55 protein-coding genes, 4 tRNA genes and 1 pseudogene (1 of these 60 running past the window's edge) are annotated in these 52,429 nt (G+C 71.9%); 24 read left to right on the top strand and 36 right to left on the bottom strand.

The window, feature by feature from the left end:
- Nucleotides 1–171 precede the first annotated feature (171 nt).
- Both AB0K00_RS08295 and AB0K00_RS08290 read right to left on the bottom strand, forming a co-directional pair.
- Nucleotides 172–615 carry a diguanylate cyclase gene (locus AB0K00_RS08295; RefSeq protein WP_363517642.1) on the bottom strand — a complete coding sequence of 148 codons (444 nt, stop codon included), beginning with the start codon at nt 613–615 and terminating at the stop codon, nt 172–174.
- Between the two features lie 176 nt (nt 616–791).
- The gene (locus AB0K00_RS08290) at nt 792–1,679 is read right to left on the bottom strand and encodes an arginase family protein (RefSeq protein WP_363517314.1); all 888 of its coding nucleotides are present in this window, start codon (nt 1,677–1,679) and stop codon (nt 792–794) included.
- 304 nt (nt 1,680–1,983) lie between these two features.
- Between AB0K00_RS08290 and AB0K00_RS08285 the strand changes: the two genes are divergently transcribed.
- Nucleotides 1,984–2,427 carry a hypothetical protein gene (locus AB0K00_RS08285; protein ID WP_363517311.1) on the top strand — a complete coding sequence of 148 codons (444 nt, stop codon included), beginning with the start codon at nt 1,984–1,986 and terminating at the stop codon, nt 2,425–2,427.
- A gap of 88 nt (nt 2,428–2,515) precedes the next feature.
- Here AB0K00_RS08285 and AB0K00_RS08280 read toward each other — a convergent pair whose 3' ends face one another.
- From AB0K00_RS08280 to AB0K00_RS08270, 3 genes are all read right to left on the bottom strand, one after another.
- Entirely contained in the window at nt 2,516–3,103 is a 588-nt protein-coding gene (locus AB0K00_RS08280; protein ID WP_363517308.1) for a hypothetical protein, read from the bottom strand.
- Between the two features lie 203 nt (nt 3,104–3,306).
- Entirely contained in the window at nt 3,307–4,074 is a 768-nt protein-coding gene (locus AB0K00_RS08275; protein ID WP_363517305.1) for an SDR family oxidoreductase, read from the bottom strand.
- 5 nt (nt 4,075–4,079) lie between these two features.
- Nucleotides 4,080–4,568: a carbonic anhydrase gene (locus tag AB0K00_RS08270; RefSeq protein ID WP_363517302.1), complete on the bottom strand. Its 489-nt coding sequence runs from the start codon at nt 4,566–4,568 to the stop codon at nt 4,080–4,082.
- A gap of 94 nt (nt 4,569–4,662) precedes the next feature.
- On the opposite strand from AB0K00_RS08270, the gene AB0K00_RS08265 reads away from it, so the two are divergent.
- Both AB0K00_RS08265 and AB0K00_RS08260 read left to right on the top strand, forming a co-directional pair.
- A complete protein-coding gene (locus AB0K00_RS08265; protein WP_363517299.1) occupies nt 4,663–5,814 on the top strand; it encodes a geranylgeranyl reductase family protein in 1,152 nt (383 codons plus the stop codon).
- A gap of 19 nt (nt 5,815–5,833) precedes the next feature.
- On the top strand, nt 5,834–6,280 hold the full coding sequence (locus tag AB0K00_RS08260; RefSeq protein WP_363517296.1) for a YdeI/OmpD-associated family protein: 447 nt from the start codon (nt 5,834–5,836) through the stop codon (nt 6,278–6,280).
- On the opposite strand, the gene AB0K00_RS08255 is transcribed toward AB0K00_RS08260, so the two are convergent.
- A complete protein-coding gene (locus tag AB0K00_RS08255) occupies nt 6,267–7,061 on the bottom strand; it encodes an isocitrate lyase/phosphoenolpyruvate mutase family protein (protein WP_363517293.1) in 795 nt (264 codons plus the stop codon). The two genes, AB0K00_RS08260 and AB0K00_RS08255, sit on opposite strands and share 14 nt — an antisense overlap.
- 55 nt (nt 7,062–7,116) lie before the next feature.
- Between AB0K00_RS08255 and AB0K00_RS08250 the strand changes: the two genes are divergently transcribed.
- A complete protein-coding gene (locus AB0K00_RS08250) occupies nt 7,117–8,076 on the top strand; it encodes a helix-turn-helix domain-containing protein (RefSeq protein WP_363517290.1) in 960 nt (319 codons plus the stop codon).
- 78 nt (nt 8,077–8,154) lie between these two features.
- Here the strand turns inward: AB0K00_RS08250 and AB0K00_RS08245 are convergent, their stop codons facing one another.
- Nucleotides 8,155–8,565 (bottom strand): hypothetical protein, encoded by a 411-nt coding sequence (locus AB0K00_RS08245; RefSeq protein WP_363517287.1) that lies wholly within the window; start codon nt 8,563–8,565, stop codon nt 8,155–8,157.
- Between the two features lie 256 nt (nt 8,566–8,821).
- On the opposite strand from AB0K00_RS08245, the gene AB0K00_RS08240 reads away from it, so the two are divergent.
- The gene (locus tag AB0K00_RS08240) at nt 8,822–9,157 is read left to right on the top strand and encodes a hypothetical protein (RefSeq protein WP_363517284.1); all 336 of its coding nucleotides are present in this window, start codon (nt 8,822–8,824) and stop codon (nt 9,155–9,157) included.
- Here the strand turns inward: AB0K00_RS08240 and AB0K00_RS08235 are convergent.
- The 3 genes from AB0K00_RS08235 to AB0K00_RS08225 are packed head-to-tail and all read right to left on the bottom strand — an operon-like array spanning nt 9,154 to nt 12,446.
- Nucleotides 9,154–9,570, bottom strand: coding sequence for a nitroreductase family deazaflavin-dependent oxidoreductase (locus tag AB0K00_RS08235; protein WP_363517282.1), 417 nt, complete (start codon nt 9,568–9,570; stop codon nt 9,154–9,156). The genes AB0K00_RS08240 and AB0K00_RS08235 overlap by 4 nt on opposite strands.
- Before the next feature lie 10 nt (nt 9,571–9,580).
- Nucleotides 9,581–10,711 (bottom strand): winged helix DNA-binding domain-containing protein, encoded by a 1,131-nt coding sequence (locus tag AB0K00_RS08230; protein WP_363517279.1) that lies wholly within the window; start codon nt 10,709–10,711, stop codon nt 9,581–9,583.
- Between the two features lie 16 nt (nt 10,712–10,727).
- Complete coding sequence (locus tag AB0K00_RS08225) at nt 10,728–12,446, bottom strand: RecQ family ATP-dependent DNA helicase (RefSeq protein ID WP_363517276.1); 1,719 nt, start codon at nt 12,444–12,446, stop codon at nt 10,728–10,730.
- Nucleotides 12,447–12,646: 200 nt separating this feature from the next.
- Between AB0K00_RS08225 and AB0K00_RS08220 the strand changes: the two genes are divergently transcribed.
- From AB0K00_RS08220 to AB0K00_RS08210, 3 genes are read left to right on the top strand one after another with little or no spacing between them, the layout of a single operon-like run.
- Nucleotides 12,647–13,534 (top strand): sigma-70 family RNA polymerase sigma factor, encoded by an 888-nt coding sequence (locus AB0K00_RS08220; RefSeq protein ID WP_363517273.1) that lies wholly within the window; start codon nt 12,647–12,649, stop codon nt 13,532–13,534.
- A gap of 21 nt (nt 13,535–13,555) precedes the next feature.
- Entirely contained in the window at nt 13,556–14,296 is a 741-nt protein-coding gene (locus AB0K00_RS08215) for a peroxide stress protein YaaA (protein ID WP_363517270.1), read from the top strand.
- A gap of 59 nt (nt 14,297–14,355) precedes the next feature.
- Nucleotides 14,356–14,817: a DUF1707 domain-containing protein gene (locus tag AB0K00_RS08210; protein WP_363517267.1), complete on the top strand. Its 462-nt coding sequence runs from the start codon at nt 14,356–14,358 to the stop codon at nt 14,815–14,817.
- 10 nt (nt 14,818–14,827) lie between these two features.
- Here AB0K00_RS08210 and AB0K00_RS08205 read toward each other — a convergent pair whose 3' ends face one another.
- The 4 genes from AB0K00_RS08205 to AB0K00_RS08190 all read right to left on the bottom strand — a co-directional run bounded on the left by AB0K00_RS08205 (nt 14,828) and on the right by AB0K00_RS08190 (nt 19,143).
- Entirely contained in the window at nt 14,828–15,496 is a 669-nt protein-coding gene (locus AB0K00_RS08205) for a response regulator transcription factor (protein ID WP_363517264.1), read from the bottom strand.
- Nucleotides 15,493–16,725 carry an ATP-binding protein gene (locus AB0K00_RS08200; protein ID WP_363517261.1) on the bottom strand — a complete coding sequence of 411 codons (1,233 nt, stop codon included), beginning with the start codon at nt 16,723–16,725 and terminating at the stop codon, nt 15,493–15,495. Before AB0K00_RS08200 ends, AB0K00_RS08205 begins: the two co-directional genes overlap by 4 nt.
- A 125-nt stretch (nt 16,726–16,850) precedes the next feature.
- Nucleotides 16,851–17,486 carry a hypothetical protein gene (locus tag AB0K00_RS08195; protein ID WP_363517258.1) on the bottom strand — a complete coding sequence of 212 codons (636 nt, stop codon included), beginning with the start codon at nt 17,484–17,486 and terminating at the stop codon, nt 16,851–16,853.
- 124 nt (nt 17,487–17,610) lie between these two features.
- A complete protein-coding gene (locus tag AB0K00_RS08190; RefSeq protein WP_363517255.1) occupies nt 17,611–19,143 on the bottom strand; it encodes a DUF1996 domain-containing protein in 1,533 nt (510 codons plus the stop codon).
- Between the two features lie 344 nt (nt 19,144–19,487).
- On the opposite strand from AB0K00_RS08190, the pseudogene AB0K00_RS08185 reads away from it, so the two are divergent.
- Nucleotides 19,488–20,381, top strand: a pseudogene (locus AB0K00_RS08185) (site-specific integrase); the annotation flags it as partial.
- A gap of 70 nt (nt 20,382–20,451) precedes the next feature.
- Nucleotides 20,452–20,652 carry a hypothetical protein gene (locus tag AB0K00_RS08180; RefSeq protein WP_363517252.1) on the top strand — a complete coding sequence of 67 codons (201 nt, stop codon included), beginning with the start codon at nt 20,452–20,454 and terminating at the stop codon, nt 20,650–20,652.
- A 568-nt stretch (nt 20,653–21,220) separates the two neighbouring features.
- Here the strand turns inward: AB0K00_RS08180 and AB0K00_RS08175 are convergent.
- The 4 genes from AB0K00_RS08175 to AB0K00_RS08160 form a co-directional block, all read right to left on the bottom strand.
- On the bottom strand, nt 21,221–21,889 hold the full coding sequence (locus tag AB0K00_RS08175; RefSeq protein WP_363517249.1) for a hypothetical protein: 669 nt from the start codon (nt 21,887–21,889) through the stop codon (nt 21,221–21,223).
- A 205-nt stretch (nt 21,890–22,094) separates the two neighbouring features.
- Complete coding sequence (locus AB0K00_RS08170; protein WP_363517246.1) at nt 22,095–22,766, bottom strand: hypothetical protein; 672 nt, start codon at nt 22,764–22,766, stop codon at nt 22,095–22,097.
- Between the two features lie 59 nt (nt 22,767–22,825).
- Nucleotides 22,826–23,392 (bottom strand): GNAT family protein, encoded by a 567-nt coding sequence (locus AB0K00_RS08165; protein WP_363517243.1) that lies wholly within the window; start codon nt 23,390–23,392, stop codon nt 22,826–22,828.
- Nucleotides 23,393–23,412: 20 nt separating this feature from the next.
- Nucleotides 23,413–23,550: a hypothetical protein gene (locus tag AB0K00_RS08160; RefSeq protein ID WP_363517240.1), complete on the bottom strand. Its 138-nt coding sequence runs from the start codon at nt 23,548–23,550 to the stop codon at nt 23,413–23,415.
- Between the two features lie 206 nt (nt 23,551–23,756).
- On the opposite strand from AB0K00_RS08160, the gene AB0K00_RS08155 reads away from it, so the two are divergent.
- Nucleotides 23,757–25,091, top strand: a complete 1,335-nt coding sequence (locus tag AB0K00_RS08155; protein WP_363517640.1) for a LacI family DNA-binding transcriptional regulator — start codon at nt 23,757–23,759, stop codon at nt 25,089–25,091.
- A gap of 102 nt (nt 25,092–25,193) precedes the next feature.
- On the opposite strand, the gene AB0K00_RS08150 is transcribed toward AB0K00_RS08155, so the two are convergent.
- The 4 genes from AB0K00_RS08150 to AB0K00_RS08135 form a co-directional block, all read right to left on the bottom strand.
- A tRNA-Val gene (locus AB0K00_RS08150) sits at nt 25,194–25,268 on the bottom strand.
- A gap of 34 nt (nt 25,269–25,302) precedes the next feature.
- Nucleotides 25,303–25,373 (bottom strand) — tRNA-Cys (locus tag AB0K00_RS08145).
- A 15-nt stretch (nt 25,374–25,388) separates the two neighbouring features.
- A tRNA-Gly gene (locus tag AB0K00_RS08140) sits at nt 25,389–25,461 on the bottom strand.
- 111 nt (nt 25,462–25,572) lie between these two features.
- Complete coding sequence (locus AB0K00_RS08135) at nt 25,573–26,613, bottom strand: CapA family protein (RefSeq protein WP_363517637.1); 1,041 nt, start codon at nt 26,611–26,613, stop codon at nt 25,573–25,575.
- 80 nt (nt 26,614–26,693) lie between these two features.
- Here AB0K00_RS08135 and AB0K00_RS08130 point away from each other — a divergent pair.
- Nucleotides 26,694–26,766 (top strand) — tRNA-Gly (locus AB0K00_RS08130).
- A gap of 23 nt (nt 26,767–26,789) precedes the next feature.
- Here AB0K00_RS08130 and AB0K00_RS08125 read toward each other — a convergent pair.
- From AB0K00_RS08125 to AB0K00_RS08115, 3 genes are all read right to left on the bottom strand, one after another.
- Complete coding sequence (locus tag AB0K00_RS08125) at nt 26,790–28,505, bottom strand: hypothetical protein (RefSeq protein ID WP_363517237.1); 1,716 nt, start codon at nt 28,503–28,505, stop codon at nt 26,790–26,792.
- A 671-nt stretch (nt 28,506–29,176) separates the two neighbouring features.
- The gene (locus AB0K00_RS08120) at nt 29,177–30,079 is read right to left on the bottom strand and encodes a hypothetical protein (protein WP_363517235.1); all 903 of its coding nucleotides are present in this window, start codon (nt 30,077–30,079) and stop codon (nt 29,177–29,179) included.
- A 610-nt stretch (nt 30,080–30,689) separates the two neighbouring features.
- Nucleotides 30,690–32,075, bottom strand: a complete 1,386-nt coding sequence (locus AB0K00_RS08115) for a DUF4386 family protein (RefSeq protein WP_363517232.1) — start codon at nt 32,073–32,075, stop codon at nt 30,690–30,692.
- Between the two features lie 496 nt (nt 32,076–32,571).
- Here AB0K00_RS08115 and AB0K00_RS08110 point away from each other — a divergent pair, with 496 nt between their 5' ends.
- From AB0K00_RS08110 to AB0K00_RS08100, 3 genes are read left to right on the top strand one after another with little or no spacing between them, the layout of a single operon-like run.
- The gene (locus AB0K00_RS08110) at nt 32,572–33,246 is read left to right on the top strand and encodes a hypothetical protein (protein WP_363517229.1); all 675 of its coding nucleotides are present in this window, start codon (nt 32,572–32,574) and stop codon (nt 33,244–33,246) included.
- Nucleotides 33,246–34,058, top strand: coding sequence for a protein phosphatase 2C domain-containing protein (locus tag AB0K00_RS08105; RefSeq protein WP_363517227.1), 813 nt, complete (start codon nt 33,246–33,248; stop codon nt 34,056–34,058). Before AB0K00_RS08110 ends, AB0K00_RS08105 begins: the two co-directional genes overlap by 1 nt.
- Before the next feature lie 57 nt (nt 34,059–34,115).
- Nucleotides 34,116–35,876 (top strand): Hsp70 family protein, encoded by a 1,761-nt coding sequence (locus AB0K00_RS08100; protein WP_363517224.1) that lies wholly within the window; start codon nt 34,116–34,118, stop codon nt 35,874–35,876.
- Nucleotides 35,877–35,884: 8 nt separating this feature from the next.
- Here the strand turns inward: AB0K00_RS08100 and AB0K00_RS08095 are convergent, their stop codons facing one another.
- A complete protein-coding gene (locus AB0K00_RS08095) occupies nt 35,885–36,298 on the bottom strand; it encodes a GntR family transcriptional regulator (RefSeq protein ID WP_363517221.1) in 414 nt (137 codons plus the stop codon).
- Between the two features lie 40 nt (nt 36,299–36,338).
- Nucleotides 36,339–36,950, bottom strand: coding sequence for a TetR/AcrR family transcriptional regulator (locus AB0K00_RS08090; RefSeq protein WP_363517218.1), 612 nt, complete (start codon nt 36,948–36,950; stop codon nt 36,339–36,341).
- A 114-nt stretch (nt 36,951–37,064) separates the two neighbouring features.
- Here AB0K00_RS08090 and AB0K00_RS08085 point away from each other — a divergent pair, with 114 nt between their 5' ends.
- Nucleotides 37,065–37,685: a (2Fe-2S)-binding protein gene (locus AB0K00_RS08085; RefSeq protein ID WP_363517215.1), complete on the top strand. Its 621-nt coding sequence runs from the start codon at nt 37,065–37,067 to the stop codon at nt 37,683–37,685.
- A 54-nt stretch (nt 37,686–37,739) separates the two neighbouring features.
- Here the strand turns inward: AB0K00_RS08085 and AB0K00_RS08080 are convergent, their stop codons facing one another.
- From AB0K00_RS08080 to AB0K00_RS08060, 5 genes are all read right to left on the bottom strand, one after another.
- Nucleotides 37,740–38,501: a zf-HC2 domain-containing protein gene (locus AB0K00_RS08080; protein ID WP_363517212.1), complete on the bottom strand. Its 762-nt coding sequence runs from the start codon at nt 38,499–38,501 to the stop codon at nt 37,740–37,742.
- Complete coding sequence (locus AB0K00_RS08075; RefSeq protein WP_363517209.1) at nt 38,498–39,007, bottom strand: sigma-70 family RNA polymerase sigma factor; 510 nt, start codon at nt 39,005–39,007, stop codon at nt 38,498–38,500. Before AB0K00_RS08075 ends, AB0K00_RS08080 begins: the two co-directional genes overlap by 4 nt.
- A gap of 194 nt (nt 39,008–39,201) precedes the next feature.
- Nucleotides 39,202–39,918 carry a YcnI family protein gene (locus AB0K00_RS08070; protein WP_363517206.1) on the bottom strand — a complete coding sequence of 239 codons (717 nt, stop codon included), beginning with the start codon at nt 39,916–39,918 and terminating at the stop codon, nt 39,202–39,204.
- An 86-nt stretch (nt 39,919–40,004) separates the two neighbouring features.
- Nucleotides 40,005–40,481, bottom strand: coding sequence for a vitamin K epoxide reductase family protein (locus AB0K00_RS08065; RefSeq protein WP_363517203.1), 477 nt, complete (start codon nt 40,479–40,481; stop codon nt 40,005–40,007).
- A 15-nt stretch (nt 40,482–40,496) separates the two neighbouring features.
- Entirely contained in the window at nt 40,497–41,369 is an 873-nt protein-coding gene (locus AB0K00_RS08060) for a DUF929 family protein (protein ID WP_363517200.1), read from the bottom strand.
- Nucleotides 41,370–41,670: 301 nt separating this feature from the next.
- Between AB0K00_RS08060 and AB0K00_RS08055 the strand changes: the two genes are divergently transcribed.
- Genes AB0K00_RS08055 through AB0K00_RS08040 form a run of 4 tightly spaced genes read left to right on the top strand, consistent with a single transcriptional unit; the run spans nt 41,671 to nt 44,508 of the window.
- On the top strand, nt 41,671–42,498 hold the full coding sequence (locus AB0K00_RS08055) for a cyclase family protein (RefSeq protein ID WP_363517197.1): 828 nt from the start codon (nt 41,671–41,673) through the stop codon (nt 42,496–42,498).
- Nucleotides 42,499–42,536: 38 nt separating this feature from the next.
- Nucleotides 42,537–43,100: a M15 family metallopeptidase gene (locus AB0K00_RS08050; protein WP_363517194.1), complete on the top strand. Its 564-nt coding sequence runs from the start codon at nt 42,537–42,539 to the stop codon at nt 43,098–43,100.
- 44 nt (nt 43,101–43,144) lie between these two features.
- Nucleotides 43,145–43,600: a hypothetical protein gene (locus AB0K00_RS08045; protein WP_363517191.1), complete on the top strand. Its 456-nt coding sequence runs from the start codon at nt 43,145–43,147 to the stop codon at nt 43,598–43,600.
- Nucleotides 43,601–43,626: 26 nt separating this feature from the next.
- Entirely contained in the window at nt 43,627–44,508 is an 882-nt protein-coding gene (locus tag AB0K00_RS08040) for a helix-hairpin-helix domain-containing protein (RefSeq protein WP_363517188.1), read from the top strand.
- On the opposite strand, the gene AB0K00_RS08035 is transcribed toward AB0K00_RS08040, so the two are convergent.
- Genes AB0K00_RS08035 through AB0K00_RS08020 form a run of 4 tightly spaced genes read right to left on the bottom strand, consistent with a single transcriptional unit; the run spans nt 44,505 to nt 48,480 of the window.
- Nucleotides 44,505–45,158, bottom strand: a complete 654-nt coding sequence (locus AB0K00_RS08035) for an LUD domain-containing protein (RefSeq protein ID WP_363517185.1) — start codon at nt 45,156–45,158, stop codon at nt 44,505–44,507. The genes AB0K00_RS08040 and AB0K00_RS08035 overlap by 4 nt on opposite strands.
- Nucleotides 45,155–46,702: a LutB/LldF family L-lactate oxidation iron-sulfur protein gene (locus AB0K00_RS08030; protein WP_363517182.1), complete on the bottom strand. Its 1,548-nt coding sequence runs from the start codon at nt 46,700–46,702 to the stop codon at nt 45,155–45,157. The genes AB0K00_RS08035 and AB0K00_RS08030 overlap by 4 nt, the downstream gene beginning before the upstream one ends.
- Nucleotides 46,699–47,445 carry a (Fe-S)-binding protein gene (locus AB0K00_RS08025; protein WP_363517179.1) on the bottom strand — a complete coding sequence of 249 codons (747 nt, stop codon included), beginning with the start codon at nt 47,443–47,445 and terminating at the stop codon, nt 46,699–46,701. The genes AB0K00_RS08030 and AB0K00_RS08025 overlap by 4 nt, the downstream gene beginning before the upstream one ends.
- A gap of 3 nt (nt 47,446–47,448) precedes the next feature.
- Complete coding sequence (locus tag AB0K00_RS08020) at nt 47,449–48,480, bottom strand: LacI family DNA-binding transcriptional regulator (RefSeq protein ID WP_363517176.1); 1,032 nt, start codon at nt 48,478–48,480, stop codon at nt 47,449–47,451.
- Nucleotides 48,481–48,664: 184 nt separating this feature from the next.
- Between AB0K00_RS08020 and AB0K00_RS08015 the strand changes: the two genes are divergently transcribed.
- The 4 genes in view from AB0K00_RS08015 to rhaS are tightly spaced (at most 57 nt apart) and all read left to right on the top strand, a layout consistent with a single transcriptional unit that may run on beyond the window.
- The gene (locus AB0K00_RS08015; protein WP_363517173.1) at nt 48,665–50,152 is read left to right on the top strand and encodes a sugar ABC transporter ATP-binding protein; all 1,488 of its coding nucleotides are present in this window, start codon (nt 48,665–48,667) and stop codon (nt 50,150–50,152) included.
- The gene (locus AB0K00_RS08010; RefSeq protein ID WP_363517170.1) at nt 50,149–51,180 is read left to right on the top strand and encodes an ABC transporter permease; all 1,032 of its coding nucleotides are present in this window, start codon (nt 50,149–50,151) and stop codon (nt 51,178–51,180) included. Before AB0K00_RS08015 ends, AB0K00_RS08010 begins: the two co-directional genes overlap by 4 nt.
- Complete coding sequence (locus AB0K00_RS08005; RefSeq protein ID WP_363517167.1) at nt 51,173–52,195, top strand: ABC transporter permease; 1,023 nt, start codon at nt 51,173–51,175, stop codon at nt 52,193–52,195. Before AB0K00_RS08010 ends, AB0K00_RS08005 begins: the two co-directional genes overlap by 8 nt.
- Before the next feature lie 57 nt (nt 52,196–52,252).
- On the top strand, nt 52,253–52,429 hold the 5' portion of the coding sequence (rhaS, locus tag AB0K00_RS08000; protein WP_363517164.1) for a rhamnose ABC transporter substrate-binding protein. Its footprint extends 879 nt past the window's final position; 177 of the gene's 1,056 nt are visible here — the first part of the coding sequence; it begins with the start codon at nt 52,253–52,255; its stop codon lies beyond the right edge, outside the window.

Raw genomic sequence — 52,429 nt, 5'->3', positions numbered from 1 at the left:
ACCGCCGTTGCCGTCCCTGTTGCTGTCCTGCTGCCGCCGCTGCTTGTCTCTCGACGCCAGCACACTGGGTCCGGTGCCGCCGCAGCACTGTCGTGCCGTCGGCTACGCGGCGACGAAGAGGGGGCAACCGTTGCGGCGGAGGCGTTTCGTTTCGTACATGGCGAGGTCGGCCTAGCGGAGCAGGTCCTTGGCGTCGACGCCGGGCGTGCTTATCGCGACGCCGACGCCGACGCCGACGCCGACGCTGCAGCCGACGCGGACGCGAACGCAGTGGCCGGTGACGGGCATGTCCCGGTCTATGGCGGCGACGATGCGATGGGCGACGGCAAGGGCGACGGCAAGGGCGACGGCAAGGGCGACGGCAGGGTCGGTGACGCGGGGGAGCAGGACGTCGAACTCGTCGCCGCCGAGCCGGCCGACGACGTCCGCCGGGTTCGTGGCGGAGCGGATCATGGCGCGGCGGCGGGACGACAGGCGGGCGCGCCAGTCGTGCAGCAGGGTTCCGACCTCGACGAGCAACTCGTCGCCGACGTGGTGGCCGAGGGTGTCGTTGACCTGCTTGAAGCCGTCCAGGTCGAGGAAGAGCAGGCCGGCGCTGCTGGCTCGAACGTGCAGGCGGTGCGGGGCCGGCGGCGCGGACAGTGGCCGGGGCCGGGGCCGGGGCCGGGGTCCGGGTCGGCGGTGCGGACATTGACCAGGACCGGGGCTGGGGCGGGGGTCGGGGTCGGCGGTGCGGACATCGACCGGGGCTGGGGTCGGGTCGGCGGCGGGGGTCGGGGTCGGGATCGAGGTCAGTGGCGCAGGGCGGTGACGATCGTGTCGGTGAGGGCGGCGGCGTGGCGGGCGTCCGGATCGAGGTCAGGGTCGTAGATGGTGACCTGGAGGCCGACGTAGGCGGGTTTCGTGACGAGCGGGCGGAGCAGCTGGACCAGCTGCGGGTGGTCCAAGCCACCCGGGTCGGGGGCGTCAGCGGCGGGCATGACTGTCGGGTCGAGCACGTCGGCGTCGAGGTGCACGAAATAGCCGTCGAGGGCGCTCAGGTGGTGCGCCACCCGTTCGCCGGTGAGGGCGGGGCCTGCGGCGACGATCTCCGGGATGGTGTGCACGGCGATGCCCAGGCCGCGGACCTCGGCGAGTTCGTCGTCGTAGTCGCGGACGCCGAGGATGACCAGGTCGTTGTCGCGGACGTAGGGCGCGAGGCCGTCGATGTCGGCGATGTCGGGCTGGCCGCGGCCGGTGACGATGGCGGTGCCCTCGCCGGCGGAGGCGCCGACCTGGGCGCTGTTGCCGGTGTGGCGGAAGTCGATCGAGCCGTCGAGGTAGGCGAGTCCGTATCGGCCGCGGCGGCGCAGGGCGAGGGCGGGGCCGAAGAGGATCGAGCAGTCGCCGCCGAGCAGGAGCAGGAACTGCTCGGCGTCCAGGACGGCGGCGACCCGGTCGGCGAGGCGGCGGGTGTAGGCGGCGAGCGCGGTGGCGTTCAGGACACCGTCGCCGGCGCGCCAGGCGCGCACGTCGTACCGGGGCGGCACGACGACACCGGCGTCATGCGCGTCGAGGCGGGGCAGGAGCCCCTGGTCGCGCAGCGCGCCGGCCAGCTTGTAGCAGCCGGGGACCAGGCCCTCGGCCGGGGGCCGCAGGCCCAGGTTGGACGGTGCGTCGAGCACCGCGACGGATCGCATCCGCCCAGGCTATGTCCGAGCGGGGCGCCCGGCCGACCCGGAGCGGGCTGCCCGGGCCGAGCCCGAGGGGGCAACCGCGGGACGTATCCGAGCGGGGCAACCGCGGGACGTATCCGAGCGGGGGCCGTCCAGGTCAAGCCCGCTGTGGGCGGTGCCGATCGCCGTGTGTGCGGTGGTGCGCTCGTCATGCGCAGCTCCCGCGCCGTGGGCGGCCACCGGCGGCCGCTACTGCACCTGTTCAGACGAGGCACCGCAGCCGGGTGAGGGGGTCCCGGCGGTGGGGTCGAGGGGTCACAATGCTCACGTGACGTTGCCAATCCCCTACAGCGGCGGCGGCGGTGAGCTGCCCGCCTACACCGGGCCCGACGTGCAGATCGGTGACGTGCGGGTCGACGGCCGCGCCATCTACACCCCGGTCGGAGTCTGGCCGATCCAGGGCAGCCGGTGGATGGTGATCTCGCAGCCGGTGCCGATGACGACGACGGCCGGTTGGGGCATCGGGCTCGGTGTGACCAGTGCGATCCTCGCCGTGATCCTGGCGCCGTTCACCTGCGGGCTGAGCCTGTTCCTGCTGTTCGGCCTGTTCTTCCTGACCGCGAAGACGCACACGATGTCGGGGCCGCTGATCGTGTCGATCCAGGCGGGACCGTTCCACTACATGGCGCGCGAGGTGGTGTACTCGCCGCTGCACGCCGCCGAGGCGCTGCAACGCGTCAACTTCGCGCAGGCCCTGGCGTCGCGCTACTGAGCGTCGCGCACTGAGGGACCCGCAACTGAGGGACGCGTCGCGCACTGAGGCACGCGCCATTGAAGGACGCGCTACTAGGGGACGGGTGTCAGGCGTCCGGGTTCGCGTCGTAGCCGGCCAGCAGCTGCGTCCTGGTGCCGACCAGGTGTGGCTCCAGGTCGCCGACCCTGGCGAGCTTGATCTCGGCCGGCGCCAGGTTGGACACCCGTAGCAGCAGGCCCGGTACCTCGTCGAGGACGGCCAGCCAGCCCTTCTGCGCCGGCAGCACCTGCTGGTCCGGCCAGCGCTGGAACGGCTTCGGGACCCCGTCGACGGTGATCCCGACCCGGTGCGGCGCCGGGGTCGACGCGGCCCGCAGGTTACGTTCGTAGGTCTTGCGGTCCTCGGGTGGCTGTGGCATCACGGCCGCGACCCGCATGTCGATGAGCAGCGGCAGCGGCGGGCCGGCGGTGGTGACGATTTCGATCCATCCGTCGCCGTCCGCCGGGTCGCCGAACGTCAGCCCGGCGTGCACGAGCCGGTCGTCGTCCCATGCCCAGCCGCCGATGCGGCACGGACCGGACCAGCCGGCCATCCCGTACAACGGCAGCGCGGCGGCACTCGCCCGGATCCGGTTCGCCCGCTGGTCGATCAGCGCAGTGAACTCGATGCGGTTCAGCCGCCCCCCGTATCGCATGGGATCGATCGTGCAGCATCACCGGCGTCCGTGGCGCCCCGCCGCCCCTCGCGCGAACCCCCGCTGTTTACCCCGCGGCACCGCGCCCGCCGCCGCGGCGTGACACGCAGAGCGGCCCAGCGCGCCAGGCAGAGCGGCCCAGCGCGCCAGGCAGAGCGGCCCGGCGCGACACGCAGAGCGGCCCGGCGCGGGAAAGGGGGGAGTCAGCGGGCTTCCGGGTCGGCGCCCCTGGCGGCGCGGCCGCCGTCGATCGGCAGCACCGCGCCGGAGACGAACGACGCCGCCGGTGACAGCAGGAACGCGACCGCCTCGGCGACCTCGTCGACACTGCCGGCCCGCCCCAACGGATGCAGCTGGGCCAGCTGGTCCACGATGTGAGCTGCCTCGTCCGGCGGGCGGGCAGCCAGGTACGCATCCGAACGTTCGGTCCCGATCGACCCGAGCGCCACGGCGTTGACCCGGATGCCGTGTGGGCCGTGGTCGACGGCCAGGGCGCGGGTCAGGCCCTCGATCGCGGCCTTCGCGGTCGCGTACGGCAGCGCGCCCCGCACCGCACGCTGCGCCTGGTGCGACGACACGTTGACGATCGCGCCGCCGTGTCCTGCCGCGCGGAAGCGGCGTACCGCGGTGCCGCTGCCGGCCACGGCGGGTGCCAGGTTCGCCACGATGTGTGCCAGGAGCTCGCGTGCCGGTACCGCGTCGATCCAGGCGTCGCGGAAGACGGCGGCGTTGTTGACCCAGCCGGCGAGGGGGCCGCGCGCCTCGGCGAGGTCGGCGGCGCGCTCGGTGACCGCCTCCTCACCCGCGTCCCCGGTGAGCCCCACGATCCGCCCGCCGTCGCCGGTGATCCAGGTCAGCGCCGACGGGTCGTGCTCCAGGACGACGACGGTGGTGTCGTCGTCGCGCAGCAGGCGCGTGACGACCGCGCGGCCGATGCCCCGGCCGCCGCCCGTCACGACGTAGGACCGCACCGGCCTCAGAGCACCTCTTCGATCTTGGCGGTGCCGACGTCGAAGATGAACCCGCGCACGTCCTCGCGGTGCGGCAGCCACGCGCACTCACGGACCGTCTCGATCGAGGTGCGCATCGTGTCGTACAGGTCGGTGAAGCCGGGCACGTCCCAGGTCGGCGCCCGGCCGGTCTCGGCGGTGAGGGTCGCGCGGAACTCGTCGTCGTCGAAGCCCTGCATGCCGCACTCGGTGTGGTGGATCAGGACGATCTCCCGGGTGCCGAGGCGGCGCTGGCTGATGGCGAGCGAGCGCAGCACCTCCTCCGTCGGCAGGCCGCCGGCGTTGCGGATCAGGTGCGCGTCACCGATCTCCAGGCCGAGCGCGCCGAACAGGTCCAGGCGCGAGTCCATGCACGAGATGACGGCCAGCCGCAGGCGTGGGCGCAGCGGACGCGGGCCCGGGAACGTGCTCGCGTACCGCTCATTGGCGTGGATGAGATGGTCGATCGCCGACATCTCGCCAGTGAAACAGATCGGTCACTCATTCGGATGACGTCTGCATCACACGAGGCCAATCTCACCTGTGAAAGCGGACCTCTACGCTGCTCGGGTGAGCGTGAACGTGAGCGGCCCGGACAGCGCGGACCGGCAGGACTGGGACGTGGTCGTCGTCGGCGGCGGGCCCGCCGGGCTGTCGGCGGCGCACGCTGCGGCGCTGGGCGGGGCCCGGACGCTGGTGCTGGAGAAGGCGGTGCACCCCCGGTACAAGACCTGCGGTGGCGGTCTGATCGGTTTCACCGTGCAGGCGGTCGCGGGCAAGATCGAGATCCCCGCCGACGACCACATCGTGCGGGCCGAGTTCACCCACGACGGCCGGCGGGCGTTCACGCGGACCGCGCGCCGCGGGCCGCTGCTGCAGATGGTGCGCCGGCCGCAGTTCGACGACGCGTTGCGGCTCGCCGCGGAGAAGGCCGGCGCCGTGGTGCGGCAGTCGACGGCGGCCCGGTCCCTCGAACAGGTCGACGGCACGGTTGTGGTCCGCCTCGCGGACGGCTCGACGGTCACCGGCGCCACCGTCATCGGCGCCGACGGCTCGTCCGGGATCACCGCCCGTCACGCCGGCGTCGAGTACGGCCAGGTCGACCTCGGCCTGGAGGTCGAACTACCCGTCCCCGCCGGCGTGGCCGCGCGCTGGAAGGGCCGGCTGCTCATCGACTGGGGCCCGCTGCCCGGCTCGTATGCGTGGGTGTTCCCGAAGGACGACGTCCTCACCGTCGGCGTGATCGCGTCCCGCGGCCAGGGCGAGCGGACGAAACGGTACCTGCGTGACTTCGTGACCCGCCTCGGCCTCGACGGCATCGAGCCCGTGCACGACTCCGGGCACCTGACCCGGTGCCGCACCCCGGCGTCACCGCTGCGCACCGGCCGGGTCCTGGTCGCCGGCGACGCGGCGGGCCTGCTGGAGCCGTGGACCCGCGAGGGGATCAGCTTCGCGGTGCGCTCCGGGGCCCTCGCCGGCGCGGCCGCGGCGACCGGCGACCTCGACGGCTACGTCACCGCGGTCGAGCGGACCCTCGCCCCGGCGATGACGGCGGGGCGGCGGCTCCTCGACACGTTCAGCCGCCGGCCGGGGCTTTTCCACGCGATGCTGCGGACCCCGCCGGGCTGGCGCATGTTCGAGCGGTTCTGCCTCGGCGAGACCTCGTTCGAACACACCGTGGAGCGGTTCCCGGTCAGGACGGCGCTGAAAATGCTCCGGTAGCGGGCTAGCGTCTCGAGGCATGAGGTTTCGCGCGACGCTGTTCCTCGGCGGGAAGACCGCCACCGGCCTGAAGGTCCCCGCCGAGGTCGTCGAGTCGTTCGGCCGCGGCAAGAAACCGCAGGTGCTCGTCACGATCAACGGTTACACGTATCGCAGCACCGTCGCGGTGTACGGCGGGGAGTACCTGCTGCCGGTGGCCGCCGAGGTCCGCGCCGCCGCCGGGGTTGCCGCCGGTGACGAGCTCGACGTCGACCTGGAGCTCGACACCGCGCCGCGGGTCGTCGAGGTGCCCGCCGACCTCGCCGCCGCCCTGGCCGCGGATCCGGCGGCGAAGGCGAGGTTCGACGGGTTGTCGTACAGCAACCAGCGGCAGCACGTGCTCGCCCTCGACGGTGCGAAGACGGCCGAGACCAGGCAGCGCCGCCTGGACAAGACCCTCGCGAGCCTGCGCGTCAGCCCGACATGAGCGCGTTGAGCTCGCCGTACCCGATGGCGCCGTCGAGGCTGGTGTAGGTGCCGGCGCTGAACGCCTCCTCGGCGGCGCGCCGGGCGACCGTGTACGCCGCCTCCGCCACCCACGAGCCGAGGCTGACCCGGGCCACGCCCAGCTTGGCGAGCTCGGCGACGGACGGCGCGGCCGGGCCGACGAGGATGTTCAGCGGCGCGGGGATCGCGGCGGCGAGCGCGCCGATCGTGGCCGCGTCCACGACCCCGGGCACGAAGATCCCGCTCGCCCCGGCCTCCAGGTAGGCGTGGGCCCGCGCGACGGTGCCGTCGAGGTCGTCGGCGCCGCGCAGGTACGTGTCGATGCGCGCGTTGATGTAGACGTCCGGGGCGGCGGCGCGGGCGGCCGCGATCCGCTCCACCTGGTCGGCGACGGGGCGCAGCCCCGGGTTGTCGCCGCGCACCGTGTCCTCCAGGTTGACGCCGACGGCGCCGGCCGCGGCGACCCCGCGCAGCGTCTCGGCGACGTCGGCCGGGGTCGCGCCGAAGCCCGACTCGACGTCCGCGGTCACCGGCACGTCCACCACGGCGACGACCCGCGCCAGGTGCGCCAGCATCGCGTCGCGGGTCAGCGCGTCGCCGTCGGGCACGCCGAGCGTCCAGGCGACCCCCGCGGAGGTGGTGGCGACCGCGCGGGCGCCGGCGGCGGCGACGATCCGCGCGGACGCGGCATCCCACGCGTTGACGAGGACGAGCGGGTCGGCGGGGTTGTGCAGGGAGCGGAACACAGCGGCGTTGGTCATGCCGCCATCCTCCCCGGCCGCCCAGGTGCCCCTCCAACGTTTTAGCCTGGACTGCATGGTCGCCATCGGACTGTCTGCCGGCGGGGTCGCCAGGGTGCGGTTCGCGATCTCGCCGCTGTGGGAGACGGTCGCCAGCATCCGTGTGCTGCGCGATCCCGGCGCCCACGCGATCCACCTGCCGTGGGTACGGCGGGTCCGGCCCCGCCTCGGCCGGCTGCCCGACAGCGAGCTGTGGCGGCTGGTGCCGCCCGGCCCGGCGTACGTGCCGGACTTCCTGACCCCGGCACCCGCCGGCCTGTTCACCGACCTGCCGGCGGAGCTGGACGCGCTGCGGGCGACCCCGGCCGCCGACGTCGCGGCACAACTCGGGGAAGAGGCCGCGGCGGCGGACGGGTTGCTGCGGCGGCTCGCGGCGCAGCTCGCCGACTACTTCGACGTGGCCCTCGCCGCCGACTGGCCGCGCATCCGGCGGCTGCTGGAGGCGGAGGTGTTCACCCGCGCCCGGGCCCTCGCCGCGGACGGGGTCGGCGGGCTGCTCAACGACCTGCACGAGCAGGTGCGGTGGGCCGACGACACGCTGTCGGTCGCGCAACGGTGGTGCACCGCCGACGACGTACCGGACGGCGGCGGCCTTGTGCTCGTCCCGTCGGTGTTCGTGTGGCCGTCGATCCTGACCGTTTCGACGGGGCGCCTCGCCCAGTTGGCGTACCCCCCACGGGGGACGGGCGCGCTGTGGGAACGGCCGGCCAGCACCCCTGACGGGCTGGCCGCGGTCCTCGGGCGGAGCCGGGCCCGGCTCCTCGTCGAGCTGTCCGCGCCGGCCTCGACGACGGCCCTCGCGGCCCGGACCGGCCTGACCGCCGGCGGCGTCTCCCAGCACCTGGCGGCGCTGCGCGCGGCCGGGCTGGTCACCGCGCACCGCGACGGCCGCACCGTCCTCAACGTCCGCACCGGCGTCGCCGACGCCCTGCTCGGGACGGCCGCGCCGACCGAGGGGCCCGAAACACCGCGCTGAATACCGCGCTGAACGCCGCATGCCGGCCTACGGGGCTGAGCCCCGCGGACCGGCATGCGGAAAGAATCGGGTCGAGGATCAGCCCGCGGCGATCGACGGCGGGGTGTCGGTCTCGATGTGGGTGGCCTCCGAGAACGCGGAGTCCAGCTGCGCCTGCAGGGCGTCGAGCTGCGAGAACTCGGCCTGGTGAGACGACTCGCTGCCCTCGGCGGCGAAGACGTGGTCCGACTCGGCGGCCGAGTGGTCGTAGGACGTGAAGTCCGACTCCTCGTAGTGCTCGCCCGTCGGGTTGGAGTACTCGACGTGGTGGCCCTGGTCGAACGAGGTCGACTCGGCGGACGCGTGGTCCTGCTCGTACACGCCGAACTGGTTGTTGTAGTCCGCCTCGCTGGCGTTGACCTCGTGGAGCTGGTCCAGCGACTCGTGGTCCGCGCCCGCCTCGACGTGGCCGTATTCCGCGCCGGTGTCGCCGCCGTCGTACTCGCTCATGGTGGGTCCTCTCGGTATTGCAGGGGTGTGGAAGTTTGCGATTCAGGTGGTGTCCGTGGCGCTGTCCATGACACTAGGAGCGCCGTCGTGGCGTCGAATCCCGGAAACGTGCCAGCCGTTCAACTGCCGTGGCCGGGAGCGTATACCGTGCTCAGGGGCCTGGACTATCCCCGAAACGACAGTTGTCCTCCTGCCGGACACCCGACAGTGTGCGCCCGCCATACTGCGCGCCGTGCGAAAACACTGCTGCGACGGCATGCGTGCTCAACTGGCCAAGTCCGAGTCGGAGGACGGCGAGGACGACCCGGACGTGGTCGTGGTCTACGACGCGAAGTTCGACGAGTACGGGCTGCCCGTCCGCGACGGCGGCACGTCGATGGTCGTGATCGGGTACTGCCCGTGGTGCGGCGGGCGCCTTCCGGCGTCCCGGCGCGACGCGTGGTTCGACGCGATGGAGGCCATCGGCGTCGACCCGTGGGAGGACGAGATCCCCGAGGAGTTCCACGACGACAGCTGGTGGGCCCACGACCTGGTCGAGGACGCCACCAGCAACGACTTCGTCGAACCGGACAAGGTGCTCAGCCCCGTCTAGAGCTGGCGGATCAGCTCGACCACGGGGATCTTCCGCTCGACGCCGTTCTGGTGATCGGTGAAGAACGGGTAGCGCTCACAGATCCTGGTCCACAGCACGGGCCGGTCCTCATCGGCGACAGGGCGGGCGGTGGCGGGGAACTCCTCGCCCTCCGCCTCGACGGTGACGGCCGGCCCGGCGACCAGGTTGCGGAACCAGTCAGGGTCGGACACCGCACCCGCGTTCGAGGCGATGACGTACATCCGTTCGTCGACCCGGATGTACATCATCGGCGTGGTGCGGGCCTGGCCGCTCTTGCGGCCGACGGTGGTGAGCAGCAGCAGCGGCCGGTCCTCGAGCCGGCGGCCGTTGGCGCGGAACTCCGCGATCAGCTTGCGGTTGTACTCGCGCTGGTCGATCGGCAGCTCAGTCATGCCTGCCAGCCTAAGCGGCGGCGCGCAGGAGCGCCTGCCATCCGCCGTCGACGAAGCGGACGTCGTGCTTCGCCGCTGGAGCCAGGAACTGCAACAGCCGGGCGCCCTCCTCGGCGACCTGGTCGAGGTCCGCGGAGGTAAGGCCGGTCAGCGGCGCCACGTACAGCACGGCGCTGCCGCGGGCGACGACCGGGCGCCACAGGGCGGCGGTGAACCCGTCGACGAGGACGACCGCGGGCATCGGCCCGTTGTCGTCGAACGGCTGGCCGGTGAACCCGGTGGTGAGGACCCGGCTGCGGTCGGCGTGGCTGAGCAGCAGGTTGTCGAAGTCGTACAGGTACCGCACCGGCGCCGGCGTGTCCGGGTCGGGCCGCGGCGCGTCGGGCAGGTCGAACAGCTCCCGGCCGTCCGCTGTGACAAAGGCGACCGCGTCGTGCCGCGCACACAGGCGGGCGAACACCTCGGCGAGGCGGGTCAGCCCGGACCAGACCTGCGCGTCGCGGACCGTCGCCGGGCCGAACGCGCCCAGGTAGCGCCGTACCAGATCATCCACGGACATCGGGGCGGCCGTGACGTGCGGCAGCCACGCCGACGCGGGCGTGTGCGCGGCCTTGCCGCTGCGTCCCCACAGCCCCCGCGGCGGCACCTGGACCAGGGTCTCGAAGACGCGGACGGTCTGGGCGAGGGCGGCCGGGTCACGGCCCGGAAAACCGGCACCCAGCGCGGCGCCGAGCTCCCCGAACGTCATGGGGGTCTCGGTGAGCAGGCGCCGCCCCTCGGCGACGATCTCGTCCAGGGGTGGATCAAGACCGAGGCGGCGGCGGAAGTTGGACGACCACATCCGCTCGCCGGCGACGGCGACGAGCGGGCGCACGGCCAGGGCGTCCCGGCCGGTCATCAGGTGGATCGTGGAGCGCGGGCCGGCGACCCGCACCAGCCGGCCGTCGGCGAGCAGGTCCGAGGCGTGTGCCGGGGCGAACCCCGCGAGGCGGGTCCAGAGCCCGGTGTACCAGGTGTGCGGGGTCTGTGCCTGGAGCCCGACGAGGTGCTCGACCGCCTCCGGGACCGTCATCGTGGAGCGGTCCAGCAGCAGCTGCCGGGCCAGGGTGGCCCGGTTCAGCGCCCGGCGGTCGAGCAGCACCTCGACAGCGTATGCGCTACACGGGCTCCAGCAGTTTCGACTTCTGCACGATCGGCACCGACAGCGTCTTGTAACCGACCTCCTCGAAGAGGACCACGACCCGGTCCTGTTCGTAGGCCATGACCGTGCCGGTGCCCCACGCGGTGTGCCGGACCTCGCTGGACACGGGGAACGGCCGGGCGTGGTCGGTGAGCGCGACCTCGTCCGCGGGCAGGGTCGCCGCCGGCCGGCGGAACAGCTGCCGGTACCAGGGCAGCTTCGGCACCACCGGGTCGACGACGACGGTGCCGTTGGCGCAGTTGTCGCAGTGCCCGCACGCCCGGTCGGCCTGTTCGCCGAAGTAGGCGAGCAGCGTGTTGCCGCGGCAGTTGGCGCTTTCGGCGTACTGGCGCATCATGTCGATCCGGGAGCGCCGCAGCGTCTGGTGCCGCTCGAACTGGGCGAGGGCGAGCCGCGACGCCTCGGCCGGGGTCGGCGCGTAGCGGGGGGTGCTGAGCTTGTTGCCGGACTGCACCTCGACGGCGCCGACCTGCTCCAGCAGGCTCAGCAGCGAGGTCACCTTCCGCGCCGGCAGGCCGCTGCGGGTCGCGAGGGCGGTGCGGCTCACCGGGCCCTCCCGCAGCGCCGCGGCGAGCTGCGTGAGCTCGTGGCCGTCGGGGGCGCCGGCGGCGAAGAACCGTTGCAGCGACACGTCCTCGGGGCGGAAGAACAGCACCGTGCGCGACGGTGCGCCGTCCCGGCCGGCCCGGCCGATCTCCTGCAGGTAGCTGTCGGGGGAGTCCGGCAGCGCCACGTGGTGCACCCAGCGGATGTTGGGTTTGTCGACGCCCATGCCGAAGGCGCTGGTCGCGACCATGACCGGGATCTTGTCGGCCATGAAGTCGGTGTACCGGCGGCTCCGCTCGCCCGACGCGAGCCCCGCGTGGAACGCGACCGCCTCGACGCCGAACTCGGTGAGCCGGGTCGCGTACTGCTCGGCGATGGCCCGGGTCGGCGCGTACACGATGCCGGGCCGCGGCTCCTGCCGCACCTGCGCGAGGAGCCGCTGCCAGCGCTGCTCGTCGCTGGTGCAGTGCACCGTGGCCAGCTCCAGGTTGGCCCGGTCGAGGCCGGCGACGTGCGTGAACGGGTCGCGCAGCCCGAGTGCCTCGGTGATGTCGGCGCGCACCGGCGGCGACGCGGTCGCGGTCAGCGCCACGATCACCGGCCGCCGGGTCCCGTCGCCGAGCTCCCTGATGAGGTGCCCGAGCTGCAGGTAGTCGGGGCGGAAGTCGTAGCCCCAGGCGGAGACGCAGTGCGCCTCGTCGACCGCCACCATGCTCGGGCGCAGCCCGCGGACCTCGGCCAGCCGCGCCGGGTTGCCGAGCTGCTCGGGCGTGATGAACAGGAACCTGGCGGTGCCGGCGCGCAGCGCCTCCAGGGCCGCCTTCTGCTGGTTGGGCGTCTCGGCGGAGCTGATCCTGACCGCCTGACCGTCGCGGCGGCGGTTCAGTCCGGCGATCTGGTCCTGCTGGAGTGCGAGGAGTGGTGAGATGACGACAGTGGGTCCGGGCAGCAGCATCGCCGGGACCTGGTAGATGGCGGACTTTCCACCCCCGGTGGGTAACACCACGAGGGCGTCACGCCGCTTGAGCAGGGCACGCATCGGCGGAAGCTGTCCTGCGCGCAACTGGTCCCAGCCGAAGTGCTGGCGTGCGGCGCGGCGTAGGCGGGGTGCGAGCGGTACAAGATTCATCGCGGGCGACTGTACCGGTGTTCGAATGCCACGGCGCGCTGAGCGAGTTCTCGCGACACGCCGAATCTGAGCACTCTCACCGTCTCGCAACCAAAAGGCACCCGAAAGTGACGGCGCCAGCACCCTTCGTAGCCGAAAGTTCTTCGTGTCAGCAGGTGGACCGCCTGCACGGGGTTCACCACAGACACGAGGGGGAACCGATGACAGCGACCCTTGAGGGTGCCACGCTCAAGGTCCAGTTGGAAGGCCGCGAGCTCGAGGACCTGATCCGCGAGCACCTGCCGCTCGTCGGGCATCTGGTCCGCCAGACGCTCGGCCGACTGCCCGCCCACGTCAGCCGCGAAGACCTGGTCTCCGCCGGCATGGCGGCCCTGGCCGGCGCCGCGAAGGCGTTCGACCCGAGCCGGGGCATCCCGTTCGGCAGCTTCGCCACGACCCGCATCCGCGGCGCGATCCTGGACGAGCTGCGCGGGCTGGACTGGGCGAGCCGGTCGGTGCGGGCCAGGGCCAGGCAGGCCGACGCGATGCAACAGGAACTGACCGCGGCGCTCGGACGCACCCCGACCAACCACGAGCTCGCCGAGGCGCTGGGCGTCAGCGTCGACGAGCTCCAGTCGATCGACGACGACGTGCAGCGGGCCGCGGTGCTGTCCCTGCAGGGGTTCGCGGCCGGCAGCGCCGAGGACATGGTCCCGGAACGGGCCGCCGGCCCGGAGGACCTGATCCTGCACCGCGAACGGATCGGCTACCTGCACAACGCCGTCGAGGCGCTCCCCGAACGGCTCGGCAAGGTCGTCAAGGGGTACTTCTTCCAGGAGCGCCCCATGATGGAGATCGCCCACGACCTCGGCGTCACCGAGTCACGGGTCTCCCAGCTGCGCGCCGAGGCGCTCATGCTGCTCCGCGACGGCCTCAACACGCACCTCGACCCGGACCTGGTCTCGATCAGCGACAAGCCGACGGGCTGCGTCGCCCGCCGTCGCGAGGCGTACCACGACAAGATCGCCAGCGCCGGCAACCTCACCAGCCGGCTGGCGCAGACCAACCACCACGGCATGCCGTTCCTGCAGTCAGGCCGGCACGCGTAACGACCCTTGTACCCTCGGGCGGTGCTGATCCTGCTGCCACCGTCCGAGGGGAAGGCCGCCGCCCCGCGCCGCGGCGCCGCGCTCGCGCTCGACCGGCTGTCGCTGCCCGCGCTGACGGAGGCCCGGACCGCGGTCCTCGACGACCTGGTGAAGCTGAGCACCGACCCCGACGCCGCGCTCGACGTGCTCGGCCTGACGCCGGGCCTTGCGGCCGAGGCGGCCCGCAACGCCGCGCTGTGGGCCGCGCCGACGCTGCCGGCGGCCGCGCTGTACACCGGCGTCCTCTACGACGCGCTCGACCTGGCCTCGCTGACGGGCCCGGCACTCGCCCGCGCCCGCAAGCAGCTGCTGATCTTCTCCGGCCTGTGGGGCGCGGTCCGGCCCGGCGACCGGGTCCCGCCCTACCGCTGCGCGATCGGGGTGCGGCTGCCGGGCGTCGGCCCGCTCACCGCCCACTGGCGCGCGGCGCTGCCCGCCGTCCTCGACGACCTCGCCGGTGACGCGCTCGTGCTGGACCTGCGGTCCTCGGCGTACACCGCGATGTGGACGCCCCGCAACGCCGTCAGCGTCCGCGTCCTGCACGGCGGCAAGGTCGTCAGCCACTTCAACAAGGCCACCAAGGGCCGCCTGGTCCGGGCGCTGCTGCTGGCCGGTGCCCGCCCGCGCACCCCGGCCGCGCTCGCCGCCGCCGTCCGCGACCTCGGCTACACCGTCGACGCCCGCACCCCGCACGAGCTCGACGTCACCGTCGACGCGCTGTGACGTGTGAGACCCCTCTTGGATCACCCTGCGTCGTTGCCCGGTGGCAGTACGGTCGAGGCATGTACCCGTCGCCGTCGTTCCGGGCGTCCGACGCCGACCGTGAGGCCGTCGTCGCGCACCTCAGCACCGCGGCCGCCGAAGGCCGGCTGAGCCTGTCGGAGTTCGACGCGCGCACCCGCCACGTCTACGCGTCGCGGACCTGGGGCGAGCTGCTGCACATCGTGCGTGACCTGCCGCCGTTGCCACCGCCGGCCGCCACCGCGCCGCCGAAACCCGCGCCGGAGCCGGCGTGGCCGACCATCTCCCTGATCCTCGGCATCATCTCCGTGCCGATGATGTTCTGCGCGCCGGTCAGCGTGATCACCGGCCTCGGGGCGGTCGTGTTCGGCGTCCTCGGCCTGCTGCCGGCCACCCGCGGCGCCGGCGACCGGCGCGGCGCCGCCCTGGCGGGTCTGCTCTGCGGCGCCTTCGGCACCGTGCTGTCGATCGCGCTGACGATCTTCATCGCCGGCATCGACTGACCGGCGCCGCCTACTCGGGTTCGGCCCACCGCACGACGGCCTCCGTGCGGCTGCGCACGTGCAGCTTCGCGAACACGTGGTTCAGGTGGTTCTTCACCGTCTTCTCCGTCAGCAGCAGCTGCCGGGCGATCTCCGCGTTCGTCAGGCCCTGGCACAGCAGCCGCATCACGTCCTCCTCCCGGTCGGTCAGCCCGAACCGGGACCGGGCCAGGCGCCGCCGCTCGGCGTGCCGGTGCTGCACGCGTTCCCGGTCGATCTGGTCCCGGACCACGGACGCGGCCACCGACGCGGCGACCGGCGACAGCCAGCCCCGGCCCCTGGCGACCTCGTGCACGGCCCGCAGCAGCTCGAAGGGGTCGAACTCGCCGTGCACGAGATAGCCCCGGGCGCCGTGGTGCAGCATCCCGCGGATCAGCTCCGGATGGTCGTCGCTGGTCAGCACGAGCACGGTGGAGTACTGCGCGAGCCGGCCGATGACCGACAGCCCGTCCGCGATCGGCATCCGGTGGTCCAGCAGCGTCACCGCGGGCCGCAGCCGCCGGGCCGCGTCCAGGGCCTCCCGGCCGTTGGCGGCCTCGGCGACGACCCGCAGCGCGTCGTCACCGTCCAGGATGCCGCGGACGGCGGCCCGCACGATCGGGTTGTCGTCGACGACCAGGACCCCGACCGGGCCGGTCACGACGCGCTCACGAACCGCGGACCGGGCCGGCCGGCCGGCTCGTCGCGGCCGTCGAGGGGCACGTGCACCGAGACGGTGCTGCCGGCGCCCGGAGCGGAGTCCAGGAACAGCCGGCCGCCGGCCATCCTGGCCCGCTCGGCCATGCCGACGATGCCGAAGTGGCTCGCCGACTGGAGCCTGGACAGGTCCTCCGGCACCGCGAACCCGACCCCGTCGTCGGAGACCTCCAGCAGCACACCGTGCCGGGTCGGCGCCAGCCGCACCACGACCTGCCGCGCGTACGCGTGCCGGGCGACGTTGGCGAGGGCCTCGCGCAGAATCCGGGTCAGTTCGTACCCCACCATCACCGGCGGGTCGAGACCCGTGAGCACCGTGCGCACGGGAATCCCCGCGGCCGCGCTCCACGCCGCGCAGACCTCGCCGACGCCGGTGGCGAAGTCCCGGTCCGGCACGTCGAACCGCATCTCCAGCAGCAGCTCCCGGGCCTGCCGGGCGGCCGCGGTCGCACCGGCGGCGACCGTCGTGGCCAGGTGCTCGGCGAGGGCGGGCTGCCGGCGCAGCGACGACGGCAGCGCGAGCGCGGCCAGGGACACGCCGCGCAGCGTCTTGGCCACCGAGTCGTGCAGCTCCCGGGCCAGCCGGGCCCGCTCCGACGCCGCCGCCGAACGCTGCGCCGCCACGAGCAGGCTCGTCGACAGCTCCAGGTGCCGGGCCAGGGCCGTCGTGGCCACCACCGCGCCGAGCCCCGCGAGGGCACCGGCCATCGGGAACGCCACGACGAACGCCGCGATCTCCGCCGGTGGGGCGCTGCGCCGCAGCACCTCGGCGGTCACCGTGAAGCTCACCGCGGCGTGGGCGACCCATACCGGCAGCGCCCGCATCCCGAGCACCACCCCGGCGAGGGCACCGGCGCCGGCGGCGTAGCAGAAGTAGGCGATGCCGCCGCGGCTCACCGCGAGGACCGCGAACACCAGGACGAAGTCGGCCGCGACGACGACGGCGGGCCGGGCGACCAGCCCCGGCCACCGGGCCAGGGCACCCAGCTGGCCGGCGGTGACGGCCGCGACCAGGACGAGCACCGCGACGACCCGCGACCGGTCCTCGACCAGCAGCAGCCCGGCGGCCGCCGCACTCAGCGTGGCCGCCGCGCGCGCGATGAGCACCGCGCGGGCCAACGCCGCCGCGGCGATCTCGCGACCTGACGAGGGATCGGACCGTGCCGATCTCATCACTGAACACCCGCCTGTGCCTGGAACGCGACCGCGGTACCGAACGCTACTTGCCGTCCCGCCACCACCGAACACCCGGCGGGCCGCTTAATGCGAATTTGAGCCCTGATTGAACGGCCGCTAACTCAGCTGATCGTGACGACGTCGATGTCGGGCGCCGGGGTGTCGTCGTTGAAGAACGTCAGCCGCAGGTCACCGGCCGGCAGTTCGGCGGTGAACTGGAACGACCGCGGCGTGGTCCACTCCGAACCGGTCACCTGGAACGTCCGCGCCGGCGCCCCGTTGACGGCGACCTTGACCGAGCGCGGCCCGTCCACCTCGTACCCGACCGTCACCGTCCGCGACCCCGCCACCGGCAGCACCGCGCGCACCTCGAGGGTGCAGGTGAAACACAGGTACCGGACCCGCGCGCCACCGTGGCACGTGACGCAGGCGGTGACGCCGGCGCCGCCGGTCAGCCGGTTGCCCGGGGCCTCGGCCTCGACGACGACCGGCGTGAACGGGGCCGGTGAGCCGGGCGCCTTCCCCGAACCCAGCGGCACCGGGGAACTCGGCGGTCCCTGCGTCGGCGGGGCGCTCGGCGTGGCGGATCCGGTTGCGCCGCTGTCCTTGTCCGGCGCGATCAGCGGGGGTACCAGTACCGTCGCGGCGGCCATCCCGGCGGCCACCACCGTGACGCCCAGCCACTGCCCCGGGCGCGGGACCCGCCGCCGCCCGCGGGGACGGCCACGGGTGATGCCCGGCAGGCTCCCGTCGGTCAACTGGCGCTCCTCGTCCGTCCGGCGGCCCGGCTGCCCCCGGACGGACCCTACGTCACGGGCCGGGCGCGCCGACAGCGCCGCCGCCCACTGCGATGGACGGCGGCGCTGCATGCCCTGTGGAGGGTCAGGGCAGGAGATACTGCTCGTTCAGGACGTACGGGGCGGGCTGCTGGTCGTCGCGCCCGTCGTGCCCGCGCGGGTCGCACTGCCGCGCCGCCACGATGCACCCGTCGATCATCGCCGCGAGGGTCCGGTCGTCCCAGGCGTTCATGAAGTCGTAGTGGAACGTCGGCCCGGCGCCGCTGGTGAACCGCACCTTCGACATGTCACCGTTCACCGGCCACGCCATCTTGAACTCCAGCTTCGGCACCGCCACCGGGTGGCTGTCCGGGCACACCCAGCCCGACGCGGTGTGCGTGTCGACCGGGTAGGACATGTGACTCTGGTGGTCCGGCGAGTCCAGGTGCAGCCCGTCCCAGCAGCTCGGCGCCTGGTACCGGATGTTGAGCTGCACGCTGCGCTCAGCCGGGCAGGTCAGCGGGATGTTCTTGTTCTTGTAGCTGTTGCCGCACTCGAAGCCCTCCTCCGTCGCGGCGAGGAACTTGTCCGCGTCGGTGTTCTTCGCGTTGCCGACCACGAACCGCAGCCCCTTCGGGAACGCGCGGACACTGCGGTAGTCGGTCACGCCGGCCTTGTAGTAGATGGTCTGCAGCCCCACCGGGTTGACCTCGGTGTCCCCGTTGAGCAGCGTCGGCATCCAGTACGCGGACAGGTCACCCTTGGCCTTGCAGGTCGTCTGGCCCTTCGTCAGCGAGTCGATCGTCGTGGCGGCGTTCGTGGTCGTGTTGCCCATGAACGTGTGCAGGTGCGACGCCCCCGCCAGCCCCGGGAAGACGATCGGGTCGTCGCCGAGGTTGGTCCGGCTGACCGAGCAGTTCGCCTGGAATTCGTGGAACCCGCCCTTGTTCGGCGGCACCTCGTGCGACGGCTTCACGTTCGTGACCGGGTTCGGCGCCATGATGTACCCGGCCGCCGCCGTCCCGCCGGTGCCGCCGGTGCCGCTCGTCGGCTGGGTCGTCGCGCTCTGCGACGCGCTCGACGGCGGATTCACGGTCGCGGTCGCCGGCGCCGAGCCGGTCCCGAACACCTGGAACTCCCACAGCGAGTAGCCGTACCCACTGGACCGTTTGGTGCCGTACATCCGCACGTACCGGCCCAGGCCGCTCACCGTGATGTTCTGGGTGCCACCGGTGCCGGTCGTGGTGGCGTACACCGACCGCCAGTTCGTCCCGTCGACGGACACCTGGAGCTCGAACGCGGTGGCGTAGGCCCGCTCCCAGTTCAGCACCACCCGGCCGACGGCAACCGGCGCGCCGAGGTCGACCTGGATCCACTGCGGGTCGCTGAACGCACTCGACCACCGCGTCTTGACGTCACCGTCGACGACGGCCTTCGCCGGGTACCCCTGCCCTTCCAGGGACGACGCCGTCACCGGCTTCCCCTGCGACAGCGGCTTGTCATCGGCGCTGGCGAGGTGCAGCGGCCCGGTCGCGAACCAGCCGAGGAACCCGACCAGGGCGACCACGATGCCGGCCAGGATGAACAGCCGCGACCGCGGCGCGCCTCGCAACGGCCGTCGAAGGGACAAGGAACTCATCAAATCTCCTGTGGGTAGACCGCCACTGGCACAACCACCCGGCACGCAGCACGCCCCGGGCCACCTGGACGCTAGCGGCGCACCGGGCCGCGCACCTGAGCCCAAAGACCCAGACCAGGACCCATCTCTACGAGGGGATTCGGAATGTCAAAGATCAGTAGGCTGCTCGCATTGATCGGCGCGCCCCTTGGCCCAGCGGTTTCCAGCCGCATTCGAGCTTCACGGGGACAGCCGCGCACCGGTGTCCCCCGAAGTTCGGACGAGATCCTGCATCTTTCCTGTTCACGGTGTGTTCGGGGACACCGCTGCCATAGCCGCCGCTACTCGCGCGATCACCTTTAAAGATCGGCCACAGTGCAAGCACGGTCGAGAAGAACTCCTACCTGTGCCGCCATCACCTGGTGCCGTACCTCGGCGCCCGGAAGCTCAAGGACCTCACGGCATCGGACGTTGACCGGTGGCTCGCCGATCGCTCGAAGATCCTGAGCACAGCGACGTTGAGCAGCGTGTTCTCCTGCCTCAAGCGGTCGCTGCGGCGGGCGATGGCCCGGGGGCACGTCGGCCGCAACGCCACCGCACTGTGTGACCTGTCGAAGGGTCAGCCGGGTAGGTCCGCCAAGTCGCTCACGTTCGAGCAGGCCGCCGCGCTGCTGGAGGCGGCCAAGAACACGCCGCTGTACGCCTACGTCGTGCTGTCTCTGCTCACCGGGTTGCGCACCGAAGAGGTGCGGGCGCTCCGTTGGGAGCTGCTCGACCTCAAGGGACGGCCGGACGACACGCCGCCGGTGCCGCCGTCGGTGTCGGTCTGGCGGTCCGACCGGGTGGGCGGGGACACCAAGACCCCGAAGTCACGCCGCACGCTCGCTCTGCCGGCACTCTGCGTCTACGCGCTTGAGCTGCACGGCCAGGAGCAGGACAGGGCGCGGCGGGAGGCTGGCGAGTCGTGGCAGGGGACCGGCCTGGTGTTCGTGTCGGCCGTCGGTACGGCGCTCGACGCCGCCAACGTCCGGAGATCCTTCCGCCGAGTGGTGAAGGCGGCCGGGCTGGCGGCCGACGACTGGACGCCGCGCGAGCTACGGCACAGCTTCGTGTCGATCGCGTCCGCGCTGGGGATGTCCCTGGAGCAGATCGCCGACCTTGTCGGGCACGCGGGGACGAGGGTCACGGAGGCGGTCTACCGCCACCAGCTCCGACCGGTGCTGCTGAATGGCGCCGAGGTCATGAACCAAATGTTCGGCTTGCCTGGTGGGACGGCCGTAGCGCGCAAGCCCCTGGACAACCACGATGGTGGCGAGGTGCTAGAACCAGATGATGAAGGCTGACAGCTCGTCACCCTCTCGTACCGCCGGGTTTGTTGCTGTATTAGTCGTCTTTTCCGCGCTGGCGGCGACGTCAGGCCACTGGTTGCCTGGATACCCTGACTGGCAGAAAGCTCCGGCAGCCTTGCTGGTCAGCGTCACCGTGGGCCGGATCGCTCAACGCATCGCCCTTCGATTGAAAGACCGATGACGGTGACGGCGTCGCGGCGCCCACGGGCCGCTGCCGCGCCGTAGACCCCTGTTAGACCCCTGCATGCAAAAGGCGCGTTCTCGATCTCCGAGAACGGGCCTTTTTGCTGGTGGGCGATACTGTTTGAACCAGTGACCTCTTCCGTGCCAACAAGGTCAACATGGTCGATCAACCTGCGACGGATTGCGTTTGCGCTACTCGCGGCGTTGGCGCCTGTTGGTCTGCGTGAGCGCTGGAAGGGCCAAAACGCAAGATCGTTTCCCAGATTTCTCCCAGCGGCGCCAGTGGGGTTTCGCGTGGTTGCTTCCGCACGTACCTCCGGCCCGGAGAGGCTTCCCGTTGCGCAGGCTCTGCCCGGCCATGCTGTGCCGCCGGGGTCCACGGGCGAGCAGCCCTGGCAGCCGGAGGCTCGCTCCGGATTGTAGGGCCGGAGGCCCTGCCCGCCGGAGGCGGAATCTCAGCCCGGCGAACCAGGACGACCCGGATCGCCGGGGCTGTCGACGGCGAGGTGCCACAGCGCAGGCGTCTAGGCGGGAGATCCCGGTGGCCGGCAAGAGTCGTTTGTCGGCTACGACGAGTTGCCGGTCCAGCTGTACCAGCCGCCGCCGAGGTGTTGGAACGATGGCCTCACCAACCAGCCGGTGTTGAGTTCCCCAGTTGGCCCGCCGGGCAGGTAGGCGAAGCCGGCGCTGTCGAAGAAGTCGCCTTGATCTTCGCGGAAGACCGCGCCACCGGGCACCCACGAGGCGCCTACGATGATGTAGCTGCCCAACCAGCGCGGCACGGTGAAATCCTGCCACTCACTGCCCGGTGGTGGAATCGGGTGTCCGGCGACAACGGCGGCGAACGCGTCCCGGTTGGCCGCCCACCGCATTTTCAGCGGTACGCCGGTGCCGAGCAGAACCAAGGTGAGTACGCCGATGACTGGTCCGATCAGGAACCATCTCCTCCACCTGCCGGTGGTACTGGCGACGTAGAGGGCTAAGCCGAGCCAGCAGCAGGCGACGACTACGGACGCGAAGCCGCTGGCCGCCAGCAGCAAGGAGTGGTAGCCCGGGTAGCTCAAGGACCAGAGCAGGCCACCTGCCACTGCAACGACGACCAGGTGGAATGCGCAGATCCACAATGCCCAGATCAACCGCCAGCCAGGTCCATCCAGCGCAGCGTCGTCGCTTGTTGCAGTGTCCGACATTGCGACATCCTGCGCCTCGATCAGGCTCGGATCGAGGGCGTGCACTGAATCTTCACACGGGTTCGTCAGCCGCCGCAGTGTGACCCGACGTGGCCCCGGTGCTCCCAACCTGGAGTATCGGGGCTTCGGTGTGTCCAGCGGCCCGCCAGGGCCGTCTTGAAGACGTATGGAAAGTTATCACCCGGGAGATACGAGCCGCAAAGGTACGAGCCGCCGCAGTGGGAGGTTGGCCGGAAGACCCTCGGTCGTATCAAGCGGCGTGTCGGATCATGAAATCCTTGACGCCTTGCGACAGGAGTCGCACCTGGTCGATGGAGTATTCCGTGTACTGCGCGTGGGCAGCCTTATTTCTAAGGTCCAGCCATGATGTAACCGTTTTCTGTTCAAGCCGGTTGTAGGCGACCTTCGCAAGTTCCTCATTCAGGCGCTCGGCTCGACGCGGTCGTTGCCCGGACGTTGTTGTGTCAAAAACGTCGATAGAATGCTTGATCGCAAGGTTGCGTAGGTGGCTCTCAAGCACCCCGCTGAGCAGCACAGCGGCCGCATCCTTGTATCCCTCGTGAAGAAGGTGGTCGGCCATCTCGGCGAAATCGGAGAACGTGTTCGCGTGCACTAGCTCGGTAAGATCCTGGGTGTAGCCGTCCCCCACGTCTTGCGCCAGGGCCGAAGCAACGCCGTAGAGAATGGGAACTTGCTGCGACTGTGGTTGGACTTCAAGAGCTTTTGCAGCTTGCCGCTGATAGGCGCTCCCTGGTGGTGACACGCGCGCAATGAACGCGTGACAACTCGTCAAGAATTGCCATCGCTCCTGTCGGCTGATGCCACCAGAATAGTCAGAAGACGTCTTCTTGCTATCCAGCTTCTCAAAGTTTTCCTTGATTGTCGCAAATTGTTGCAGCGCCCTGTCGCGCAACTCGTCCATGAGGGCGAGCCTAGCCCTCGGTGGCTGCAAGGGCGAACGCGTTTGTGCTCTACAAGACCTTAGGCGCTGAGGGTACTCAGGGGTTCGGGCCGAGGCAGCCTGCCAAGTGCCGAGTAAAGGATGCTGTCGCGCCAACTGCCGTTTGTAAAGACGTGTTCCCGTAGGACGCCCTCGCGGGTGAATCCGAGGCGCTCGACCAGTCGAATCGAGGCTTCGTTGTCTGGCCCGATGGCGGCGGTTACTCGGTGCAGGTGCAGCATCTCGAACGCGAAGGTCATCATGATCGTGACTGCGTCAGTGGCGTAGCCGTGTCCCCATTCGTCGGCTCGCAGGGCATAGCCGAGCTTCGCAGCCTGGACTCCGCCCAAAGCCAAGCGGACGAACCCGATGAGTTCGTCCGCTTCGGTGTGCGAGATCGCGAGGTAGTACTCAGTGCGAGGATCGAGCTTCGCGCGCTCGACCGCTCCGTCGATCATCGCCTGTGCTGTCGCCTTGTCCCGGCTGTCGAACGAGAGGGTCCGCGTGACCTGGTCGTCTCCGACGATTCGCCATGCGCCTTCGCCGTCTTCGATTCGAAACTCGCGAAGGACGACCTTGTTGCCGTGGAGCAGCACCGGGTAGACCATCCCACGATGATGCCCACCACTCATGCGAGGCGCAGGGGCGTCCGGACGAAGGTCTCGATCTCCTCGCGCAAGGCGCCGGCCGCTGGCGACTGGCTTACCTGGTCGTCGCCGGCCAAGGCGCGGTGGACGCGTTGCGCGGAGATGATGATCCCGTTCATGCGCTGCTCAACGGGCAGACTCAGCACGGGCGTGAGGGCCTCCGCGGCGCCCTCCAGCTCACCGCGGCCAATGCGGGCAATGGCAAGGTCAGTGTGACTCCCCGCCTGGTCTCCGGTTCCGGACGCGCCGCGAGGCTGAACAGGCGGCCGACGCCGCCGAGGCCAAGGTGCGCGCCGGGGAACTGGAGCAGCTGACCGTGGTGCCGATGACGTTCGGCACGTACGCGAACCTCTGGTACGACCGCCTCGACCTGGCGCCCTCGACCATGCAGAACTACCGCAACCGCCTCGAGGAACACCTGCTGCCGGCCTTCGAGCATCACGACCTGCGCTCGATCACCGAGGACGCTGTCCGCGCCTGGGAACAGCGCGAACGCGCCCTCAACTACGCCGAGTCGAGCATCAAGTCGTGGCGGGCACTGCTGCACCTCGTCCTGGGCGACGCGCAGAGCGAGGGACGGATGCCGTCGAACCCGGCGACCCGCCACCGGGTCCGGGGCAAGCGGGCCGGGCGGTCGCAGAAGCGGGCACCGGAGAAGACCATCACAACCATCCTCGGGACGCTGCTCATCGCCGAGCGGCTGGCGCTGCTGTCGGGCCGGGACGAGGAGTTCGTGGCCTGCGTGCTGCTCGCGTTCACCGGGATGCGTTTCGGTGAGATGGTCGGCCTGGAGACCCGGTTCGTGCGGCAGGACGCGATCCGGATCGAGTGGCAGCTCTACGAACTCGACACCGGCGAGCTCGTCCGTTGCCCGCCCAAGGACGACTCGTACCGCACGGTGTTCATCCCGCCGTGGCTGGTGGCGCTGGTACGGGACCACATCGCCCAGGCGGCGCCGAAGCCGTGCGCGTGCCACGGCTTCACGTACGTGTTCAGCGGCCACCGGGCGGCGAACAGGGCGGCGCAGCGACCGGGACCGAAGTTGGTCGACGTCGCCCGGCGGGCCAACGTCGCGGTCGGCACCGTCTCCAACGTCCTCAACGGCAGGGTCGCGGTGTCCGACGGGACCCGGGAGAAGGTGGAATCCGCCATCCGGGACCTTGGCTATGTGCGTGGCGCCTCGGGCGGCGAGCTGGCCGCGCATCAGCGCCGCAGCGGGTTCGCGACGTGGCTGTTCCAGCCCGCCGTGACCGGGAAGTACCCACAGAAGGCGCCGCTCCTTCCTCGGCCGGTGCCGATCCTTGGGGAACCGTGGCCGGGCGTGCCGATCCGGGGGCGCAACAGCGCCCTGCATGCCGACGCGTGCTGGCTGCCGATCGCGGCCGGGCTGACCCCGCACGGCTTCCGGCACACCTACAAGACGGTCATGGAGGAACTCGGCACTCCGGCGCCGCTGATGGACGACCAGATCGGCCACGAGGACGGCTCGATCCAGGCCCGGTACTCCCACTCGACCTCGACGATGGTGGCGAGGCTGCTGGACGGTCTCACCGAGCTGTGGGACGAGGCACTCGACGCCCGCCGGCGGATACGGCCCGGATCACCGGTCACCGTGCTCGATCGACTCCTGCGGGAGAAGCCGCTCCGGGAGAAGCCGTGAGCAGCAACCAAGATCTTCTCCCAGAATTCTCCCCAGAGGGCCGGGAGAACGAGAAAGGACCGGCACCCTTGTGGGGCTTACCGGTCCTGACCTGGTCTTACTTGGTGGGCGATACTGGGTTTGAACCAGTGACCTCTTCCGTGTCAAGGAAGCGCGCTCCCACTGCGCCAATCGCCCTAGCTGAGGTGCCTCACCGTGGTGTGGCCTCTCGAGGTGGGAACGGGATTTGAACCCGTGTACACGGCTTTGCAGGCCGTTGCCTCGCCTCTCGGCCACCCCACCGTAATCCCTATCCCGAGCGGACGACGAGATTCGAACTCGCGACCCTCACCTTGGCAAGGTGATGCGCTACCAGCTGCGCTACGTCCGCACCGCCCGGCCAGTCGTGCACCCGGCGACGGATGCAAACTCTAGCGGACCGTCATCCCCCATGCCAAACCGGTATCCCGATCCGGCGCGTCGTGGCAGCCGGCCAGGTCCGTCAACTGGACCCGGCGGCGAGGCCCGCGCAGGTCGACAGGCCGGCGTACCGCTGGCTGAGCTTGGTCGCGGCGGTGCCGGTGAGCAGGGTGGGCTGGCCGGTGTCGGAGACGACGGCGGGCAGGAATTCCCGCTTCGTGACACTGCGGTCCCGCACCGTGAGCCGCAGCACGCCGGTCTCGGTGCTCTTGGAGGTGCCGTACCAGAGGAAGTTGCCGAGGCCGTACGCGACGAACGTGGGGCCCAGCCAGCCCGACCCCTGCAGGGTGTGGGCGTGGGCGCCGATGATCAGGTCGGCGCCGGCGGCGGAGAGCTTGCCGGCGAAGGTCTTCTGGGCGCTGTTGGCGCAGCTGTTGCCTTCGTCACCCCAGTGGTTGAAGACGATGACGAGGTCGGCCTGCTGGCGGGCGGCGGTGACCGCGGCGACGGCGCGGGCCGTGTCGAAGGCCATCGCGATGCCGGGCTTCGAGGGGCCGGGTGCCCAGCTCGATGCCAGCTCGCCGACCTGGCTGAAGCCGAGCACGGCGATCTTCACGCCGCGGACGGTGGTCAGCCAGGGGCGGTACGCCGACTCGACGTCAGCGCCGGCGCCGAACGCGGGGAAGGAAGCCGAACGCAGCGCGTCGAGGGTGTCGAGGAGGCCGACCCGGCCGTAGTCGAGGGTGTGGTTGTTGGCGATGCTGACCGCGTCGACGCCGGCCGCCTTCAGGGCGTCGATGGCGACGGGTGTGGTGCGGAAGTGGTACGTCTTGGGCTCCTCGGTGCCCCTGGACGTGATCGCGGTCTCCAGGTTGACGATCGTGAGGTCCGCCGCGGACAGCTGCGACGCGATCGGGCCGAACGCGGTCGTGGGGTCCTTGAGCAGCTTCGCGGTGCGGTCCATGAAGTGCACGTCGCCGGCGAACACGAGCGTCAGGTCGACCGGTGCCGGCGAGGCCGCCACGGACGGCAGCGGCGACGCGGAAGGCGACGGTGACGCCGGCACGGAGTCGGCCGCGGTCGCCGAGCAGCCGGCGAGCAACAGCGGCATCACGAACAACATTCGCCTCACGGCGCCACGCTAACGGGTGACCACCCCCTGCGGGAACGGAACGCGATGATGCGCTACAGTCGAATGGCAACGCGGACGTAGCGCAGCTGGTAGCGCATCACCTTGCCAAGGTGAGGGTCGCGAGTTCGAATCTCGTCGTCCGCTCTCGAGTTTCTCCGCACCACCGCTCAATATGGCAGTGCCCGTTTCCGGGCCGCCGGAATCGGCGCCGCAGGCGCCTTCGCGAGCAGCCACAACGGGTTCGACACTCCGGCGACCGTCTTGTCCTTGAGGCGGACCTGCGACCGCACGTAGGTTCCCGGCTGGACCTTCACCTGCTGCTTCCCGGTCTTCGCGGCAGTGACTGTCGTCGATGGCGTCAGGCCGGTGCCGACCTTTCCGGTGACGATCTCCAGGCTCGCGCCCTTCGGCAGTTTCGTCGCGGAGACATCGACCGTCACTGGTGCCGACCCGACCAGCACCGCGCCCATGTAGGAGACGCCGCCGACGCGCAGGTCCATGGCGCCGCGGTAGGAGACCAGGTCCGTGAACCAGGCGGCACCCGCCGCCAGCGCCCGTAGCAGGTCGGCCCGGCCCTTCGTCGGCGACCACACGTGACTGACGAAATGTTCCTCGTTCGCGGCCCAGTCCGTCGCGTCGTGATCGTCGCTGCTTCCCAGCGCGGTGAAGAACACGGCATTGCGGGCGGCGACGTCGTACACCCACAGCAGATCCTCAACAGGGCTCCTGCCGATCTCCACGAGGTCGACGCCGAGCGCGGCCTGCGACACGATCAGCTTCGCCAGCTCGTCGCGCTTGGCGACATCCATCGGATGGTTCCAGCAGACCAGCCCGCCGTGCGCGTGCAACCAGCGGACCATGGACGCGGTCAGCGCGGCGTCGTTGTTCCGCAGCGGCGGCGTCGGGAACGCGGGCAGCGTCAGGTCCCCGCCGAACCAGTTGAGGTGCCGCACCATCGACACCTCCAGGGCCCGGAACTGCGTCACGTCCGGGTATTTCTTCGCGACCGCCGCGATGACCTCGGCCCGCAATTGCTCGCCCGCCTGCCCGGCCCGCCGGCTCCGCGTGAATGTCAGCCGGTCGACCACGAACCGGCCCTGCCGCACCTCGAGGGCCAGCCCGGTCAGCGCGTTGTCACCGGCGACGACGTCGGGCCACAGCTTCGCGATGTCGTCACGGAGCACGAACGTCAACCGCTGCCACACGCCGGGCTTCGCGGGCCGCCGCACGGTGCCCAGTGCTCCGGCCGCCTTGTGCGTGACGTTGTCGACGCCGCCGATGTGGTACGCCACGCGCAGGATCCCCTTGCCCGGCTGATTGGACAGCTGGACCTCCAGTGTCAGCCCCCCACCGGCGCCGACCTGCTCCGGCAGCACGTCCAGGGTCAGCTCGGTGTCGGCGACGCAGGCGTTCGCCATCGCGTTCCACGCCACCCCGTCGAAGCGCACCGAACCGTCCCCGGCTGCCGCGAGCCGCAACGCCTTCCCGCCGCCGTCCTGCGGCGAGCGCGGCGCCGCGACGAAGCCGGTGCCGTGACTGTCAGGCTTGCCCACGAGGTGCTGCTTCCACGTCCAGTCGAGCCCGTGCTCGGGCTCGGAGGCACCGTCGAAGTGCACGGCTTGGCGGTGCCCGTACGCCGCGATCCGGAAGTCGTGATCGGTGAACCAGACGACATCGACCTTGTATTTCCGGGCCTGCTCCAAGTGCGCGGCGTAGCTCGCCAAGCCCTCGCTGAACGGCCCGTGAATGTGCGTCGCCATGCTCACCGGCAGCAACTTCGCCGGCGCCGCGGCAGCTCCCGCGCTGGGCAGGGCGCTCCCGGCGACGGCGGCCCCCGCCGCGAGCAGCACCCCACGTCGACTCAGCCCCGTTGCGCGATCCACCCCTCCGACGTTGCCCGCACCGCCGCACGCCCCGCAGGAGAACCCGGAAACCGCACCAGTCACAGCACCAGGAGGCCAGCCATTCCGCGATGAGAACGCGATGGTCACGTCGTCCGTTCGCTATCTAGCGCCGTTGGGAAACCCAGGAAACGAACGCTTCCTTGGCACGGATGAGGTCACTGGTTCAAACGCAGTGTCGCCCACGGTCACGCCGGCTGGAACAGCCATGTCGCGAACCCGCTTCGGCGCTGATACCCGGCCAGCTCGCCGCCTGAGGCGCCGCGCACATAACCGAGGTCCCGGATGGGCCGACTCCACCTTCCCGGGGCCTGTCGAACACCGCGACCCTGGCGTTGAGGACGTCGGAGACGGTGCCGACCGCGACGTTGGCCCGCCGGGCGACGTCGACCAGACCAGCTTCGGTTTCGGTCGCTGCGCCGCCCTGTTCGTCGCCCGATGGCCGCTGCCCTACGTGCGATCCGAGACCGTCCCGGCGGCGAGGGCAGCCTTCTGGCCGCCGTTGTCCAGACGGACGCCACGTGACCAGCCGGTGTGGGTGCCGGGGAGCGGGTTGCGCCTGTTGCAGGGTCCCGCCGGGCAATGGTCAGGCAACCGCCGGCGCCAGCCGACAGGTTCAGAGGCGGTTAGCGTCGGACGAGCTGACGTCTGACTCATGCATCACCCCCGTTTCCATTAGCACTGGCGTTCACGGGAACCGGATTCGGGACCGAATCTACCGCTTCGCTGTTCAAGGAATCTTGGGCGCCCGCTTCGGCAGGATGGGGGTGGATATGAATGGCTGGAATGTGCTGCTGGGCTGTATTTGCAACACTCGCGATAAGCTGCAATTGCTCCGGCGTGAAATTCGATCCAAAAGATTGAACGGCCGTCGCTGCTCTTACGGCATCCCGGAGAGATGGTGCCACAATGGAGTCGGATGCAACAACTCCAGCTATGAATCGAATTTCCTTCTCTCGATCTTCGCGAAGCTTGTCGATCAACTGGAGCATAGTAGCCCTAGCCTTATCGGCGCGGCGGAAAAATAGATAACTGATCCCCTGGTTGATTAACCCGACGGCACCCGTTAATGCTGCCGGTTCGGGCTGGTTCGGGTTCATTAGCAAGAAGATTGCCGCACCAAGGATGACTATAAATCCTACCGTGGCAAACGTAACGCTTGCCAAGAAAGTTATGAACGCCTGCTGGTGGCCCTGCGCATAATACTTTACGACGAGTCTTGTATGACTCTCGGAGTCGCGTTTTGCGACTTCCGAAAGTGACTCAGAAGCGGTATTAGTAACTATGTTTACGACGACCTTCTGCCCGGAGTTCTTCCCGGCGTCCGCGATCAACCGTTGAAGCTCACTGATTGAATTACTTAAATCAATTTCGCGATCCGAGGTGGCAATCTCCTGTTGTGATGCCACATCGGGCAAGCCGAGGGCTTGAATTACCTGCGATTCAACATCCCGTGAGCGCCGCTCACTGAAACGGGCGGTAATCCATGAAAAGACCGAGGCGATGGATGTCAGCAGAAAACTGGATAGCGCTGCGAGTATAATCTCTGGGCCCATTTCGAACCTCCGCTTTGGTCGTGAACGCTACTCAATGGGTAAAGAGGAATTCTTGTCTACTCGGTTCTGTATTTTTCGCGGGCTTACGCTTCAAACGCTCATCGACTATCATGAAAATAGACCTATGAGTTTCCGGCTCGCGAAGTTGGTTCGCAGTGGCAAATGGCAGTACTGGCCGATGGGCGAACCTCTCTGACGGACAGAGGGCGGTGGGCCGGCTACTCGGAAGACCTCCAGCAGCTGCACGCCCAGAGCTGTCTGGGCAAACGACGCCGGCGGTCTGCCCGCGTCGCAGCTGCTACGGCTGTCTAGGGCCTTCCTCGTGCGCCGGACCCACAGGGCAGGGCGCTGCGGCGCCCCTCGCAGAGGCGGGGCGGGACGGCCGCAGGGGCGGGTCCGCGCACAATGTGCGCCGCCGAGGTTGAGCACGACAACGCCGGCGATGCCGATGCCGGCCGGCGACCTTCGACACGCTCAGCGGCTCGCTGGGGAACAGCGTGCCGATCGCAACGATGGCGGGCGGTGCCGAGGCCGGATCACATCGCGATCGGCACGCGCTTGACCGCCTGGGAGAGGGCGACGAACGCCACCCGCGGCCGAGCAGGTCACCTCACCGTGGGCGGGGGAGGAGGGCGAGGGCGAGCAGCGTGGCGCAGGCAGTGCACCAGACCACGGTGCCCATGCCCGATGGGACATACGGCAGCGGCGCGAGCAGCCACGCGACCGGGAACAGTGGCAACGCCACGGCGGCCGGGCGCGTCTCGGTGGCCGGGCGGGTCGCGACCCGCAGCGCCAGGAACGCGGCCAGGGCGCACCAGCCGGCCAGGACCCGCGCCCCGAACGGTCCGGCCGCGACCGGCAGCCCGGCCGCGACCGACGGCGCCGCCAGCAGCACCATGGCCGCCGCCGCGAGGAGGAGCCCATACACCAGCGGCGCCCATCCGACGGCGTTGTGGCTGCTGCGGCGGTACGGACGGCGCCCCGCCCACACAGCGGCTGCCGCCGCCGCGGGGAAGAGGCCGAAGAGGATGACCCATGCCCAGGCCTGCCAGGCGGCGAAGTCGAAGGCCTCGAGGTGGTGCAGCGTCACCACGAAGATCGGCACCGACAGGGCGCCGACGCCGCCGAGCAGTCCCCGGGCCTCGGCCCACCGGCGGGCCGGGCCGCCCGCGCGCAGGGCGAGGCCGTAGACGGCGGCCGCGACGACGTAGCAGGCGCCGATGGTCGCGGCGAGCGGTGGTGGGCCGAGCGGCCAGGAGAAGAACGTGCGGGTGCTGCCCGGGAAGGCGAGCAGGGCGGCGCCGCTGACGCCCGCGGCGAGGCTGACGACGAAGAAGACGAGCCAGGCGAGGGTCGGCGCGAACCCGGCGCGGGGCAGCAGCAGCCAGGTGGCGAGCACGCCGACGCAGACCGCGTCGGCGACGAACCCGGCGAACGCAAGCGCGTCCAGCAGGGGGCCGGGTGACAGGAGCGCGGCGGCGCTCACCGGGACCAGCCAGGCGCCGGTGGCGAGAAGGCAAGCGGCCAGCCAGCGGGGCAGGAGGCGCTCCCGGACCCCTGCGGCGACCCCCGCGCCGATGAGTGTCAGGCCCAGCAGGACACCGCCGGCGAGGCGCAGGTCGAGGTGGAGCGCGTGCAGGCGGACGAGCCGGTCGGCCGGTGGGGCCGCGATCGCCGCCACGCGCGCCAGCAGCGACACCGCCGCGACCGCCGGGCCCGCGACGCCAGCCGTCACCAGCAGCAGCGCCCACGGGTCGCGGCGGTGCTGCAGCGCCGCGAACAGGCCGGCGGCGAAGGCCGCGTACGACACCAGCGCGAGCGCACCCACCAGGGCGGCCAGCCGCAGGCCGCCGGGGTTCGCCGTGTAGTACGCGGCCGTGGCACCAGGGTCGCCGCGGCCGGGGGCGGCGAGGAAGTCCATGTTCTCCAGGCCCGCGAGGACCACGTAGCCGACGCCCGCGGCGCCGGTGCACCAGCGCACGTTGAGGGCACGCACGACTTCTCCAATGGGGCAGTAGGGGCTTGCCCAGGTGCACGGACCCGGCGCCCGGCCGGCCCAACGATGTGCCGGGACTCACTGGACAAGACAGCTCACGGGGACAGGACGGCGGCGACCAGCACCGCCCCGGCCCAGCGCCGGTGGCACGTCGCGACCGGTCGGCCGGTCGGCCGTGAACTCCAGGCATTCCGCGGGCAGGGCAGTCTACGGGCGTCAGGCGCCCGCGGTGGTAGTCTCATCGGGCCGTTCTTCCGGTGCGTTCCGGTGCCGGCCGGCGCCGCTCGAACCCTCGGCGGGCATCGAGCCGCCAGCCGGTGCACCTGGCAGACCGGGCCGACGCATCCAAAGGTGCCGACGTCCCGAGAAGCGCATGACTTTCGCGTCCCGGCCGTCGATCATGCAAGGGTCGGCGCAGCGGCCCGCCTGATCCGGACGGTGGCAGGCACGGCAGGGCACGGCAAGGCGAGCACCTGAAGGAGGAGCGTTTCCGGCAATGGCCGACACCACGTTGTGCACGTTCGCAGAGCTTGAGTTCCTGCTCCGCTCCGCCGCCGGCCCGCACGGCGAGCGCACCGCCGGCATGGACGCCGTCCGGCGCCGGCTCGGCCTGCAACCGGAGGCGGCCACCGACATCGTCACCGCCGCCGGGGTCGCGTCGCTGCTCGCCCGGGGGCTGTGCACCGACGAGGGCGGCAACGTCGTGCCGGGGCCCCTCGTGCTCGGCGCCGTCGCCGCGCTGTCGACGCTGCACACGACGACCGAGGCGGCCGGTTCCTCTGGCGCCCGCACCCTGACGATGCACCTGTTCAGCGGCACCGCGGCGCACCTCGCCGCGTATCCGGGGCCGTTCGGGCTCTACGGCGTCGACGCCCTCGACCCGGCCGAGCCACTGGCCGCGCCCCTGGCCCGGTTCGTGGACCGCTGCACCGCCGGCGACGGCGAGGCCGCCGTCGTCATCAGGTCCGGCACCGGCGACGGGCCCGAGGTGGAGCTCGCGATCGCCCGCGCCGCCGACGGCACCTGGCTGCTGTCCGACGGGCAGCCGACCACCGCCGACCAGCCATCGGACCAGCCATCGGCCCCGCTGCCGGGCCGGCCGTCGAACCGGGACGGCGTCGTCGCCGCCCTGGTCGAGCGCTTCGGCGCCCGCGTCGCGGCGGGTGCGTGATGGCGGCCGTCCGGGCGGGTGCCGCCAGCGACGTCGGCCGGGTCCGCCGGCGCAATGAGGACAGCGCGCTCGTCGCCGACGGGGTCTTCGCGGTCGCCGACGGCATGGGCGGCCACGCCGCCGGTGACATCGCCAGCGAGATCGCCGTCGAGGCCCTGCGACGCCTCGCCGACCGGGCCGGCCGGACCCCGCAGGACGTGCACGACGAGATCGCCCGCGCCAACAACGACATCCTCGCCTCCGCGGCCGAGCACCCGGTCCGCACCGGCATGGGCACCACCCTCACCGGCATCAGCCTCGTGCTCGACGACGGCGTGGAGCGGTGGGCGGTGTTCAACGTCGGCGACTCCCGGGTGTACCGGTTCGCCGGCGGTGTCCTCACCCAGCTCACCATCGACCACACCGCCCCGGAGAGCGTCACCCGCCGGCGTGGCGTGATCACCCGCGCGCTCGGCACCCGGCCCGCCCCGGACGCGGACCTGTGGGTCATGTCGCCGGTGCCGGGGGAGCGGTTCGTCGTCTGCTCCGACGGGCTGTCCCTGGAGCTCACCGACGACGAGATCGCCGACGTCCTGCGGTCCGAGCCGGCCGCGCAGGCCGCCGCGGACCTCCTCGTGCGGCGGGCCGTCCTCGCCGGCGGCCGCGACAACGTGACCGCCGTCGTCGTCGATCACCTCACCACCACCGGCGTGGACACCGGCTCCTTCACCCGCGGCGCCCACGCCGCCCCCGAGGACGAGGACACCGACCCCGGCATCGTGGACCACCGGGGGATCGACACCGACCCGCTCGGCATCCCCGCCGGGCCGTGACCCCAGACCCCGCCGGGGCGTGACCGCCGGCCCCGGCGGGCCTGACACCATCTGCTGATGCACCTCGGCATCGACTTCGGTACATCCAGCACGGCCGCGGTCCTCACCGGTGCCGGCGGTGAGGTGACGCCGCTGCTGTTCGACGGCTCGCCGCTGCTGCGCTCGGCGGTCCACCTCGACGCCGCCGCCGGCGTCCTCGCGGTCGGCGGCGACGCCGTGCGCGACGGGGCGCTCGACCCGGACCGCTACGAGCCCCACCCGAAGCTGCGGGTCGCCGACGCCACCGTCACGCTCGGCGGCACCGGCGTCCCCGTCGTGCACCTGTTCGCCGCGGTCCTGTGGGCCGTGCACGCCGAGGTGCTGCGGGTCACCGGCGGCGTCGCGCCCCTGGAGGTCGCGCTGACCCACCCCGGGTCGTGGGACGCCCATCACCGCGGCGCGCTGCTCACCGCCGCGTCCATGGCCGGGCTGCCGGCCGCCAGGCTCGTGCCCTCACCGGTCGCGGTCGCCAGCACCCTGCTGGAGCGGCTGCGGGTGCCGTGCCCCGACGGGCAGTGCATCGTCGTGTACGAGCTGGGCGCCGGCACCTTCGAGGTCACCGTCCTGCGTCCCGGCGCCGGTGGCCCGCAGGTCGTTGCCGCCGCCGACCTGGCGGGTGCCGGCGGGCTCGACGTCGACGCGGCGATCGCCGACCACCTCCTGGCCGTCACGCCCGGTGGCCCGCTCGGCACCCGGCAGCGGCGGGTGCTGCTGGAGCAGGCCCGGCTCGCGAAGGAGCTGCTGTGCGCCGGCACCGCCGCCGCCGTGTCCGTCGCCGGCCGGGGCGACGTGACGCTGACCCCCGACGACCTGGACCGGATCGCGACCCCACTGGTGCGCCCCACCGCCGAGCTCACGCTGCGCACCATGCGTGCGGCCGGTGGGGCGCCGGTCGCCGGCGTGTACCTGGCCGGCGGCGGCACCCGGATGCCGCTCGTCGCGACCCTCCTGCACCGCGTCGCGGGCGTCCGGCCGGTCGCCCTGGAGCAGCCGGAACTGGCCGCCGTCACCGGCAGCGTCGCGGTACTGGCATCCGCGCCCCCACCCGTCCCGGTGCCGCACCAGCCGGACGTGCCGCACCAGGCGGCTCTGCCGCACCCGCCGGCGCCGGAGAGGACCGTGCCCGGCCGGACGGCGCGGGACGCAGCCGGTGACGACGGCGGGCCGCTGTGGAGCTGGCTACCGGCGTCCCACCCGCTGGTGCCGGGCCAGGCGTGGCGGGACGCGCCGTTCCACCCGCTGCAGCTCGGGCTGCCGTCCGGCAACGGCTGGACGATCCGGGCGCGGTTCGTCGAACCCGACCAGACCGTGTTCCTCAGCCGGGGCGGCGGGCCGCTGCTGTTCCACACCATCGACGGGCTCGCCGCGTACCTGCTGCGCGACGCCGACCACGAGCTCGCCGGCCTCGACGGCTGGGAGCAGGTCAGGGACCGGTTCGTGGCGCTCGTGCGCGACCCCGGCGACGAGGAGCAGATCGACCTGGACCTGGTGCAGTACAACCTCGGCTTCCCGCCGCAACAATGGATGCCGGAGCTGCTCATCGCCGCCCGGGACGTCGCCGTGGAGCTGGCCGAGGCGTTCGACCTGCACGACGTCGGCGAGCTGCTCGCCGAGGGCGGCCTGCTCGACGAGGTCGACGAGCTGCTGCGCGACGCCGAGCGGGCCCTCGTCGGCCGGTCCGCCCGGCGCCGCCTGGACGCCCTGGACGCCGACGCGGTCCGCGGGACCTGGCACGCGGTCGCCGCCCGGCTCGACGGGATCGCGGCCTGGGCCGACTGACCCGGATCTCAGGTCCAGCGCAGGCCGAACCGGTCGGCGGGGTGGACCTCCTCCCCGTCGCCGGTGCGCACCACCAGGACCGGCACGCCCTCGGCGAGGTCGAAGCGCTCCCGTTCCCGCCGGGTCGGCATCCTCGCCGACACGACCCCGCCGGGCGGGACGGCGCGGACCTCGTCCGGGCCGCTCAGCGGGTGCCGGGTCGGGCGGGCGGCCGCCGGGCCGACCCGGATCGACTTGTCGGGGGCGAGGAACAGCAGCCCCTCCCGGCGCAGCACGGCGATGCCCTTCAGCGCCGTGTCGCGGCCGACGTCGTGCTCGTGGGCGAGCACGTCGGCGCTGGGCACCGTGGCGCCGGGCGGCAGCGTCCCGGCCATGATCTGGGCCCGGAGGGCGTCGGCGACCCGCTCGTACCGTGGCGGCATCCGAGCACTGTAGCCACTAGGCCACAGGAGACGGAAGGTGTCAGACGGTCGCCGCGCCCAGGGCGCGAAACGCGAAGTCGGTGACCTGCTCCGCCGCCCGCGCCGCCGAGTCGGCACCGTCCGCCGCCGGGCCCTGCGCCATCCGCTCCTGGAACGCGGCGGACAGCGCCGCCGTGATCGTGCGCGCGTCGGCGTCCGGGTCGGCCCACGGCAGCGTCCCGTCGGCGCGGCCCCGCTCGAGGATCGCCGCGATCGCCGCATGGTGCGCGGCGGTCATCCTGGCCCGCTCCGCGGCATAGCCGGCGGTGCCCATCAGCTCGCCGCAGGACATCACCAGGACCCGCCGCCGGCGGTGGCTGTCGGCGGTCAGCGACAGGAAGCCGGAGATCCACGCCCGCAACGCCTCCGGCGGTGTCGGCGCGGCGGCCGCGGCCGCCGTCAGCTCGGCGTGGACCCGGTCGCTGTCGCGGCGGAACATCGCCAGCAGCAGCGCGTCCTTGGAGTCGAAATGGCGGTAGAACGCCCTCGTGGAAAGGCCTGCGGCGTTGAGGACGCCGGTGACGGACAGGCCGCCCCCGCCGGTGTCGACCAGGCAGCGGTATGCGGCCTCGATGATCCGCGAACGCTCGCCGGTGTCTGCGGTCACGGACATCACCCCATGCTATCGCCTGCGACGGCGGCGCAATCCGGTCGCCGCATCATCCGCCCGGCACACCGTGATCCATTGAGGCGCGTCCATGACGTGCCGGTGAACTAGGCTGCGGCGGTGAATCCGTACTTCGTCTGGGAGGACTTCGCGCCGGACGCGGGGTGGCGGCCGTTCACGGAGCTGCTCGACCCGGCCGTGGCCGCGGAGCGGGTCGCGGTCGCTCGCGAGACCCTGATCGCGATGTTCGGGCTCGACCCGGCCACGGTGCCGGTGCGGGTGGTCGCGTCGGTGACGTTCCTCGGCGTCGCGTCGCGGCTCCTTGCCCCGCCGCTGATCACGCCGCGCTACCCGGCGCCGGAGCAGCTGTACTGGAAGCCGGTCCCCGGCGGCCCGTGGCCCATGGCGTGCGTCGCGCCGCCGGCCGGCGGGCCCAGCACGGCCGCCCTGCACGAGCGGGTTGTGCTGGGGCTGGTCGCGCCGCTGCTCGCCATGTTCCAGGACCGGTTCCGGCTGTCCCCGAAGGTGCTGTGGGGCAACGTCAGCTCGGCCCTCGCCGGCGCCGCCGGCCAGCTCGACGATCCCGCCGCCTGGGCGGTGGTCGCCGAGCTGCTCGATGTCGAGCCCCTGGCCGGCACGGCGGACCTGCGCGGCCGGGCGCTGCGTCGCCGCAACTGCTGCCTGTACTACCGGATCCCCGGCGGCGGCACCTGCGGCGACTGCGTCCTCAGGCGATCGTGATGACGTGCCGGACGCCCTGGACGCCCGCCGGCGAGGACCTTGCCGACCGGACGTTCAGTGTTGTGCGGCCGTCCCCAGCAGGTGGCCGTGGTAGTCGGAGACGGTGACCCGGTCGACGTTCGGCAGCTGGATCGAGCTGGCGCCCGTCACCCGGGCCGAGGCGGACGTGGTCCGTCCCCAGCACGCCGCCTGCTCCTCCTGGCCACCCCGCCCGACCACGTGCAGCACGAACGGCCCGTCGCCCGGCAGCCCGCTCAGCTCCAGGGCCACCGACACGCCCCACTGCCGCGGGCTCAGCGTCGCCCGGCCCGTCAGGGCGCTGCCGGCGGCGGCGACGAACTGCACCACCGTGCCGGCCGGAGCGCTCGCCCCGGAGCCCGACGGCGCCGGCTGCGGCGCTGACTGTGGTGCCGACAGCACGGTCTGCTGACTCGGCCGCGGCGCCGCCTCGGGCGTTGTCGCGGACCGCGACCACACCACGGACCCGACGGCGAGCAGGGCGACGACCGCGCCCACGACCCCGGCGAGGACCCGGGCGCGACGGCGGCGGGACGGCGGCGCCGCCCGCCTGGTCCGGCGCAGCAGCGCGTCCAGCCCGTCCCGGCTCGGCGTCTCGATCGCCGCCAGGGAACCCCGCGCCGGGTCGGCGGGCAGCCGCTGCAGCAGCTCCGGCACCGGCGCGAGCCGGTCGACCTCGGCCCGGCAGTCGGTGCAGCCGCTCAGGTGCGCGTCGACCCTGACCTGATCGCTCTCGTCCAGCCCGCCCAGCACGTACCCACCGAGCAGTGGGCGCACCGCGTCGTGTTCGTCGCTCATCGCAGCACCCCCATCTCCTCGAACACCGCGCGCAGCGCCCGGACCGCGTAGTAGGCGCGGGACTTGACCGTCCCCTCCGGCACCGACAACCGGCGGGCGGTGTCGGCGACGGTACGCCCGTCGTAGTACACGGACTCCACGACCTGCCGGTGCTCCACCGACAGCCGGTCCAGGGCGGCCCGGACGAGCCAGCCCTCGACGAGGTCGTCGACGTTGTCGGCGTCGGGGACCGCGGCGATCGCGTCCGGGTCGTCGACGAGCCTGGGCCTGCGCTGGTCCGCCCGCCACGCGTTGCTGACCACGTTGCGGGCGATCGTCAGCAGGTAGGACCTGGTGGTGTCGCGGCTGACGTCGATCCGCCCGATGTGCTTCCAGGCCCGCAGGAGCGTCTCCTGGACGAGGTCCTCGGCACGGTGGCGGTCGCGCTCGTACCGCGAGACGAAGCCGAGCAGCACACCGTAGTGCTCGGTGTACAGCGCGGTCATCAGCTCCTCGTCCCTGGTCAACCGGATCTCCCTGTCTGCTTCGGAGTCTGCTTCGCAGTCGGGTGCGGATCCCCGTTGAGGTCTACACCACCAGACGGTTGTGGGTTCAACCACCCGTCGGCGGTGCCAGGGGATGTGACGCGGAAGACCCCGCGCACCGAGCGGCGCGCGGGGTCTCCGGGTCCTGCGAGGCGGTGCTGGTCAGGCGGTGTGCGTCAGGCCGTGGTGCGCGGGGTGGCGCGGCGGTAGGCGAGGACGCCGACGACCAGGCCGGCCAGGCCCAGGACGAGACCCGCGACGCCGAGCCCGACGGCGGTGCCGTCGCTCCCGTCGTCCTTCGCCTCGACGGCCGGGCCGGCGGCGGTGCCGGTCGACGCCACGGCGGACGGGTCGGCCTTCTTGGTGAGCTTGAGCACCGGCGCCGGGTGCTCGGCCTCCGCGCCGGCGGCGGGCTCGTCGATCCAGCGGACGATCTCACCGTTGGAGTACGTCTGCAGCGCCTTGAACACCAGCTGGTCGGCGACGGGCAGCGGGCCGAGGGACACGTCGAACTCCTGGAACTGGTGCGGCTTGATCGCCGCGTCCGCCGACGCCGTCCACGTGATCTTCGAGACGGCGTCGGTGATCTCGCCGTCGTCGGTCTTGATCGGCGTCGCGAGCTTGCTGTTCTCGGCGACCGCGGTCCAGCCCTGGACCGGTTTCAGCGACACGGAGGCGATCGGCTTGTCGGTCGGCAACGCGATCTCGACCTTGGTGGTGGAGGCGTCGTCGCGCTCGTTCGGTACCCGGAACGTCACCTTCGTGTAGCCGCCCTGCGTGGCGGTGTTCGGGTTGACGGTGACGTGCGCGGAGGCGGCGGCGGGGAAGGCGAGTGCAGCGGCGGCGGCCGCGGCGACGGCGACACCCGCGCGGACCACGTGGGTCAGGCGCATGATGCGGGCTGTCCTCTCGGAGACAGGATGTTGGCACGGTCAGCGGGGTAGTCGCCGCGGACCGGCGGAAAGTTCCCGGCCGTTTCTCAGGTCAGGTCGGCGGGGTCCGCGTAGGCCGTCCCGAGGGCCGTGACAGCGAACAGGCCGATCGCCAGGACGTGCACCGCCGTGCACCACAGGCAGATCGCGTCGAGAGTGAACAGCTCCGCGTAGACGAGCCAGGCGACGAACAGCACCCCGACGGCCGAGAACGCCAGCCGGCCGAGCCGGACGTCCCGGCGCGGGGTGCGCCACAGCAGCGACAGGGCCAGCATGACCGCGAAGTACACCAGGCCCAGGACCGCCACCGGCACGCCGAAGAGCTTGGACTGCTCGCTGGTGGTGACCTTCAGGCAGTTCAACGCACCGGTGTCCGGGCACGCGAGGGTCGTCGAGGCCGTGTAGTGCTCGATCGTCAGGTACACCGACACGGCCAGGCCGAGGACGGCCAGCACCAGCGACGCCGGCGGCACCCACCGTTGCACCAGCGGGTCGCTGACCTGGACGGTTGCGGTCTGGGTCATCGTCGAACCCCCTCCTCAGACCTTGCCCTGGAAGGCGGTCACCGCGGGCGTCGCGCAGACGTTCGCCGGTTTCCCGCCAGTGATCTTGCACAGCACCGCGGTCATCGCGTTGGCGTTGCCGACGACGGCCTTGGCGATGTCGCTGCCCGGGTCGGACAGCGCCACCGTGACCTGCTCCGCGGTCATGCCGGCGAGCAGGTCCGGGCTGAACGACGACCCGGCGGCGACGGCCTGGTTGGCGAAGTCGATGAACGGGATCGCCCCGGCGGACTTCGCGTCGACATACGGCGGGGCGTTGAACTTCTGCACCAGCTGCGCCTGCTGCGGCGTCAGCTGGTCCAGCGGCGTGTAGGAGCCGCCCTTGCGGGTCCGGCTGCTGGTCTCCACACCCTGGAACGTGAGCAGGTCGCTGGTGTAGGTGCTGCCGTGGAAGGACACCGTCGGCGTGTTCGGATACACGTCGTCGGACGCGGACGCGGTGATCGTCAGCCCGCTGAACGTCCCGAACCGGGACAACGCCACCACGACCGGCCAGCGCTGCGCGGCGCAGAACGGGCAGTACTCGGCGCCGACATACAGCACGAGGGGCTTGCCGCCGTCGGTGAGCACCTGCTGGCCGGTCACCGGCTTCGGCAGGGTCGCGGCGGAGCCGGCGCCGACCTGGTCGAGCACCGACGGCGGGACCGAGGTCAGGGCGGTGACGATCGCCTCGGCGGCCGGGCCGGTCGGGAACGGCGCGGCCTGCTCGCCGCCGCCGCCACCCTCGCCCGCCCCGCCGAGCTTCGCCACGATCATGACGGCGAACACGACCACCACGGCGGCGATCGCGGCGGTCGCGCGGCGCATCCGGCCGTGCCGGGCCGTCGACCGCTCCTGGATCATCCGCATGCGTCGCGCGTACTCGCGCGAGTCCCGCTGGCGCTTCGACACGCGCAACCCCCCACTCGTCTGCCTGGTTAGTCGTACGGGAGCACCCACAGGTTCCCTGCGCCGCCGACTTTAGGCGGCGAGGTTGCCGGTTGCCCTGGGTCGAAGGTCCCGCCACGCCGGGTAAGACGGCAGATCTTGCGCGGGTCGGTGCACGGGTGCAATGTGGCATGTCGGCACCCAGCACCGATCCAGGGCACCGAACCTGAGCACCGACCCAGATCACTGACCCGAAGCACGGACGCGAGGGGCGAACCACATCATGCAGCGACGACACCTTCTGACAGCGGCCGCGAGCGGTGCGGTGGCCGGCGCCGCCGGCCTGGCCGGCAGCGCGGCCGCGGCCGAGAGCGGGGGCGCAGCGTTGAAGCCCGGAAAGACCCGGCTGATCAGCCTGTCCCACATCAACGACCCGGCCAGGACCAACATCTACCCCGGCGACCCGGCGTTCACGCTGGAGACCATCGCCACCATCGAGGACGACGGCTACTACCTGCAGTTCGTCCGGGAGGGCGAGGCGACCGGCACCCACTGGGGCGCGCCCGGCCACTTCAACGCCGGCGAGCCCCTGGCCGACGACCTCGACCCCAACGACCTGTTCCTGCCCGCCGTCAAGATCGACGTGAGGGACAAGTGCGCCCGCAACGCCGACTACGCGCTGACCATCGACGACGTCAAGCAGTGGGAGCGCCGGCACGGCCGGATCCCGGACGAGTCGATGATCATCATGTGGACCGGCTGGGAGTACAAGTGGGGCACTGACGCCTTCCCGAACCTCGACGCCGACGGGGTCCTGCACCAGCCGGGCTTCGCGCCGCAGACGGTCCAGTGGTTCATCGACACCGGCCGGATCGGGCGCAACGGCGGCACCGGCATCGACACGTTCGGCCCCGACCTCGGCACCGACCCGGAGTTCCTGGCGTCGCTGCTGGTGTACCAGCGGCACCGGATCAGCCTGGAGATCCTCGCCAACCTCGCCAAGTTCCCGACGACCGGCGCCTCGATCCTGTGCGGCGGCTTCATCAACGCCAAGGGCTCCGGCTCGACCGCACTCATCTACGGCGTGATCCCGCCCGGCGTGCACGTCTGAGCCAACTGCCTCAAGTTGCGTCTCCGGGTGCCGATGCGGTGCGTGTGGAAGGCATCACCGGCATCGCCACCCGGATGGCAGAGATCCGCTACCAGCTCGCCGCGTTCCGGCCGCCGGCCGCGGCGGACCCGGCGGACCCGGCGGCGCGGGGCACCGCGTTCGCCGCGGCGATGACGGCGGCGACGGGGGTCGCCGGGGTCTCCGGGGCCTCCGAGGCGACGCTCAAGGAGCGCTACGACAACGGCCGCATCCCGGCCGCCGCGCTCACCGAGGTCGGCTCGACCGGGCACCGGCTCGCCAAGCCGGCCGCGACCGCCATGGAGGGGCTGCTGCGCGCGGCGCAGGCCGACGGCGTCACGATCGGGATCACCGACTCCTACCGCAGCTACGACGAGCAGGTCGACCTCGCCCGCCGCAAGGGGCTCTACGCCCAGGGCGGCCTGGCCGCGGCGCCCGGCACCAGCGACCATGGCTGGGGCCTCGCCGTCGACCTCGACCTCGACGCGAAGGCGCAGGCGTGGATGCGGGCCAACGCGGGACGGTTCGGGTTCACCGAGAACACCCCGCGCGAGCCGTGGCACTGGAAGTTCGCCGCCGCGTGAACTGACCCTCACCACCGCCCGGTGCCCGCGGCTAGGCTGCCGGGATGCTGGTGTCGTCGCTGCTCACCGTGCACCTGGCCCTGGCCGCGATGTGGTGCGGGTCGATGGGATACAGCCTCGTCGTGGTCCAGCCGAAGGTCGCCCGGTTCGGCTTCGACGACGAACGCCTCGAGGAGTTCCTCACGCTGCTCGCGCAGGGCAACCGCTGGAAGGTCGTGCCGATCGCCGGGGCGCTGCTGGTCACCGGCGCGGGCGTCGCGGCGCTCACCGGCGGTGGCATCCGGCTGACGTTTCTCGGGGTGTCGGTGTTGTACTGCGCGGCCGCCGCCGTGTTCGCCGACGTGTCCTGGCGGCACTGGCCGGCGCGGGTGTTCGCGCTGCCCGAGGAGCGTCCGGCGCTGCGCCGGGGCCTGCGCCTGCGGGCGTGGACGATGCTGGTCCTCGTCGGCACCGCGTTCGCGGCAGCACTCCTGGCCACGACGTTGCACGGGCAGTGGTGACGCGGCGACGCTGTTAGGGTTCGCTGATGTATCCCGCACCCGCCCGCCCGGGGTTCGGCTGGAAGCTGCTGCACAGCTGGTGGGTCCTCATCTCGATCGTCGGCGTCGGCTGTCTGAGCGGCGCCGGGTTCGTCCTGATCGGGCTGCGCGCCCGCAAACCCGGCTGGTGGGGCGCCGGCGTCGCGTATCTGGTGGTCGAGACCGGCCTGTTCGTCGCCTCCGACCGGGTCGGTGACGCCACCCCCGAACACCTGGACGACAACGTCGTGACGGCCTGGGGACTGCTGTGGTTCGCCAGCATCGTGCACTCACTCGTGCTCAACGTGTTCTGGCTGCGCTGGCAGGAGCAGCGCTACCTGGCCGCCCAGTCGCAGCCGTACGGCTCCCCGGCGGCGTTCGGCTCGCCCGCGGCGTTCGGCTCCCCGGTGGCGTACGGGTCGCCGGTCGGCCCCGCCTCCGCGGTGCCCTACTCGGGTGCGCCGTACTCGGGTGCGCCGCCGTATTCGACCGCGTCGTCCGGGTTCCCGGCGCAGGGCACGCCGCCGCACGGGTACGCGTCGCAGCAGTTCCCGGCCACGGGACCGATGGCGGCCACGGGACCGATGGCGGCCACGGGTCCCGTGGCGTCAGGTCCTATGGCGTCGGGTCCCATGGCGTCCACCACGCCGTGGCCGGCGCCGACCCCGTGGACGCCGAACGGCCCGGTCGACGTGAACATCGCCGACGCCGCGCAGCTCAGCACGCTCGAGGCCTTCGACAGTGCCCGGGTCGCCCACGTGCTGTCGGAGCGGCAGCGCCGCGGCGGCTTCACCAGCCTGGCGGATTTCGCCGCGACCGCGCGGCTGACGCCGATGCAGTTCGAACGGCTCCAGCACCGCCTGACGCTGTCCCCGCCGCGCCGGTTCTAGCGCACCAGCAGCACCACGAGGGTGCGCGGGCCGTGCACGCCCTCGACCCGGTTGAGCTCGATGTCGCTGGTCGCCGACGGCCCGCTGATCAGCGTCAGCGGCCGGGTCGGGGCCAGCCGGGTCAGCAGGTCCGGCACGGAGTGCACGACCTGATCGGCGCGCACCACGCAGAAATGCCGGTCCGGCACGAGCGTGATCGCCCGGCGGCCCTGGTCGGGGCCGCCGTCCAGGGCGATCGTGCCGGTCTCCGCGCACGCGGCCGCGCACGCCGTCACGACCCCCGCGAAGCCGTCGAGGTCGCGGGGACCGAGCGTGCCGTCGTCGACCACCACGTCCCGTTCGGTGCCGGCGGCGGCGTCGGTACGCGGCAGCCACTCGCCGGGCAGCTGCGGCGGGACGATCAACCGGCCGCCGGCGGGCATCGTGGCGTCGAGGGCGGCCCGCAGGTCGGCGGCCAGGTCCGCGGCGGTCGTGGTGATCACGGTCGCCTTGTAGTCGACGAGGCGGTCGACGAGCAGGTCCAGGAGCTCGGCCAGCTCCGGCGCGGCGGCGCCGGAGCGCCGGTAGTCGCGTGGCACGTCCGGCACCACCGGGTCCGGGCCGAGGGCGGCGCGGATCCGGGCCAGGACCGCTTCCCGTGCGTCGCTCATCGGTCCTCCCCGGAGGAAGCCGGACCCGACGCAGCCGCGGACCCGGGTGCGGCTGGGGGTGTGGTCGGGGGTGCGGCCGGCGGCGCGGGGCGGGTGCGCCACCACTCGCGGAACGTCTGCCCGGGCGGGCGGGGCAGGTCACGGCTCGCCGTCCACGCCGACAGCGGCGGCGGCAGCGCCGTGATCCGGTTGTCGCGCCGGCCGAGGATCCGGCCGAACCGCATCAGCCGCTCCGCGCCGCGGAACCTCGCGGGCTTCGCCATCACCCACGACATCGCCGCCATGGCGACGGCCTCCGCGGACGGCATCAGCCGCTCGGCCCGTTCCTCCACGTGCCGGGCCCGCAGGTGCACGAGCATCGCCGGGATGTCGATCCGCACGGGACACGCGTCGAAGCACGCGCCGCAGAGGCTGGACGCGTAGGGCAGCGAGGCGTTGTCCTCGACCCCGGTGAGCTGCGGGCTGAGCACGGCGCCGATCGGGCCCGGGTACACCGAGCCATACGCGTGCCCGCCGGTGCGCTCGTACACCGGGCAGACGTTGAGGCAGGCGCTGCACCGGATGCAGTGCAGCGCGGCCCGGCCCTGCTCGTCGGACAGCACCGCGGTGCGGCCGTTGTCGAGCAGGACCAGGTGGAAGTCCTGCGGGCCGTCGCCGGGGGTGACGCCGGTCCACAGCGACGTGTACGGGTTCATCCGCTCACCGGTCGACGACCGCGGCAGCAGCTGCAGGAACACCTCGAGGTCGGTCCAGGACGGCACGACCTTCTCGATGCCCATGACGGTGATCAGGGTCTGTGGCAGGGTCAGGCACATCCGGCCGTTGCCCTCGGACTCGACGACGGCGAGGGTGCCGGTCTCGGCCACGGCGAAGTTGGCGCCGGACACCGCGACCCGCGCGGTCAGGAACTTCTCCCGCAGGTAGGCGCGGGCGGCCATGGCCAGGTCGCGGGGCTCGTCGGTCAGGTCCTCCACGCCGGGCATGGTGCGGCGGAAGATGTCCCGGATCTCGGTGCGGTTGCGGTGGATCGCCGGGACCAGGATGTGCGAGGGCTTGTCGTCGCCGAGCTGCACGATGAGCTCGGCGAGGTCGGTCTCCCACGCGGTGACCCCGCCGTCGGCGAGGGCCTCGTTGAGCCCGATCTCCTGCGTCGCCATCGACTTGACCTTCACGACCTCGTCGGCGCCGGCGGCCCGGACCAGGCCGAGCACGATCGCGTTGGCCTCCGTCGCGTCGCGGGCCCAGTGCACCGTGCCGCCCCGGGCGGTGACCTGCTCCTCCAGCTGGATCAGCAGCTCCGGCAGGCGGGCCATGGTCGCGGCCTTGACCGCCTCGCCGGCCAGGCGCAGCTCCTCCCAGTCGGGGAGCTCGGCGACGACGGCGGCGCGCTTGCCGCGGATGGTGCGGGTGGCGTGCCCGAGGTTGCGGCGCAGCTGCCCGTTGCCGAGCGCCGTGCGGGCCGCGTCCGGGAACGACTCGTCGCCGCGCAGCGCGCCGACCCCGCGTGGCGCGTACACCGGCATCCCGAGAAACGTCGGGCTCATGCCGTCGCCGCCAGGATCTCCGCGAGGTGCACGGGTCGCACGCCGGCGCCGCCCTCGGTGCCGGTGGACAGGCGGGACAGGCCGCCGCCCATGTGCATGAGGCACGACGAGTCGCCGGCCGACACCACGGAGGCGCCGGTGGACAGCACGTTGCGGAGCTTGTCGCTGAGCATCGCCGCGGACGTGTCGGCGTTCTTCAGCGCGAATGTGCCGCCGAAGCCGCAGCACTGGTCGGCCTCGGGCAGCTCGACGAGGTCGATGCCGCCGACGGCGCGCAGCAGCCGCAGCGGGCGGTCGGCGACCCGCAGCATGCGCAGCGAGTGGCAGGTCGGGTGATAGGTGACCCGGTGCGGATAGTGCGCGCCGACGTCGGTGACGCCGAGGACGTCGACGAGGAACTCCGACAGCTCATAGGTGCGCTCGCCGAGCTCCTCCGCCCGGTGCGACAGGGCGACCCGCCCGGCGCGGCGGGCGACGGCGGCGTGCTGGTGGCGGATCGAGCCGACGCACGACCCGGAGGGCGCGACGATCGCCTCGAACCCGGCGAACGTGTCCACCTGGTGCTCGACGAGCTTGACGGCTTCGCGCTGATATCCGGTGTTGATGTGCATCTGGCCGCAGCAGGTCTGCGCCTCAGGGAAGACGACCTCGTGCCCGAGCCGCTCCAGCAGCTCGACCGTTGCCCGGCCGACCTGCGGGAACATGGCATCGGCGAGGCAGGTCACGAACAGTGCCACACGCATTGATCACCGCCCAATCCTTCGGGGCCGGCGGGTGCGGGGCCGGCCACTCGACTCGCGGACGATCAGCTCCGGCTGGAACACCACATGCCGGTGTTCATGGCGGCCGTCGTCCTCGATCTCCTCGAGCAGCAGGGCCGTGGCGGTGCGACCGAGCTGTTCCCGAGGCTGTCGCACGGAGGATAGCGGCACAGCGGCCGCGGCGGCGAACTCGATGTCGTCATAACCGACGATCGCCACGTCCTGGGGGACGCGGATGCCACGCTGGGTGAGGCCCTGCAGCACGCCGAGTGCGACAAGGTCGTTGGCGCAGAAGACGGCGGTGGCGTCGAACTCGGCGTCGAACTCGGCGGCGGCGGCCCGGCCGGCCGCGACGGTCAGGTTCGCGGTGGTGACGACGGACAGCTCCGCCTTGCCCCGCACGGCCTCGGCGATGCCGGCGTGCCGGTCGCGGACCTGGGTGATGCTGGCGGGCCCGCCGATGAACGTGATCCGCTGGTGGCCCTGCTCCAGGAGGTGCTCGCCGGCGAGGCGCCCGCCGAGCAGGTCGTCGACGGCGACCGAGCAGCGGCTGTGCCGCCCCGAGCCGCGGTCGACCAGCACGACCGGGGTGCCGCGCTGGATGAGCAGCTCCAGGCGCGAGTTCGGCGACTCGTCGACGGGCGTGATGAGCACGCCGCGGACCCGCTGCTCCTCGAGGAGGTCGAGGTGGCGGTGCTCCCGGCCGGCGTCCTCGCCGCTGTTGCAGACCACGACCATCACGCCGTGCTCCTCGGCGGCGGCCTCCGCGCCGCGGACCACGTCGGTGAAGAACGGGTTGGTCACGTCGAGCACGACGAGGGCGATCTGCCGGCTGTGCCCGGCCCGCAGCTGCCGGGCCGAGTCGTTGCGCACGTAACCCAGCTCGGTGATGGCGTCCAGGACCCGCTGCCGGGTCGACGAGGCGACCAGCTCGGGCCGGTTGAGCACGTTGCTGACGGTGCCGATGGAGACGCCCGCGCGGCGGGCGACCTCCTTGATGCCGGTCGTGTTGGACATCGATCTCCCGAGATCTTCTGAAACGTGTCAACGCGAAACTGGCCGCGTCACATGTATCAAACCGGTAACGCGATGGAAACCCTTGACGCCGTCGCGGGTTCCCTTCTACCGTCACTGTAGTCACTGCATGAAACGTTTCACAATGCTTGTTCAAGAAGCAATAGCGGTTCAGGAGGAGGGTCGGTTGCTGGTTCTCGAAGGCGTCAGCAAGTCGTTCGGCGCCGTCGCCGCGCTGCGCGACGTGCGCCTGGAGCTGCGCGGCGGCGAGGCGCACGCCCTCGTCGGCGAGAACGGCGCCGGCAAGTCGACCCTGGTGAAGATCCTGGCCGGGGCGCACACCCCGGACGCCGGGACAATCACCCTGGACGGCGAGCCGCTGCGGCTGGCCGGCCCCGCCGACGCCCGCGACGCCGGCATCGCCGTCATCTACCAGGAGCCGACGCTGTTCCCCGACCTCACCGTCGCGGAGAACATCTTCATCGGCCGGCAGCCGCTGCGCTCGATGCGCCGGGTCGACACCGCGGCGATGCGGGCGAGGGCCGCCGGGCTCTTCGACCGCCTCGGCGTGCACATCGACCCGGACCGGCCGGCCCGCGGCCTGTCGATCGCCGACCAGCAGCTGGTCGAGATCGCCAAGGCGTTGTCGTTCGACGCCCGGATCCTGGTCATGGACGAGCCGACCGCCGCGCTGTCCGGCGTCGAGGTCGAGCGGCTCTTCGCGGTGGCCCGCGCGCTGCGCGACGGCGGTGCCGCGGTGCTGTTCATCTCGCACCGCTTCGACGAGGTCTTCTCCCTGTGCCAGCGGATCACGGTCATGCGCGACGGGCGGTGGGTGTCCACCGACGCCACCGGCGAGCTGACCGTCGACCAGGTGGTGCGGCGCATGGTGGGCCGCGAGGTCTCCTCGATGTATCCGCGGCGCACCGCCGCCGTGAAGGAAGCCCGCCTGGAGGTCGACGGGCTGACCCGCGCCGGCGCCTTCGCCGACGTCAGCTTCACCGTCCACGGCGGTGAGATCGTCGCCCTGGCCGGGCTCGTCGGTGCCGGGCGCTCCGAGGTCATCCGCGCCGTCTTCGGCGTCGACCGCTACGACACCGGCGAGGTCCGCGTCGACGGCAAGCCCCTCGCCAAGGGCAGCGCCGCCGCGGCGATCGCCGCCGGGCTCGCCCTGGTGCCCGAGGACCGCCGCCAGCAGGGCCTGGTCATGGAGCTGTCGGTGGAGCGCAACGCCACCCTGCCGCGGCGCTGGTCGCTGAGCCGGCTCGGGCTGCTGTTCGGCCCGTCGGAGCGCCGCGACGCCCGCACCTGGACCGAACGGCTCCAGGTGAAGGCGGCCCGGCTGAGCGACCCGGTCGGCACGCTGTCCGGCGGCAATCAGCAGAAGGTCGTGCTCGCCAAGTGGCTGTCGACGGCCCCCCGGGTGCTCATCGTCGACGAGCCGACCCGCGGCATCGACGTCGGCACCAAGGCGGAGGTGCACCGGCTGCTCAGCGAGCTCGCCGACGACGGCGTCGCCGTCCTCATGGTCTCCAGCGAGCTGCCCGAGGTCCTCGGCATGGCGGACCGGGTCCTCGTCATGCACGAAGGGCGGCTCGCCGCCGACATCCCCCGCACCCGAGCCGACGAGGAGTCCGTGATGCTGGCCGCGACAGGGCAGGGGGCGTCGACATGACCGCCGTCCAGACCGCCGTGCCGCCCCGCACCGGGACCGGGGCGAAGCTGACCCACCGGGTGTTCCTGGTGCGGGAGCTCGGCATCCTCGTCGCCCTGGTGCTGCTCATCGGCGGCACCGCGATCAGCAACCCGCGGTTCCTGTCCGCGCAGAGCGTCAAGGACCTGCTGCTCGGCTCGACCATCCTGGCGATCCTCGCGACCGGCCAGGCGATCGTGGTCATCACCCGCAACGTCGACCTGTCCGTCGGCTCGGTGCTCGGCCTGTCGGCGTTCGCGACCGGCACCCTGTTCCTGGACCACCCGGGGATCCCGATCCCGGTGGTGGTCGTGGCCGGCGCGGCACTCGGGGCGGTGTGCGGTGCGGTCAACGGTGCCCTGATCGCCGCGGCCCGGGTGCCGGCGCTGGTCGTCACGCTCGGCACGCTGTATGTCTTCCGCGGTATCGACTACCGGTGGGCCACCGGCAAGCAGATCAACGCCGCCGACATCCCGCACGGGTTCCTGCGCATGGGCACCGCCACCGTCCTCGGCGTGCCGGTGCTGACCCTGTTCGCGCTCGTCGTCGTGGCCTGCGCCGGGTTCTACCTGCGCTCCTACCGCAGCGGCCGGGAGCTGTACGCGATCGGCTCCGACCCGGCCGCCGCCAGGCTGTCCGGCATCCGGGTCGGCCGCCGGGTCTTCGCCGCATTCGTCGCCAGCGGGGCCCTCGCCGGGCTGGCGGGCGTGCTGTACGTCGCCCGGTTCGGCACCCTGGACGCCAACGCCGGCCTCGGCCAGGAGCTCAACGTCGTCGCCGCGGTCGTCGTCGGCGGGGTCGCCATCTTCGGCGGCAGCGGCTCGGTCTACGGCGCCGCCCTCGGCGCGGTGCTGCTCACCACCATCGCCAGCGCGCTGCCGGTGCTCGGCATCAACCCGTTCTGGCAGCGGGCCGCGATCGGCGCGCTCATCCTGGCCGCCATCGGCCTCGACCGGGTCCTGTCCCTGCGGGTCGCCCGCAGCCTCCAGAAAGGCGGCCGCAATGGTTGAGCTGAGCACCGCCCAGCAGGCGGCGCCGGCCGCCCCGAAACGCCGGCTCCTGCCGGCCGTCGGGTCCTGGGACGTGATCGTGCTCCTCGCGCTGGTCCTGGTGGCCGTCATCGGCGCGGCGACCATCGACGGCGTGGCCAGCCCCCGGTTCTGGCGGTTCGTGACCCTGGAGATCGTGCCGATCGCGATCATCGCCCTGCCGATGACTCTGGTCGTCATCACCGGCGAGATCGACCTGTCGGTGGCCAGCACCCTCGGCCTCACCTGCGCCGTCATGGGGGACCTGTGGGCGCACGGCGTCACGTCGCTGCCGCTGCTGATCGCGCTGTGCCTGCTGCTCGGCGCGATCCTCGGCGCGGTCAACGGCCTGTTCGTCACGGTGTTCGGGCTGCCGTCCCTGGCGGTCACCATCGGCACCCTGGCGCTCTACCGGGGCCTGGCATACGTGGTGCTCGGCGACAAGGCCGTCGCCGACTACCCCGTCTCCTGGACCGACGCCGCGATCAGCCCCATCCCCGGCCTCACCATCCCGTGGGTCATCATCGTCGTCGCCGTTCTCGCAGTGCTCTTCGGCGTGCTCCTGCACGCCACCCCGGTCGGCCGCGGCCTGTACGCCATGGGCAACAACGCCGAGGCGGCCCGCTTCGCCGGGATCGCGGTCGCCCGCACCAAGTTCTGGCTCTTCGTCGCGACCGGCATGATGGCGTCCCTCGCCGGGGTCTTCTGGACGTTCCGCTTCGCCAGCGCCCGCGCCGACAACGGCAACGGCCTGGAGCTCGCGGTCGTCGCGGCGGTCCTGCTCGGCGGGGTCTCCATCTTCGGCGGCCGCGGCGGCATGATCGGCGTCATCGGCGCCGTCGTGCTGCTCAGCACCCTGCGCAACGCACTGCAGCTGGCGTACGTGCCGGCGAACACGCTCACCATCATCACCGGCTCGCTGCTCATCGCCTCGGTCGTCGGACCGAACGTCGTCGGCATGGCGCGCGAGCGCCTGCGCCGCAGACGCACCGCCTGACAGGACCACACACCCCATCCCACCCCCGTGCGTCCCCCGCTGAAAGGATTCAATCCCATGAGAGCTGGCAAGCTCATCGCGGTTGCGGTAGCCGCCGCGCTCGCCTTCAGCACCACCGCCTGCGCCGAGGACTCCGACCCCGGCACCGGCACCGGCGACAACGGCACCGCCGCGTCCGACACCATCAAGAGCGGCCTGAAGGTCGCGTTCCTGCCCAAGCAGGTCAACAACCCG

Origin of the sequence: Dactylosporangium sp. NPDC049525, assembly GCF_040676755.1 — a bacterium.
In the GTDB taxonomy this organism is placed as follows: Bacteria; Actinomycetota; Actinomycetes; order Mycobacteriales; family Micromonosporaceae; genus Dactylosporangium.
Note: the sequence above shows the minus strand (reverse complement) of the source record. Positions and strands in the feature narration are given on the sequence as shown.

Bases quoted from the DNA above. Each gene is read 5' to 3' on its own strand.
- AB0K00_RS08035 (WP_363517185.1), bottom strand. From the start codon at position 45,158: ATGAGCGACGCACGGGAAGCGGTCCTGGCCCGGATCCGCGCCGCCCTC.
- AB0K00_RS08030 (WP_363517182.1), bottom strand. From the start codon at position 46,702: ATGAGCCCGACGTTTCTCGGGATGCCGGTGTACGCGCCACGCGGGGTC.
- AB0K00_RS08280 (WP_363517308.1), bottom strand. From the start codon at position 3,103: ATGCGATACGGGGGGCGGCTGAACCGCATCGAGTTCACTGCGCTGATC.
- AB0K00_RS08040 (WP_363517188.1), top strand. From the start codon at position 43,627: ATGTATCCCGCACCCGCCCGCCCGGGGTTCGGCTGGAAGCTGCTGCAC.
- AB0K00_RS08225 (WP_363517276.1), bottom strand. From the start codon at position 12,446: ATGAATCTTGTACCGCTCGCACCCCGCCTACGCCGCGCCGCACGCCAG.
- AB0K00_RS08200 (WP_363517261.1), bottom strand. From the start codon at position 16,725: ATGAGATCGGCACGGTCCGATCCCTCGTCAGGTCGCGAGATCGCCGCG.
- AB0K00_RS08080 (WP_363517212.1), bottom strand. From the start codon at position 38,501: ATGAGCGACGAACACGACGCGGTGCGCCCACTGCTCGGTGGGTACGTG.
- AB0K00_RS08235 (WP_363517282.1), bottom strand. From the start codon at position 9,570: ATGACTGAGCTGCCGATCGACCAGCGCGAGTACAACCGCAAGCTGATC.
- AB0K00_RS08270 (WP_363517302.1), bottom strand. From the start codon at position 4,568: ATGTCGGCGATCGACCATCTCATCCACGCCAATGAGCGGTACGCGAGC.
- AB0K00_RS08095 (WP_363517221.1), bottom strand. From the start codon at position 36,298: ATGCCGCCACGGTACGAGCGGGTCGCCGACGCCCTCCGGGCCCAGATC.
- AB0K00_RS08165 (WP_363517243.1), bottom strand. From the start codon at position 23,392: ATGGTCTACCCGGTGCTGCTCCACGGCAACAAGGTCGTCCTTCGCGAG.
- AB0K00_RS08110 (WP_363517229.1), top strand. From the start codon at position 32,572: ATGGCCGACACCACGTTGTGCACGTTCGCAGAGCTTGAGTTCCTGCTC.
- AB0K00_RS08100 (WP_363517224.1), top strand. From the start codon at position 34,116: ATGCACCTCGGCATCGACTTCGGTACATCCAGCACGGCCGCGGTCCTC.
- AB0K00_RS08190 (WP_363517255.1), bottom strand. From the start codon at position 19,143: ATGAGTTCCTTGTCCCTTCGACGGCCGTTGCGAGGCGCGCCGCGGTCG.
- AB0K00_RS08260 (WP_363517296.1), top strand. From the start codon at position 5,834: ATGAGGTTTCGCGCGACGCTGTTCCTCGGCGGGAAGACCGCCACCGGC.
- AB0K00_RS08055 (WP_363517197.1), top strand. From the start codon at position 41,671: ATGCAGCGACGACACCTTCTGACAGCGGCCGCGAGCGGTGCGGTGGCC.
- AB0K00_RS08245 (WP_363517287.1), bottom strand. From the start codon at position 8,565: ATGAGCGAGTACGACGGCGGCGACACCGGCGCGGAATACGGCCACGTC.
- AB0K00_RS08120 (WP_363517235.1), bottom strand. From the start codon at position 30,079: ATGGGCCCAGAGATTATACTCGCAGCGCTATCCAGTTTTCTGCTGACA.
- AB0K00_RS08105 (WP_363517227.1), top strand. From the start codon at position 33,246: ATGGCGGCCGTCCGGGCGGGTGCCGCCAGCGACGTCGGCCGGGTCCGC.
- AB0K00_RS08155 (WP_363517640.1), top strand. From the start codon at position 23,757: ATGACGTTCGGCACGTACGCGAACCTCTGGTACGACCGCCTCGACCTG.
- AB0K00_RS08290 (WP_363517314.1), bottom strand. From the start codon at position 1,679: ATGCGATCCGTCGCGGTGCTCGACGCACCGTCCAACCTGGGCCTGCGG.
- AB0K00_RS08220 (WP_363517273.1), top strand. From the start codon at position 12,647: ATGACAGCGACCCTTGAGGGTGCCACGCTCAAGGTCCAGTTGGAAGGC.
- AB0K00_RS08170 (WP_363517246.1), bottom strand. From the start codon at position 22,766: ATGGACGAGTTGCGCGACAGGGCGCTGCAACAATTTGCGACAATCAAG.
- AB0K00_RS08135 (WP_363517637.1), bottom strand. From the start codon at position 26,613: ATGTTGTTCGTGATGCCGCTGTTGCTCGCCGGCTGCTCGGCGACCGCG.
- AB0K00_RS08065 (WP_363517203.1), bottom strand. From the start codon at position 40,481: ATGACCCAGACCGCAACCGTCCAGGTCAGCGACCCGCTGGTGCAACGG.
- AB0K00_RS08090 (WP_363517218.1), bottom strand. From the start codon at position 36,950: ATGTCCGTGACCGCAGACACCGGCGAGCGTTCGCGGATCATCGAGGCC.
- AB0K00_RS08250 (WP_363517290.1), top strand. From the start codon at position 7,117: ATGGTCGCCATCGGACTGTCTGCCGGCGGGGTCGCCAGGGTGCGGTTC.
- AB0K00_RS08240 (WP_363517284.1), top strand. From the start codon at position 8,822: ATGCGTGCTCAACTGGCCAAGTCCGAGTCGGAGGACGGCGAGGACGAC.
- AB0K00_RS08005 (WP_363517167.1), top strand. From the start codon at position 51,173: ATGGTTGAGCTGAGCACCGCCCAGCAGGCGGCGCCGGCCGCCCCGAAA.
- AB0K00_RS08070 (WP_363517206.1), bottom strand. From the start codon at position 39,918: ATGCGCCTGACCCACGTGGTCCGCGCGGGTGTCGCCGTCGCCGCGGCC.
- AB0K00_RS08045 (WP_363517191.1), top strand. From the start codon at position 43,145: ATGCTGGTGTCGTCGCTGCTCACCGTGCACCTGGCCCTGGCCGCGATG.
- AB0K00_RS08025 (WP_363517179.1), bottom strand. From the start codon at position 47,445: ATGCGTGTGGCACTGTTCGTGACCTGCCTCGCCGATGCCATGTTCCCG.
- AB0K00_RS08255 (WP_363517293.1), bottom strand. From the start codon at position 7,061: ATGACCAACGCCGCTGTGTTCCGCTCCCTGCACAACCCCGCCGACCCG.
- AB0K00_RS08020 (WP_363517176.1), bottom strand. From the start codon at position 48,480: ATGTCCAACACGACCGGCATCAAGGAGGTCGCCCGCCGCGCGGGCGTC.
- AB0K00_RS08210 (WP_363517267.1), top strand. From the start codon at position 14,356: ATGTACCCGTCGCCGTCGTTCCGGGCGTCCGACGCCGACCGTGAGGCC.
- AB0K00_RS08010 (WP_363517170.1), top strand. From the start codon at position 50,149: ATGACCGCCGTCCAGACCGCCGTGCCGCCCCGCACCGGGACCGGGGCG.
- AB0K00_RS08180 (WP_363517252.1), top strand. From the start codon at position 20,452: ATGATGAAGGCTGACAGCTCGTCACCCTCTCGTACCGCCGGGTTTGTT.
- AB0K00_RS08060 (WP_363517200.1), bottom strand. From the start codon at position 41,369: ATGCGGATGATCCAGGAGCGGTCGACGGCCCGGCACGGCCGGATGCGC.
- AB0K00_RS08160 (WP_363517240.1), bottom strand. From the start codon at position 23,550: ATGAACGGGATCATCATCTCCGCGCAACGCGTCCACCGCGCCTTGGCC.